This window comes from Clostridium sp. X (assembly GCF_055755365.1).
In genome coordinates, this window is the sequence record NZ_CM146912.1 from 1,263,873 (window position 1) to 1,321,543 (window position 57,671).

The following is a 57,671-nucleotide window of genomic DNA, read 5'->3' on the forward strand; positions in this document are numbered from 1 at the left end:
TTTTCAAAAGAAAAAGTTAGACATATAATAGAATTTTTCAGAGCATTTGTTAGCACACTAGCTGAAAGTGGTTTAAAACAGTTACAATATAAAAATGCTCAAAAGGAACTTAAAAAAAGTCAAGAATACCTAAATACAATTTTTAATTCAGTAAATGATGCTATATTCGTTCATGATTTATACGGAAATATATTAGATACTAACAAAACTTCAACTGATATGTTTGGGTATAGCAGAGAAGAGTTAATAAATATGAATATAAGGAATATTGTGCCGAGAGACAAACTGGATTCTAATTTTAAAATGATAGATTTTATAAAAGATATTAGAAAAATAAAAATTTATATTTTTGAATGTAAGTGTAGAAACAAAAATAATAGTGAGTTTTTGGCAGAAGCAAATATTCGTATTGCAAATATACATGGAAAACAAAGGGTTATAGCAGTTCTCCGGAACATTACAGAGAGAAAACAGGCTGAAATAGCATTACAAAATGAAGCTTTTCAATTAGAAAAATTAAGGACAGAATTTTTTGCGAACATTTCGCATGAACTAAGAACGCCTTTAAATATAATATTAGGCGCAATAAAAGTTACTTCTATGCACCTTGAAAAAGAAAATATAGATAGGGAAAAAATCATTAATAATATTAATATGGAGAGGCAGAATTGCTTAAGATTGCTAAGATTAATTAATAATCTTATTGATTCAAGTAAATTAGATACAGGATATTTTGAACTTAATATGGTAAATTGTAATATTGTTAATATAGTTGAGGAAATTACATTATCTGTCGTTGAATATATAAATAGTAGTAATTTAAATCTTATATTCGATACCGACATAGAAGAAAAGATAGTAGCTTGTGATTTAGATAAAATGGAAAGGATAATACTTAATCTCTTGTCTAATGCTATAAAATTTACAGATAAAGGTGGAAATATATTTGTAAATATATATGATGGAGAAGAATTTATTACTATTTCCATTGAAGATACAGGCATAGGAATACCAGAGGAGAAGCTGGATATTATATTTGATAGATTTAGACAAGTAGACAGATCATTTACAAGAAATCAAGAGGGAAGTGGAATAGGTCTATCCCTTGTAAAATCACTAGTTGAAATACAGGGGGGGACAATCTCTGTAGAAAGTAAATGTGGAGTGGGAACTATTTTTATTATAAAATTCCCAGTAAAGCTAATAGATGATAGAAAAAGTAAAGAAAATGGTAAATTACTTGATAACAATTTAAACAATCAAGTAGAAAGAATAAAGGTCGAATTCTCGGACATATATACGTTGTAGTTTAGTTTTTCTATTAAAAATTTGAAGTATGAGTAAAATTAGTTATAATGACAAACTAAAAAGGATGTGCCATAGGCACATCCTTTTTAACGTATATAATAAATATTATTTAATTGGTATATATATGTCAAACTCACCATTATTCATAAATCTCTCGTCATATAATTCAAATTGAGGTCTATAATCCATTTCACAGCCTGAAACAGGAAGCCACTTAGCAAATATATTATTATAAAATTCACCTAAATCCTTTAAGTTTCCACTATAAGTGTATATAAGATAATTACCCTTTGGAACAACTTTTACATTCATACCTTCAGGTACAGCTTCAAGGCTATCTACTTCTGCACAAGCAGTGTAGTGAAATCTGCCTTCAGAATCTGGTTCATCAGCACATATACCATAGCATAACATAGATTTACTTTTGTGTGGTATACTCATGTAGCTTTTATTAAATGCCTCCCAAAGATTTGGAATTTCTCCATGTTGATTGTTTCCAAAGTAAGTTATACCAATAGCTTTAAAGCCTTCAATGTTTGAAACTCTTCCTTCCATAATTATTATCTCCCTTCATTAATTTGATAGGTTAATTATATCAAGCAATTGTTGCCAACATTATGTCATGAATTATTTGTAATTATATAAATTTAAGATTTTTTTTGTTTTGGTAAGGATATACTCCCTCAGTTCAATAGGTTCTAAAACTTCTACTCTATCACTTAAAGGAAAAATAATACTACAGGCTGTTTCAAAACTTAACATATCTATAGTATAAATCCACTCATTCTCACCTTGACTGCAGGGCTGTATGTAGAAACCTTCAAGAAGTTTCTTTTTTTCTTCATGTAATTTAATTTTTACAATGTAGGCATTATGTGCATTTGTATAATTTGTGTCATCTACAAATTGCTGTTTGCTTTTTCGCCAAAAGTCTTCAAGATAAAAGTTATCAGGCATACTGAAGGTATCCTCTAAAACCTCAACCTCTTGAATTCTACTGCACTTAAAGATTCTAATATCATTTTTTAGTTCGCAAAAAGCTATTACATACCATTGAGAGTTTTTAACAACTACTCCATAAGGTTTTATAATTCTCTCTGACACTTCATCAGTATATTTTTCATAATGTATTTTTATCTTTTTCAGCTGCAGTACTGACTTTTTTATTACATCTACATATTTATTTTCTATTCTTTTGCCCCACCAAGGATCAGAATCAATAAAAAATTTTTCTTTAGCTGTAGCAATTTCTTTCCTATGTTCTTCACCTAAAGAATTTTCAAGCTTAATAACAGCATTTTTTAACTTTTGAGCTGTTTCAGTATTCTTTTCAGCCTCTATCCCCATACTTGAAAATAACAGATTAACAATATCATTACTTTCTAGTACATTTGAATTAATTCTATAATCCTCCATGAAAGAATATCCTCCATTAGGACCTTGGATAGATGCGATAGGAAGACCAGCTTCACATAATATATCTATATCTCTATATATGGTTCTTTCAGAAGTTTCAAGTATTTTAGCTAAATTTCCTGCTTTCATTATTCCATGTGAATCAAGTAGCATAATAATTCCTAAAAGTCTGTGAAGTCTCATGAAATCACACCTCTTTTCTGATTTCTTCTCTAATTTACTAAAAATAAGAAAACCACCTATATATTTATGGGTGGTTTATAGGTTAATCTAAATTTTTCAATAACAGCTTAAGTTTTTCTCTTAATTCTGAGGCATCCTCAAGAGACATATTAGTACTACAAAATACCTTTGCAGGTATTTCAAAGGCATCTTCTTTCATTTTCATTCCTTTTTCGGTCAGCTTTACAAATACATTTCTTTCATCTTCAGTGTCCCTTACTCTTTCAAGTATTTCCATAGCCTCAAGTCTTTTTAGTAAAGGTGTTAGAGTACCAGAATCTAAATATAGTTTTTGACCAAGTTCTTTTACAGTAATATTATCCTGTTCCCAAAGGACTAAAAGAGTAATGTATTGAGTATAGGTTATGCCTAGTTTATCTAGGAAGGGTTTATAAGTTTTTATTACAGATTTAGAGGCAGCATACAAAGCAAAACATAATTGATTATCTATTTTTAAGTGCTCATAATTCATAACTCTACCAGTCCTTAAATTTATTTTGATTTTTCTATTAATGTCTCAATTGTACCTTTAAGTTTTTCAGGTGATGTTGTAGGAGCGAATCTATCTATAACATTTCCTTCTGAATCAACAAGAAACTTTGTGAAATTCCATTTTATATTTTTACCTATGATACCAGGTTTTGATTCCTTAAGATACTGAAATAGAGGATCTGCATCCTTTCCATTGACATCAATTTTCTGAAATAAAGGAAAAGATACATTATAGGTAAGAGAGCAAAAATTTTTAATCTCACTAGCATCTCCAGGCTCTTGATTTCCAAATTGATTACATGGAAAGGCTAGTATTTCAAATTTTTCATTACCATATTCATCATAAAGCTTCTGTAAGCCTTCATATTGTGGAGTAAAGCCACATTTACTTGCAGTATTAACTACTAAAAGAACTTTTCCTTTATAGTCATTTAATGAAATTTCATTTCCTAAATTATCTTTTACATTAAAATCGTAGATATTCATATCTTCACCTTCCTAATATAATTAATATGATTGCTTGAAATTAAATTGCACACAATTGAACTTATGTAATTATAATAACTCTATTCTATGTAACATGTCAATGGATTATTTGAATTTATACTTATAGAAATTTAGTTGTTTATAGTATAATTAAAATACAGACATGAATTTAAGGAATTAATATACAAAATGTTAAGAGTTATTCTCTTAACATTTTATTACCAAGGAGTTTCTAATTAGTATAAGGAGGTATAAAGGTGCACTTAGGGAAATCTAAAAATATAGAAAATAGTAATATAGATGAAGTTCATAGAGGAAAAAGGCTGAAGAAAAAGCTATTTAAAATATTAAAGATAAAACTTGTAATTATTATTTTTATAGCTATTGGAGGATATATTTTTATGCAACAACCGCAATTTGGAAAACAACCTACAGGAGCGCGACTAGAAAAAATAAAAAATTTACCTAATTATAGAAATGGAAAATTTCAGAATCTTGAGGCAGTGCCGCAGCCGAAAGAAACTAGTAGCTTTTCTACAAAGATCAATGATATTTTACTAAGTAGAAGTAAGAGAAGTAGACCTTCAGCTGCTTTGCCATCAGTAAAGACTGATTTGAAAAGTTTAAAACCAGAGGAAGATATTATAGTTTGGTTTGGTCATTCTTCATACTTCTTGCAAATCGATGGTAAAAAAATTCTAATTGATCCTGTACTAAGTGAAAGCGCATCACCTATAAAGTTTTATAATAAAAGTTATGAAGGAAGCAACATATATACGGTTGAGGATATTCCTAATATAGATTATCTTTTAATTTCACATGATCATTATGATCACTTGGATTATGATACTATACTTAAATTAAAATCTAAAGTTAATAGGGTTATTACAGGACTTGGAATGGGAGCTCATTTTGAATATTGGGGATATGATAAAAAGTTAATAATAGAAAAAGATTGGAACGAAACGGTAGTATTAACGGAGGGGTTTGAGGTAACTCTTACCCCAGCAAGACATCGTTCAGGAAGAGGCTTAAAGTCTAATCAAACCTTATGGGTATCCTTTGTAATTAAAACACCTAATAAGAAGATTTTCTATAGTGGAGATTCAGGCTATGGGACTCATTTTAAAGAGATAGGTAATAATTATGGTCCTTTTGATCTTGCAATTATGGAATGTGGGCAGTATAGTAAGTACTGGAAAAATTCACACATGATGCCGGAACAGGTAGTGCAAGCTTCACTAGATATAAGAGCGGGAAAACTTATGCCTGGACATTGGTCAAAATTTTCTCTTTCCTTGCATGATTGGGATGAGCCAATAATCAAAGTTATAGAAGAAAGTAAAAGAAAAAATTTGCAAGTACTATATCCGATGATTGGCGAAAAAGTGGATGTAAAAGATACAATTAGCAGAGAGGCTTGGTGGAAAAAAATTAAATAGTCTAGAAATAGTCTTTATTTTAGCCGTCTACCTAATTTAGAAGACGGTATTTATTTTAATTTGAAATCATAGGAATATATATCTAAATGAATAATATAAAAGGAAAAATTGTAATTATAGTATAATGGTGGTATAATCTTGAAGTGTAACCATTTACATTTTTTTAAAAAGAGGGGGAATAAAAAAATTATGAAGAAGAGAGTATTGTCAGTAGTTATGGCATCTGTCTTGGCTATTTCAGTGCTACTTACAGGCTGCGGTAGTAGTGGGAAAGATGCTAGTGCTAGCAAAGCAAAGACATTAGTATTTGCGCAAGGGGCTGATCCAAGAGGATTAGATCCTGCTTTTGTAGATGATGGTGAATCAGCAAAAGTAATCGCTAATGTATATGACGGATTACTAAAATACAAGAGTGATTCTACAGAATTAGAACCAGCATTAGCTACAGAATGGAATATAAGTGAAGATGGAAAAGTATATACCTTTAAGTTACGTGAAGGTGTAAAATTCCATGATGGTACAGAATTCAATGCTGATGCAGTTAAATTTAGTATAGATAGACAGTTGCCTCCAAATAGAACAGATGACATGCCTTATGCATCTTTCACTTTTGGACCGGTAGAAAAGGTAGAAGTAGTAGATAAAAATACAGTTAAGATAATTTTAACAGAAGCATATACACCATTTTTATCAAACTTAGCAATGGCTCTTGCAGCACCAATAGTAAGTCCAGCTGCTGTAAAACAACATGGTGATAAATTCATTGAAAATCCAGTAGGAACAGGTCCTTTTAAATTTGTAAAATGGGACAAGAGTCAATCAATACAACTTGAAAAGAATAATGAATACTGGGGAGAAAAAGCAAAAGTAGATAAATTAATTTTCCAATTCACAAAGGAAAACTCAGTAAGAGCAACACAGCTTATGACAGGAGCAGTAGATATCATAGATGGTGTTGATTCTAATAATGTAGCAGAGATAGAAAAAGCAGGAGCAGTAATGGCAGAAGATGAAGGCATGAACATAAACTATATGGCATTTAATGCTGCAAGAGCTCCATTTAATGATTCAAAACTTAGACAAGCAATAAGCCACGCTATTGATAGAGAAGAGCTTGTTAAATACTTATATCAAGGATATGCTAAGGTTGCAAATAGCTATATGCCAAGCTTTATACCAGGATTTAATGACAAGATAGTACCTTATGAATACAATCCAGAAAAATCAAAAGCTTTATTAAAAGAATTAGGAAAAGAAAACTTAGAAGTGAAAATGGTAGTTTATTCAAATCCAAGACCTTATAATCCAGCAGGACAAAAGCTTGCTGAAGCTATTCAAGGATACTTATTAAAAGTAGGTATTAAATCTAAAATAGATGTTTACACATGGACAGAATATAAGCAAAAACTTATACAAGGTGAAGGGGATATACTATTCTACGGATGGACAGGAGATAACGGTGACCCTGATAACTTCTTATCATTACTTGACTCAAATGAAATTGAATCAAGCTTAAACGCAGCAAAGTATAAAAATGAACAAGTTGATAAATTACTTAAAGAGGCAAGAGGAACTGCAAATGGACCAGCAAGAGATAAAATTTATCAAGATATTCAAGAAATCTTAACTAAAGATGCAGCATGGCTTCCAATTTCTAATGCAAAGAGCATGGCTGCACATTCTAAGAAAATAACAGGTTTTAAATACCACCCAACAGGTGTTATATTCTTTAGTGGGGTAGATAAAGAATAATCTACCATCATAAAATATAGGAAATGGAAAGCCTTTTGGATTTCCATTTTCTTTATTTAAGATAGGAGGCTCATAAATGTTTAAATATACAATAAAGAGGTTATTAATGCTTTTGCCAGTTTTGTTTGGAGTATCTGTAATAGTTTTTGTAGTAATGCGCGTATTTGCTTCAGACCCAGCAAGCATAATTTTAGGACAACATGCTACAACTGAGCAAATAGCAAGGCTTCGTGAGGAGCTAGGGTTGAATCAACCACTATACATACAATACTTTGACTTTTTAAAAGGAATTTTACAAGGCAATTTAGGAAGTTCCCTTATAACAAAAACATCTGTAACAGAAGAGCTTGTTGCAAGATTTCCGGCAACTGTTGAGCTTGCTTTGGTGTCTATTATATTGGCATCTATATTTGGAGTTATAATAGGTGTTATCTCAGCTGTGAAGCAAAATACTATAATAGACTATATAAGTATGATAGTATCACTTTTAGGAGTATCTATGCCTATATTCTGGCTTGGACTTATGCTTATAGTTCTGTTCTCTGTAAACCTTGGAATATTACCACCAGCAGGAAGAATTCAAATAGGAATGGAGCCTGTTCGTATAACAGGGTTATACTTATTAGACAGCTTAATTAGTGGGGACATGGAAGCCTTTAAGAGTTCATTAAGTCATATCATTTTACCATCAGTAGCACTGGCTTCTTATTCTACTGCTATTATAGCTAGAATGACTAGATCTACAATGCTAGAGGTAATAAGACAAGACTATATACGTACAGCACGAGCTAAAGGTGTATTTGAGAATGTAATTATTTTAGGGCATGCACTTAGAAATGCTTTAATACCTATAGTTACGGTAATAGGACTTCAACTTGGTTCTCTTCTTGGTGGAGCTGTTCTAACGGAAACAGTTTTTGCTTGGCCAGGAGTAGGAAGCTACACTATAGAAGCAATATTAAAATCAGACTATCCTGTAGTTCAGGGATCAGTTATGATGCTTGCGGTCATATTTGTTTTAATGAATCTATTTGTTGATTTACTATATTCACAATTAGACCCAAGAATAAAATATTCTTAAGGGAGATCTGAAAATGGAGAATAATATAGAAGAAGTAAAAGTCTTAAAAATTGAAAAAAGTAGTCAAAAGACATCTCGATTCAAGGAAATGTGTGGATTACTAGTACAAAATAGAGCAGCGCTAGTAGGAATGATAATAATATTAATTCTTGTTGTTATAGCAGTTGTAGGCAAATATATCGAACCGTATGACCCTAATATTGGAACGTTATCAGAAAGTTTACAAGCGCCATCTTCTACACACATACTTGGTACAGATGAACAGGGAAGAGATATACTAAGTAGAATTATAGATGGTACAAGTATTTCTTTAAGAGTTGGAGTGACATCAGTAAGTTTTGCATTAACTATAGGAATTGTATTAGGTTCTATAGCAGGATATTATGGTAAAAAAGTAGACATGCTTATAATGAGATTTATGGATATGATTTTAGCGTTCCCATCTCTACTGTTAGCTATTTCATTTATGACAGTACTTGGCAGAGGTATTGATAAAGCTATAATAGCAATAAGTATAGTGACTATACCTGAATATGCAAGAATAGTTAGAAGTTCTATCTTGGCCATAAAGGAAAGTGAATATGTTCAAGCTGCTAGGGCAATAGGAAATAGTGATTCAGCTATAATATTTAAACATATTTTACCTAATGTAATTTCTCCTATTGTTGTACGTGCAACCCTAGGAATTTCTTCAGCTATTTTAGATACGGCTGCTTTAGGATTCTTAGGACTTGGAGTACAACCACCGGCTGCAGAGTGGGGAAGTATGCTTGGATCAGGAAGAACCTATTTTTTCAATGCACCTCATATTGTACTATTTCCAGGAATAGCTATAACAATTACAGTGCTTGCCTTTAATTTATTTGGTGATGGAATTCGAGATGCTCTTGATCCAAAACTACGTAACTAGGGGGGGATTAGAATGTTATTAGAGGTTAAAAACTTAAAAACGCAATTTAAAACAAAAAATGGTATAGTAAATGCAGTAAATGATGTAAGTTTCTCAGTTAATCATGGAGAAGTAGTTGCGGTAGTTGGAGAATCAGGAAGTGGAAAAAGTGTAACCTCTCTATCTATAATGCGACTTATAGATAAACCTGGAGAAGTAGCAGGAGGAGAAATTCTATTTGAGGGAACGGATTTATTAAAGAAAAGTAAGAAAGAAATGCAGGATATTAGAGGAAATAAAGTTTCAATGATATTTCAAGAGCCTATGACTTCTTTAAATCCTGTGTATACAATAGAAAAACAGCTTTGTGAGACTTTACTAAGACACAAAAAATTATCTAAAAAAGACGCTTCTAAAGAAGCTGTAAAGATGTTGGAACTAGTAGGAATACCTTCTCCAGAAAGTAGAATAAAGGATTATCCTCATCAGATGAGTGGAGGTATGAGACAACGTATAATGATTGCAATGGCACTTGCATGTAATCCAAAGCTCTTAATTGCAGATGAACCTACTACAGCGTTAGATGTAACTATTCAAGCGCAAATTTTAGATTTAATGCTAAACCTAAGGGAAAAGTTTAAAACATCTATTTTGCTTATCACTCATGATTTAGGAGTAGTTGCAGAGACAGCAGATAAGGTTGTAGTAATGTATTGCGGTGAAGCTGTAGAAAAAAGCGCAGTAAATGAACTTTTTGAAAAGCCACTTCATCCATATACAGAAGGACTTCTAATGTCTATACCAAAAGTAGATGAAGAAAAGAAGAAACTATTCATGATAGATGGAATAGTACCAAATCCACTGGATTTACCTAAAGGTTGTGCATTTAGTGAAAGATGTATAAAGTGCATGGATATATGTAGAGAAGAAAAACCGAGGTTAGTTAAGGTTGGAGAAAGAGAAGTTAGATGCTTTCTATATAGTGAAGAGGGGGAGATAAAACATGCGTGAGGTTTTACTTCAGGTAAAGAATCTAAAAAAACATTTCCCTATAAGTTCAGGAATTCTAGGTAAGGTTAAAAATCATGTAAAAGCTGTAGATGATGTAAGCTTTGATATATATAAGGGAGAAACCTTAGGCCTAGTTGGTGAATCAGGATGTGGAAAATCAACTACTGGAAGAATGCTTGTAAATCTACTTGAGCCAACTAGTGGAGAGATAATATTTAATAATGAAGACATAACAAAGGCAAATAAAAAAAGAATAAAAGAACTTAGAAAAGAAATTCAAATTATATTTCAAGACCCATATGCATCATTAAATCCTAGAATGACCATTGGAGATATAATAGCTGAACCTATTAAGGTAAATAAGATTGCTGATAGAAATAATGTTGAAAAAAGAGTCAAGGAACTATTAGAATGTGTAGGACTTGCTTCTTATCACAGAAATAGATATCCTCATGAGTTCAGTGGAGGACAAAGACAAAGAGTAGGTATTGCAAGAGCATTAGCTGTAAATCCTAAGCTAATTGTATGTGATGAACCAGTATCCGCCCTTGATGTATCAGTTCAAGCGCAGGTTTTGAATCTATTAGATGATCTTCAAAAAGAATTTCACTTAACATATTTATTCATAGCACATGGACTTAATGTAGTTAAACATGTTAGTGATAGAGTTGGAGTTATGTACCTTGGTAGATTAGTAGAGATAGGGAAGGATAGTAACCTTTACGGTAATCCTAAGCATCCTTACACTCAAGCATTATTATCTGCTATACCTATTCCAGATCCAACTAAAAAAAGTGATAGAATTATCCTAACTGGTGACGTTCCAAGTCCTATAAATCCACCAAAAGGCTGCTCTTTCCATACAAGATGCAATAAGTGTATGCAGATATGCAAAGAGGTAGAGCCTACTATGAGAGAATTTGAAGATGGTCATTTTGTATCTTGTCACCTTTATGACTAATTAAATAGCAAATGAACAGTTTAAAAGTGCTTTTGGCACTTTCTCAGATTGTTCAAAAACCCTATGCAAATGCATAGGGTTTTATAATTAAATATCACATTAGTTAATAGTACTATATTGAAAATTAAAGTCATATTTAGTTCAAGTAATACGGTGGAGTAAGATATTGAATAAAATTAGATTAGATGATTTGATACAAATATTAAGTAATGATTTTATAAGATATAACCACAAAAATCAAAATAGCCCACTACTAAAAGTTAATGTTCTATAACCTTAAAAGATAAGATTTTCAATGATAGAAACATGGAGCGCAAAAAATCACATTTATATAAATACAACATAATATATTATTGAATTATTATTTCAGGAGGAACTTTTAGTGTATATCAGATCAAATGCAGAGAATTCGATGATGTATAATTCTCAGTTACAGGATGCGCTTGAGGGCATAAAAGCAGCAGTTCAAGGTGAAAGAGAAGATGAACTTTTTTATGACTATCTTATAAGTGTGGCACCTACAAGAGAAGAGAAAGATATTATAGGTTCTATAAGAGATGATGAACGCAGACATAATAGATTATTTAGAAAAATTTATAAAGACTTTACAGGTATGGAAGTACCTCTTAGTGGTGAAGAAACTTTTGAAAGACCAAGATCTTATATAGATGGTATTAAAAAAGCTTTATTTGGAGAGCTAAGAGCAGTAGAAAAATATAGAGCTATTAGAAGCGCTCTTCCTATTGGACCATACAGAGATATATTATTTGATATAATTACAGATGAAATAAAACATTCTTCAAAATACAATTATCTGTTTACCCTAAACAGTAGTATGAATCCTAAAGCTATGAATAGAAGTCCTATACAGGATACATCTAAATTCACCCCAGATGACTGGGTGAGATATATAACACCATTAGTAACTCGTGCTTTAGCAGAAGCTAAAGCAGGAATTAACCCAGAACACTTATATCAAGAATTTATATTATCAGGAGTGCTTGTTGGACTGGGAAAGACTCCTATGGAAGCTATAGAACAAGTTGAACAGTGGGAAAGTGATGGTACATCCCAACTGCTTGCAATGAGTAAAATGGCAAGAGGTTACTATTAATAGAATGTAAAAAAATGTGATAGCTTAGTATTTAAGTTATCACATTTTATTTACATAATTCTTATACTTATCCTTTAAGTATGCCAACCTTAGGAAGCTTATCTAGTTTACTTGCTACTCCATGGCAACTTTTAAAATGTGAGCTTAAATCTTTACCAGCAGTTAATCCATAGTGTGTAGCTCCACTCCATTTTGAATTACCGCTTACATCATATACAATTCCGTTAACTGCTACATAAGCAGGTTTTCCCATTGTGCCATCATACTGAGAAAGCTCATTTAAGGTAAATTCCCTGGTTTGTCTGGGATTTCTTTGTTCATTTTGATAGTAGTAACCGCGGTGCTCTTCAGCGGCTTCTGCCTCAGCTTTAGTTACATGAACTGTACCACGTGGGTGCTGAGGAGGAGCATAAATAGAGTACAATTTAATTGGGTTATTACCTGTATTGATTAGATTATGCCATTTACCAGCGGGTATGATAAATACAAAATCATCATAGACTCTTTTTTGAAAATCCAAGTAATCTTTTCTATCTCCCATTTTTACAATGCCTTGACCTTGTTCAATACGTATAAATTGATCAAGGTTAGGGTGGATCTCTAAACCTATTTCTCCTCCAACAGGGATGCTCATCAAGGTAAGTTGCAAATGACTTCCTGTCCATAAAGCAGTACGAAAAGTAGTATTTTGCTTAGTAGCCTCCTCAATATTAATTACAAAGGGTTGAGGTCCATAATCTTTCAATTGAATTTTCGGAAAAGCTGAGTTATTCATTGGTGTATTTACCCAGTAAGGGCAGCGAAACGTGTTGTAAGCATTATACATAATGTCTGAATTATACAGTGGTGTGTTCATGTAATAAGGACAGGGATATGTTTGATAAGCATTATACATATTGCTCATTCCTTTCATAGACTTACAATACCATCATATGATTAATGTTTAGATAAGGTGCTTTGATTCTATAGGGTACAGAGATTGAATGAGTAGTTGGATAAATAATAATACATTCCGGTTAAGGTTGAAGTTTCACCTTAATCGTATTTTATAGGCTTGGGATTTAATTGTTATAAAGGAAATAGAAATATACATAAATGTTAAGATTTTTAAGTTTGGTTAATAATAGTAACTTATATGAGAATTAATACATGATGTAAATATTACGCATTATCATATAAAAGAGGTTATCGTTATCAATTGATAATAAATGATATTTTTATAAATCATTAACAATTAAGCTTTGCGAGGATATAATGAAAAGTATAATGTATTATCAATTGGGAGTGGTTTGAATGGAAAGTTATAAATTAGGCACGAAGGTATCTATAGTTACTTTGATAGTGAATATTATACTATCTATATTTAAATTAATTGCAGGTATCTTCGGAAAAAGCTCTGCAATGACTGCAGATGCGGTTCATTCGGTATCTGATGTATTTACAACGGTAGTAGTGATAATAGGCTTAAAGATATCATCAAAGGGAGAGGATAAGGAGCATCCATATGGGCATGAAAGGTTGGAATCTGTATGTGCTAAAATAATAAGTGTAGCACTGCTTTCGGTTGGATTTACAATTGGGTATAAAAGTATAGTAAACCTTTATGAGGGTAATGTAACTACTCCAGGAAGTATTGCGCTATGGGCAGCAGTGGTATCAATCATAGTTAAGGAAGGAATGTACTGGTACACAATTGTAACTGCAAGAAAAATAAGGAGTATTGCAATGGAAGGAGATGCATGGCATCATAGGTCTGATGCTTTTTCATCGGTTGGAACTTTTCTAGGTATTCTAGGAGCCAGATACGGCTATACCTTTCTCGATCCTGTTGCAGGTATGATTGTAAGCATATTAATAATTAAGGTTGGAGTTGATCTATATATTAGAGCAGTAAAGGAACTTATTGATTCATCTGCAGATAAAGAAACACTAGATAGGATAAATAATAGTGTACTTTCTATTGATGGAGTCAGGGCTATAAAGAGTCTTAAAACCAGAATATTTGGAAATAGAATTTATGTTGATATCGAAGTATTTGTGGATGAAGAACTTTCTGTCAGGGAAGGTCATGATATTGCTGAGGTAGTTCATATTTCAGTAGAAAATGAAATTAATGCTGTAAAACATTGTATGGTTCATATTGAACCATTTACTAGCTAGTCTTTATTGGTTGTAGTCGGCAAGCCTGGTTCCATTTTACATCAAAAGTATTATTTTTTCTACTTATAGCTAAAAGTATTTTAAAATCCAATGTAAATGCATAGAGTTTTAAAATAATCTGTGAAAGTGATTTTAGCATTTTTTTTTTCAGTATATCTAATTTAGGGATAGCATTTATTATGTATACAAGTGTAAAAATATAATCTATAATCTAATTATTATACACGATAAATAATAATTAGATTATAGATGTTAACAATAAATATTTTAATTATAAGGATAATTATATACTAAAGGGCTATTTAGAAGGGGTGAAAAAATGAATTACAAAATAGAGGAACTTAAAGCATCAGACTGGGAACAAGTAGCAGCTATTTATTTAGAAGGAATAAAGACAGGTAGGGCAACATTTCAGACAGAAGTACCAAATTGGGAGAATTGGGATGCGGGACATATTAAATCATGCAGATTAGTTGCAAGATCAGGGAACAACATATTAGGTTGGGTAGCACTAAGCCCTACTTCAAGTAGATGCACTTATGTGGGAGTAGCAGAAATGAGTATTTACGTAGGAGAAAAGTATAAGGGACAAGGTGTAGGTACAGCTCTTATAGAAAGTGTAATTAATCTATCAGAAGAAGAAGGCTTTTGGACTCTTCAGTCTGGAATTATAATAGAAAATACTCCAAGTCTTAAATTACATAAAAAGTGTGGTTTTAGAGAAATTGGCATAAGAGAAAAAGTGGGAAGAATGAGTAATGGAATATGGCATGATGTAATTTTGGTGGAGCGCAGAAGTAAAATCGTTGGTAAGTTATGATAGGGTTTTATAATTAAGAAGAAGTTTAGTGAGGAGCTAGGAATTAATGAGAAATAATTGGTTTAAGATTCTCATATTTATAATTAGTATTATTTTAGCTTTTGGAGTCATTTATATTTTAAGAGATAGAAAAATGATAGGAAAAGAAATAGATAACTATAAGAATGTAAGTATCTATCATAATGGCATAATGTACACAAAAGCATATGGTAAAAATTATAGTGAAGATGGATACTACTATGGGCAAAAGTGGCAATGTGTAGAATTTGTTAAAAGATTTTACTACCAGTCTAAAGAACATAGAATGCCTGACGTATATGGACATGCAAAGGACTTTTTTAATTCTGATTTAAAGCAAGGAGAATTAAATAAACGAAGAGGCTTAGTTCAATATGTTAATGGGGGAAATATTAAACCTGAACCAGATGATTTAATGGTTTTTACAGATACTAAGTTTGGACATGTTGCAATTGTAACACAAGTGACAGCTGACTATATAGAGGTTATTCAGCAAAACATTTATGGTAAAACAAGAGAAAAATATAAAATTATTAATGAGGATAGCCAATACTATATTGGAACAAAACGTAAGCCATCTGGATGGTTGCGAAAGGAATGATTTCATTAACTATATAGTGATGAAATAATAGTTAAATTTGGATAAACATATTAACATTTAAAATTTATTCAAGAGATTATATGGATGAAAAAAATAAGAAAGTACTAGAAAATTATCTTGAAAAAAAGGCTGAGGTAGAAATAGGTGCTGAGATTGTAGATTTAAAAGAACAGCTTGGTGTTATGGAAAATACGCTAAATCAACTTAAACAAACAGCTATGAGTACTTCAACGACTAATTCAATTTCTGGAAATCAATCTCAAATGACTCAACAAAGTCAACAAGTTGCAAATCAATTACAAAAGCAAATTGGGCAATTTAAGTCGCATACACAACAACAACAACAAACTCAACAACAATTACAAAGCAATATTTGTCAGGCAATAGATTCATTAAATCAAGCTAGCCAACAACTTCAATCACATCAAGCACTTGTACAAATGAATCAATTAATTGATCAAACACAACAACAATTAAATCAAATGAGTCAGCAAAATCAGCAAAGTCAACAAGGCCAATCAAGCCAATCAATGCAAATGGGTTCAAATCAAATGCAATAAAATCTACTAGTAGTGCATTTGTAGGGAATTACCAGTAAGGTAATTCCCTTTTTTATTGGCAATTTAAGTTAAAGTCACTTATAATATATATTAGGAATACTAAGATTAAGTGTTTAATTACAATCGATTTTAATTTAATAATAGAGTAAAACAATTTAAAATATAAATTTATAAGAAGGATGTGTTTATATGCAATTTTTAGTTACTGGTTATGATGGAAAAGATGAACAAGCATTAGAGAGAAGATTAGCAGCTCGTGATGAGCATTTAAAGCTTGTTGAAGAAATGGTTGAGAAGGGAAAATACTTATATGCTACTGCAATACTTGATGAGGATGAAAAAATGATAGGTTCAGTTTTAGTTGTTGAATTTTCTTCAAGAGCTGAATTAGATGAGTGGTTAAAAATTGAACCGTATGTTTTAGGAAATGTGTGGCAAGAAATAGATATTAAACCTTGTAAGGTTCCACCTACTTTTCTAGGATTACATAAGTAGAGATTCAAAAAAACTATAATAAATTGCTCTTTTATGAGAAGTAATTTATTATAGTTTTTTTACTTTGTAAGTTCCCCCCAGTTATTCATAATCTCATATAGTAATGAGAGAGTACTTGATTTATCTTTAACTAGTATAGAACCTTTTATTTTAGCTATATTCATATTAATATTGTATACTTCATTTATTTCAACACCAAACTGAATTCTAGGGGAAATTTTTTTCCAGGCATTTTCTAAATTATCTAGGTCTTTATTAGTTTCATCCCAATTCTCATAACTTACATGAGTAATAGCTTTTTTTGCAAATCCAATTACATCTTCCGAAGGATTTCTAGGTTTCTTTAAATATTCTCCGCTTAACATAATAACTACAAAAAGTAATAATGTAACTACTGGAATAAGATACTGAATAAATTTTTTCATGGCTATACTCCTTACTTTTTTTGAATATGATCTTTATAAAGGTCTATATATAAACTATCAGGTGGAGTAAATGTAGCTACGAATACTTCGGAAGGATGCTTTACATTATGTTTTTTTAATTGTTTATGTAACCACGTAGAATTTTTGTTAATAGATTTAAGATTTTGTGTTATTACTACTCCATCATAAATAATCTCTGAACCTAAGTTTGTTTCAGATGGATTCAAATTTAAATCTGATGGAGTTACAGGTTCAAATTGTGATTTTTTAAGTATAGAAAGCTGACCGTCCTTTTCTAAGATGGCAAAGGCTACTTGAGTTAAGTCAAAAACACCTTTATCACGTAGTTGTTCAAGAAGATCACTAAGTCTATAGCGAGCTTTTCGCATTTCATTTTCTAAAAATTTTCCGTTTTGAATTACAATAGTTGGTGTGCCATCAAGATACTCAGAGGCAGTTTTTGATTTTAGTGTAATAAACTGAAGTAATATTGATAATATAGTCCAAGTAAGAAGTCCTACCCAGTGAGGCCAAGCTCGACTTGTTAAATCAGTAGTTAAAGAAGCAGCTATAGAACCTATAGTTATACCTAATATATAATCAAAAAAGGTAAGCTGACTAATCTGTTGTTTTCCAAGTACTCTAGCAAAAATCAATAAACTGAAAAACCCAATTACTCCTCTAACTAAAACTATTAGTCCTTCATTCACTCAGATCACCTCGACATTAATATGTTTATAAGGTTAGTATAACAAAAACAAGGTATTTAATTCTAATATGAGATAAATACTAATATAGTATACATGTGTTGTTAATAAATATAGATAATGAATATTAAGTATAAATAAGTATGAGGATTGATTTAAAGATAGCTTGTATTTTATTTAGCTTATATTGTATAATGGATAAAAATAAAGAAAGTGGGAGTTGGTAATATGGCAACTTCAATAAAAGATGTCGCTAGAGAAGCAAACGTATCCATTGCCACCGTATCAAGGGTTTTAAATAATGTTGATGTAGTTAATGAAGATACTAAGAAAAGAGTTTTAGATGCTATTGAAAAATTAGATTATAGACCAAATATAGTTGCTAGAAGCTTAAAAACCCAGAAGACAAAGACTATAGGAATAATAATACCAGATATATCAAATCCAATTTATCCTGAAATCGTTAGAGGAGCTGAAGATGTTTCTAACATATATAAATATAATATAATGTTATGTAATACAGATTTAGATCCTAGTAAGGAAGTTGAGTATCTAAAAGTACTTGGAGAAAAAATGGTAGATGGAGTTATTTACATAAGTAACTCATTAGAAGAAAATGTTTTAAAAACAATAAAAGGTAGCAATACACCATTAGTGTTGATTGAAACTAATGGAAGAAAAACTGACTTTCCAAGTGTAGTTATTGATAATATACAGGCAGCCAATGATGTTGTAGAATACTTAATCAAAAAAGGCAATAAGAGAATAGCATATATAGGAACAGATAAGCAGTCTGTGAATGCTAGTGCCCTTAGATATAAGAGCTATGAAAATATGCTTCAAAAATATGGAATTGCTTATGATGAAAATTTAGTGTATTTCTGTAAATACTCTTTAAAACCTGAAGACGGATATAAAGCTATGACAGCTATTTTATCAAAAACTAAGGATATAGATGCGTTATTCTGCGTAAATGATGAAATTGCTATGGGTGCTATAAATGCCCTAAGAGATAATGGGTTAGATGTACCTAAGGATATAGATGTTGTAGGCTTTAATGATACCCATGGAGCAGAGTTTTTTTATCCAAGACTTACAACTGTAGCACAACCCTTGTATGATATGGGTTCTGTAGCAACAAGAATGCTTATTAAAAAAATAAATAATGAACCTCTTGATAAGAATCTATACATTTTACCTTATGAATTTGTTGAAAGAGATTCATGTAAGTAAAAGTAAAGAAATGTATGTCGAAAAGGCATACATTTTTTTTGTACCATTTTATGGAATTAAATGATATAATCAAATAGAGAATAAGGTAAAAAATGTAAGAAAATAAATGAAATGTAAGCAATTTTATCATGGGGGGATGCCTATGAATAACAGGGATAAGATAATGAATGTAATTTCTTATCTAATTAGTGTAAAAAATTTGGGTTTAAAAAGTATTACTGATATTTGTGAATATGAAAAGGTATTTTGGCAAAAAGAGTTATTAGAAGATGGATGTGATATAAGAACTAAGAAAGATAATGAGCAATGGATAGAAATAAATAAAAGTAGCGGTAGTGTATATGATGAATTTTTTAAGTTATATCTGAAGCTACAAAAAAGTGATGAGCAGTTAGAAATTGTATTTGGGTATGGATTCTTACTTTGGGGAAAAAGCAATAAAAAAATTGCCCATCCATTGTTTACTGTAAAAACTGAATTGATTTTTGATAGAAAAGATACAAAAATAATTCTAAAACCTATTAAGAATAAGATTAATCTTGAAGTAGAGATTTTAAAGGGATTAGATATAAAAAACATAGAGCATATTATGAAAATTAAAACTGAAATGGAGAAGTGTAATGTAGACTTATGTAATGTAAAGCACTTGGAAAAGTTTTTAAAAGATATAATAGAGTGTTTAGATTCCTCAAATATGGAGTATAAAAAGATAGAAGAAGACTGGGTAGGAATAAGTAACTTGCCTATCGATAACAAGCCTATTTTTTATAGTGAACCATTGGTGTTGATACGAAAAGTAAATAATAGACCATGGAAAAAAGAGCTTATCAAAATGTTGGACAAGGTTGGAAAAGGTGAGGAGATACCTCCAAGTATAGAGGCTCTAGTAGATGAAGGTTTCTCTGTGAATAGTAATACTTACACTGATGAATGGAGTAAGATAGCTGATAATTTGTTATTTCCACTTCCATATAATAAGGAGCAAGGAGAAATAGTTAAAAGGTTATCAGAAAACTTTGGGGTGGTAGTACAGGGTCCTCCAGGAACAGGAAAGAGTCACACTATAGTAAATCTAATTTGTCATCTTGTAGCTCACGGAAAGAGAGTATTAGTTACAAGTCAAAGAGAAAATCCATTAAGACTTATCTTAAATAATGTTCCAGAGAATATTAGACCTTTATGTATGAGTTTAGTAGGTAATGAGCTAAAATCATTAAATCAATTAGAGTATTCTATAAAAAAAATTACTGAGAGTTTACATTATGATATTTATGATTTGAAAAAAGAGTGGGAGGATCTTGAAAAGGACTTAAAAGATTGTAAAAGTAGACAAAAAAGTCTATATATAAAGTTAAAAGAAGAAGAAGAGGTAGAAAATGGAAACATAAATTATGGAGGTAAAGCTCATAAACTTTTAACTATAGCAAAATGGTTAAAGGAAACTGAGGTGCAGTATGATTGGATAGAAGACAGTATAGATACTAGTAAAAGGCCTCCTATAACTGATGCTAAGTTTTCAAGATTGCTTTATCTAATAAGTAATACTAATAAAGAAGAAATGATGGCATTTAATCAAATAGGAGGATTTCTTTATAGTATACCTAATTACAATGAACTTTTAGAAAATATTAGAATAATCATCTATATACAAAGTAATTATAACTATTATAAAAGCAATGTTAAAGATTGGTCTATATCCTATAACTCAGAGTATGATTATGATCATATAACAAGACTTTTAGAAAATACAAAGAATTTTCTAAAAGAAATAGAGGGTACATGGCTTAAAAATGTATTGAATTGTGTTAAAAAAGGAGAATTTACTAAGGCTGTTTTCCAGCAGACAATATTAAAATGTAATTATTATATAAAGAAAATTTTAAGTATAAAGAAAGAACTGAGTGGACATGCTGTTGAAATACCAAAAGATATGGATATGTTTCAGCTCGCTGAAAAAATGGATATAATATATAATCAATTCAAAGAGAAAGGTAAGATAAATAAGTTTTTTAAGATATTTCATAGTGATTGTCAAGAAATTTTAGAAAAATGCTCTATAGACTTAAAACCTATAGAAACAAAGGAACAATGCAAGTTAGTTAAGCTGTATATTGATCAATATTCTACAGAAATTAGCTTGAAAAATATATGGAATAGTACAATGAGAGAGTATGAGTGTGAAGAGATAGAAAAATTAGACCTAAACACCTTAGCTTCCTTAGAGGATGAAATAAATAAAATTGATATAATTGCTAACTGGAATAGTAAAGTTAAGGCTAATATAATAATAGCTATGAAAAAAATTGCTTTCTTAAATGAACTGGATTGGTATTCTAAAGAAACTTATGATTATTTAAAGAAAGGTCTTTTAAGCATTAAATATATAAGTCAATATGAAAATTTAAAGGCTGACTTATCTAATTTAGAGAGAATCATATCTAATGTTAAAGGATTTGAGGAAATAGTTATAGCTATAAAAGATCTTGATATACAGCTACTTTCTAGTTCTTATAAGAAAATAACGAAACTTAAAGAGAATGCAGATAACATAAGAGAGGTGCAGTATCTTCTACAAATAATTTATGAGGATTGCCCAATATTGGTTGATAAACTTATAAATGATGAGGATAGATTAAATATGCTAACGAACTATAAAAAGTTTAGCATAGCCTGGTTATGGAAGCAATTAGATACTATTCTAAAGAAGGCTCATAGATTTAGAATAGAGGATATAGAGAAGGAGATAAACAAAGAAAAAGAAAATGAAAATAAAATTGTAAGAGAATGTTTATCGAAAAAATCTTGGTACAATCAGATAATTAAAGTAGAAGAAAATCAAAAAAGAAGCTTATATTCTTGGATGGAGGCTATAAAGAGGGTTGGCAAGGGAAAAGGCAAGAATAGTATTAACTATATGAAGCTAGCTCAGAAGGAGATGGAGAATTTTAAGGATATAGCTCCAGTGTGGATTATGCCTATAAATAAAGTAATAGAAAGCTTTAGTCTATCACAGAATATGTTTGATGTTGTTATAATTGATGAGAGCAGTCAGTGTGATATTTTTGCTATATCAGCTTTATTTAGAGCTAAAAAAGCAGTAATAGTTGGTGATGATAATCAAATAAGTCCAGAAGCTATAGGAGTTGATAGTAATAAAATTCAAGGACTTATAGATATGTATTTAAAAGATATACCTAATAGTGAATGGTTTGACATGCAGACCAGTCTTTATAGTACAGCACTTAGAATTATGCCCAATAGAATCATGCTAAAAGAGCACTTTAGGTGTGTACCTGAAATAATAGAGTTTAGTAATAAACTTTGTTATTCGGGAGAAGTTATACCACTAAGAAGATCAAATATCTATGAGAACCTAGGAGCCCCTATAAAGGTAGTTAAAGTGGAGGGCAATAGGGATTTATCAAAGTCTATTAATGTAAAAGAAGCAGAAGCATTAGTAAATAAGATAGAAGAATGTTGTCTTGATGAAAGGTATAATAATATGACTATGGGAGTCATATCTCTTTTAGGAGATGCTCAGTGTGAATTAATAGAGAATCTACTTAAGGAGAAAATAGGGGAGAAGGAAATTATTAATAGAAAACTCCTATGCGGAAATGCCTATTCATTTCAGGGAGATGAAAGGGATGTAATGTTTCTTTCAATGGTTATATCAAACAATGTTAAGTTCACTGCTCTTACCAAGGAATCAGATATTAGGAGATTTAATGTAGCAAGCAGCAGAGCTAGAAATCAAATGTGGGTTTTTCATTCTGTAGATTTTAAAAGCTTGAATGAAAAATGTGTGAGAGCAAAGTTTTTAAATTACTGCATGAACTTTGGAAAAAATAATAGTAATAAAAGCATTAATTTAAAAAGTATATTTGAATCTCAACTTCAAAAGGATGTATATAGAGCAATAAAAGAAAAAGGTTATGATGTTAAACCTCAAGTTACTATGGGTAAATACAAAATGGATTTTGTAATAGATGGGCTCAGTAATAAAATTGCTATTCAATGTGATGGCGATAAAATGGATTCTGAGAATTGGGAAGAGAAATATCAAAAAAAAGCCTGTCTTGAGAGAGTAGGTTGGGAGTTTTTGACGGTAAATGGAAGTGAGTTTTATAGAAGGCCAGAAGAAACTATAAAAGGCTTATTAGAGAAAATCGAAAAGATAAAGAATAAGAAAGGCATTGCGTAAATTATTTGCATAAATGGGGGCTTAAAGATGATTTGTTATACAATTGGACATTCTACGAGAAAACTAGAAGAATTTATTAATATTATAAAAGGCTACGATATTGACTGTGTAATGGATGTTAGAAGTTATCCATATGCGTCTAATGATTACCATAAGCTCTATGATAGAGAAGAGCTAGAGAGAAATATAAAGCAAGCAGGTATTAATTATATTTACATGGGAAAAGAGTTAGGAGAAAATAGGAGCGAAGCCGAAGAGTTAGATGAGAAGGGAAAAGTTGATTTTGATAAGGTTATCGAGTGCCTAAATTTTAAAAAGGGAATAAATAGAATTGTAGAAGGAATTAGAAGAGGGCATAAGATTGTTCTTATGTGCTCAGAGAAAAACCCTTTTAACTGTCATAGAAGTATTTTACTTGGATACAGTCTAATGAAGAATGGAGTAACCATGGAACATATAATTGATGAGGGAAAGACAAAATCACAAAATAGAATAGGAGAAGAACTATTTATAACCTATGAACCAGTTTTAAAAGAAGGTTTTTTAGAGTTAACAATTCAAGATGTATTAGATAAGGATAACTATGATAGTATAAATCCAAAAGAGATAAAAATGAAAGTCATTGAGGAAGGCTACAGAAAAAAATTAGAATGTCTTTGCAAAAAATGCTGATATGTATTAAAACAAAGCTAATAAGCTGAACTAAAAGTCCTAGATTAATCTAGGGCTTTTTTCAATTTGTACGATTTAAGTGAATAAAATATGTGTGATTGTTCAATAATAAACAAATGTAGAATTAGGATTTAGAAAATTAAGGAGGAATTACATGAAAGTTGGAATTCCAAAGGGACTTTTATATTATAAGTATTATCCCTTTATACAAACTTTTTTAGAGGAACTTGGAGCTGAAATAATAGTTTCTCAAGACACAAATAAAAAAATATTAAATGAAGGAGTTAAATATGCTGTAGATGAAGCATGTCTTCCTATAAAGGTTTTTCATGGACATGTGGCAAGTATAAAAGATGAATGTGATGTAATTGTTATACCTAGAATTATGACCATTAGAGAGAGAGAATTTATATGTCCAAAGTTTTGTGGGCTTCCGGAGATGATAAAAAACTCTATACCAGATATGCCTAAGATCACTGAAGTGCCTTTATATATGAACTCAGATAAAAGCATATATGATTGGTGTAAAAAGCTTGGAGAGATGATAACAAGAAGAGGTTATGGGATAGAGAGGGCATACTCAAAAGCATTAGCTGTACAGAGAGAATTTAAAAGCGGTATAAGAGATGAAGGCTATGCCATGAATATAGCATTACTAGGCCATCCTTATAATATATATGATGAATTTATAAACATGAATTTAGTAGAGAAGTTACATCAATATGGAGTAGGAGTTATTACCGAAGAAGTTGTGTCAGAAGAAAAAATAGATGATGAAGTAGATAAACTATTTAAAAGACCATTTTGGAGTTTTGCTAGAAATTCTTACGGAGCAGCAGCAAACTTAGTGTCAGAGGGATTGATAGATGGAATTATATATGTATCCTCTTTTGCATGTGGTATAGATTCAGTTGTTATGGAACTTATTAAAGAGAGGATTGGAGAATTTCCTTTATTAATACTTAAAATAGATGAACAAACAGGTGAAGCTGGATTCAATACAAGAATAGAAGCATTTATTGATATGATAGAGAGGAGGAAAGAAATTGAAGGTAACCTTTCCGCACATGGGTAATGTATATATTGCAGCTAAGATATTTTTTGATAGTCTAGGTATAGATTATGTAGTACCACCAATTAATAATAAAACAGCACTAGAAATAGGAGTAGCACATTCACCAGAGGAGATGTGTCTTCCTTTTAAAATAATGATAGGGAATTATATTCAAAGTATAGAGCAAGGAGCAGATACTATACTTCTTGTTGGTAGCTGTGGACCTTGTAGATTTGGAGAGTACTGTGAGATACAAATGCAGATATTAAAAAAATTAGGACACAATTTAGAATTTATAGTAATGGATTATGCAAAGGATATTGGGAAAAAAGAATTAATGAAAAGAGCTAACTACCTAGTCTCAGAAAGTCCAAAAAGTTCTGCAGAAAAGGTGATTGGAGCACTTAGAGCTCTTAAGGCTATAAATCTAATAGATAAGATAGAAGAAAAAGTACACTACATTGCAGGATATGAAGTTAAAAGAGGAGAGTGTAAAAAGCTTTTTAACAAATGCAAAAGAGATGTATTTGCTACTGATGATCCAGCAGAAGCAATTAAAATTCTGGAAATGTATAAGAAAATGATAGATAAGATTAAGATAGATAAAAATAAAAATCCAATAAAGATAGCGGTTATTGGAGAAATATATACTGTAATAGACCCTTTTTCAAATCTTAATATAGAAGATAAGTTAATGGATTATGGTGTATCTAGTAAAAGAAAGCTAACTCCTAGCTGGTGGGTTAAGGATGCAGCTATGAAAGTACTTAATTTAAATTCTTTAGATCTTAGACGGGCGTCAAAGGAATATCTGCCCTATTATATAGGGGGTCATGCAAGAGAATGTATTGGAGAAGCAATGCTTGCTCAAAAGAGTAATCTTGATGGAGCAATTCAGATATTCCCTATGGGATGTATGCCAGAAATTATAACCAAATCAATATTGCCTTCAATAGCTAAAGATAAGGATTTTCCTATTATGAGTCTTGTTGTGGATGAAATGACAGGAGAAGGTGGCTATGTTACAAGAATAGAGGCATTCTTAGATTTACTTGAAAGGAGACAACAAAATGTATTATATGGGAGTTGATGTAGGTTCTGTTAGTACGGATATTGTACTTTTAAATAAGAACCTAGAGGTAGTAGAAAAGCTATACTTAAGAACAAAAGGTAGGCCTATACAAGCGGTTCAACAAGGGCTGAAGATATTACAAGGAAAATATAAAAGTGATGAGATAGAAGCAGTAGGGGCAACAGGAAGTGGTAGACATATTGCAGCGGCCTTACTTGGCGGAGATGCAATAAAAAATGAAATTACAGCGCATGCTATTGCAGCACTGCATGTAGATAAAGATGTTAAAACTATAATTGAAATAGGTGGGCAAGACTCTAAGATAATTACTTTAAATGGTGGAGTGGTTACTGATTTTGCTATGAATACTGTATGCGCTGCTGGAACAGGCTCTTTTTTAGATAGGCAAGCAGAAAGATTAGAAATACCTATAGAAAAATTTGGAGATTATGCTCTTATATCTAATGTACCGGTTAGAATTGCAGGTAGATGTGCAGTCTTCGCTGAATCTGACATGATACATAAGCAGCAACTAGGTTATAATGAAGCAGATATAATAAGAGGCTTATGTGAGGCTTTAGTTAGAAATTATCTTAACAATGTAGGTAAGGGTAAAAATATACAAAAGAAAGTATTCTTCCAAGGCGGAGTTGCTGCAAATAAAGGAATTAAAAAGGCTTTTGAAGAGGCATTAGGATTTGAAATCTTTGTACCAGAGCATCACGGTGTTATGGGAGCAATAGGTTCTGCTATTATTGGCTCAGAAGCAGTAAGAAAGATAGGAAAGACTAACTTTAGAGGTTTTGAAGTTGCAGATGCTAAGTTTATTTCTAATAGCTTTGAGTGCAAGAGTTGTCCTAATAGATGTGAAGTTGTAAATATAAAGGATGGAGCAGAAGTAGTAGGATGTTTTGGAGATAGGTGTGGAAAATGGAGTGAGAAAATGGTTGTATAATATAATCCTCTAGAAATTTAGACAGTTTATGTTATAATCATAGTTATGTTTATGATTATAAAGTAGTAGTGGAGGGTTGCACCATGGGTGAACGAGTAGAGATGCCCAGATATGTGAAAATAGCAGTAGATGTGGCAAGCAGAATATATAAGGGTCATTTTCGAGAAGGCGAAAAGCTTAGAGGAAGGTCTGTTTTAGCTGGTGAATATAATGTTTCTCCAGAAACAATAAGAAAATCTATGAAGCTTCTTGAAGATAAAGGAGTAGTAGATGTAAATATAGGTAGTGGAATTATAATAAGAGCTTCAGAAAAAGCCTATCAATTTGTGGAGAGTTTCAAGGAGAAGGAGAATATTGGGTCTCTAAGAGGCGTTATGAAGAAGCTACTTGAGGAAAGAAATAATGTAGAAAAACAAATACAAGAGTTGAATGAAAAGATAATAGATTATTCTTATAGATTTAAAAATACAGATTTAGTAGAACCACTTGAAGTAGAAATTCCTGAGAATTCACATATATTCGGAAAAACTATAGGTGAAAGTGAATTCTGGCATAACACTGGTGGGACTATAGTAGGAGTTAAAAGAGAAGAAAAAATACTCATATCTCCAGGACCTTACCTAGAGTTTACAAAAGGAGACAAAATACTAGTAGTAGGGGATGAAGGAGTAATTTATAGGATAAAAAGATATTTAGAAGAAGTGTAAGGTTATAGAGAAGTATCAGCTTGAAATTTAAGCTGGTACTTTTTTTGTGTAATGAATTTCCTTAAAATTGACAAGTAACAACTTGTATGATAAAGTAGAATTGTTATAAAGTACAACTTTACCTAAACATAAAATTGTCGGTATGTGTATAATATAATAATTTTAAGGACGGTAATAGTTGAGGAGGTTTAGTATGGCGAAATTAGAAGTAAGAAATATATATAAAATATTTGGGAAGAATGCGAAGAAAGTTATTTCTCTTTTAGAAAAAGGGCTAAGCAAAGAGGAGATACATGAGAAAACAGGAAACTCTGTAGGTGTTAATAATGCAAGCTTTGAAGTGAATGAGGGAGAATTTTTTGTAGTAATGGGACTATCAGGTAGTGGTAAATCTACCCTTATAAGATGTCTAAATCGTCTTATAGATGCAACTAGTGGTGAGATTTTTATAGATGGAGAAGATATTTTAAAAGCTAATGAAGAAAAGTTAAGAGAAATTAGAAGAAAAAAAATAGCTATGGTGTTTCAGAACTTTGCATTACTTCCTCATAGAAATATTATAAATAACGTTGAATATGGCTTAGAATTGCAAGGAGTAGATCATAGTGAGAGAAGAGAAAAAGCTAAAAACGCTTTAGAATTAGTAGGATTAAAAGGTTATGAAGAAAGTATGCCAGATGAGTTAAGTGGTGGAATGAAGCAAAGAGTAGGACTTGCTAGAGCACTAGCTACAGATCCAGAAGTTTTACTTATGGATGAAGCCTTTAGTGCATTAGATCCTTTAATACGTAAAGAAATGCAAGAAGAACTTTTACAGATGCAGTCAAAAATGCATAAGACTATTATATTCATAACTCATGACCTAGATGAAGCTTTAAGGCTAGGTGACAGAATAGCAATAATGAAAAACGGAGTAATAGAACAAATAGGAACCTCCGAAGATATATTAACAAATCCAGCTAGTGACTACGTAAGAAAATTTGTACAAGATGTAGATAGAACAAAAGTAATTTCTGCGTCAGCTATTATGGAAAAATCTAAAGCTATCAATTTTGAAAAAGATGGTCCAAAAGTAGCAGTAAGAATTATGAAGGACGAAGGGATAGCAAGTATCTATGTTACTGATAAGGAAAGAAAGTTAAAAGGAATAATAAATATAGAAGAGGCTATAGAACTTTCAAAACGAGGGATTCCAAGTATAGAAGAAGCGCTTATAAAGGAATTTCCTATAACTTCACCAGATGTATCAATTGCAGAACTATTATCTGTAGCTACAAATACAAGATACCCAATTGCAGTTGTAGATAATGATAATACTTTACTTGGAATTATAAAAAGATCTACTATAATTGCAGGGATAGCTGGAGGTGAGATAGAACATGACTAAGTTTCATATAGGTCAATATATAGAAGTTATTATAGATTGGTTAACAGATAATCTAGAACCCTTCTTTGATGTGGTAAAATTTGTGAATGAAAAACTTATTAATGGTATAGAAGAAGTATTTTTATTTATCCCTACTATTCTATTAATTTTAATATTTTCAGCAATTGCATGGAAACTATCTGGAAGAAAAGTAGCTATGTTTACTCTTATAGGGTTAATGTTTATAGATGCGATAGAGCTATGGCCACAAACAATGGCCACACTTTCTTTAGTTATAGTTTCAGCATTTATTTCATTGTTGATAGGAGTGCCCCTTGGAATTTTAGGCGCAAGACATGATAAATTAGATAAGATCTTAAGACCTATACTTGATTTTATGCAGACAATGCCAGCCTTTGTATACTTAATACCAGCTGTTTTATTTTTCGGAATGGGAAAAGTGCCAGGAGCCATATCTACAGTGATTTTCTCAATGCCTCCTGCAGTAAGGCTTACTAATCTAGGAATTAGACAGGTGCCAGAAGATGTAATAGAGGCTGCAAAATCCTTTGGTTCAACAAAGAATCAAATGCTATATAAAGTACAACTTCCTATTGCATTACCGACAATACTAGCTGGAGTTAATCAAACTATTATGCTTTCTCTTTCTATGGTTGTTATATCAGCCATGATAGGTGCGGGTGGACTTGGTAGAGAGGTATTATCTGGTATTGGTCAGATGGACGTAGGTAAGGGTTTTGAAAGTGGACTTGCTGTTGTGATTTTAGCAATGGTATTAGATAGAATGACCCAATCTTTGGGTAAAAATAAATAAAATTTATAAGGAGGATGAACAATGAATAAGAGATTGAAGAAAGTTATTTCCTTAGTTTTTGCAGGGATGTTAACTATGGGAGCATTAGTAGGTTGTGGAAATAGTGGAGAAAAAGGCGCAGCAAAGAGTGAGGTAAAAGGAAAAGTTAATTTAGGATATGTTAATTGGGCAGAAGGAATTGCAATGACTAATTTAGCAAATTTAATTTTAGAAGAAAAGATGGGTTACGAAGTAGAGATGAAGCAAGGAGAGGCAGGTATGGTATTCACCTCTCTAGCGGGTGGAGATATGGATGTATTTATGGATGGATGGCTACCAACTACTCATAAAGACTATATGGATAAATATAAAGATAAATTAGATGACTTAGGATATAACTTTGAAAATGCTAAAATAGGTTTAATAGTTCCATCATATATGGATATAAAGAGTATAGAAGAGTTAAATAAAGTTAAGAGTGAATTAAAAGGAAATATAACAGGAATTGAGCCAGGCGCAGGAATAATGAAAGCTACTCAAAATGCAATAAAAGAGTATAATTTAGATTTAGAATTGCTTGAAGGTAGTGAAGCTACAATGTTAGCGGTACTAAAAAAAGCAATAGATAAGAAAGAGGCTGTTGTTATAACAGGATGGAGTCCTCACTGGAAGTTTGCACGTTGGGATTTGAAATTCTTAGAAGATCCAAAGGGCACTTTTGGAGCTGCAGAAAATATTCATACAATAGCAAGAAAAGGTTTTGAAAAAGATATGCCTGAAGTTGCTGAATTCTTTAAAAACTTTAAAATGGATGAAACACAATTAGCAGGGCTAATGGGAGATATACAAAACAGTGATAAAGAGCCTTTAGAAGTTGCAAAAGAATGGATGGACAAAAATGAAGAGTTAGTGAATAGCTGGATTCCTAAAAAATAATGCTTAAATAATTACACCCCTAGGGTAAAATACCCAAGGGGTGTTGTATTTATATTAACAGCAGAACCAATCAAATAATGAAGAACAATTATTTTGAGGACAACAGCGAGGTTGTTGTACTGGATAGCATTGACAACAATATTCTTCACATTTATGATGTTTGTGGTGTTTATGATGTTTGTGATGATGATCATCACAACAACAAGGATCACAGCAAGGTTTGCAAGAAGGTTTACAACAAGGTTGGCAACAATTAGAGCCATAACCTTGACCATATCCGCGATTATAACCGCCGCGACCTAATCCTCCTAAAAATAATAGTGGGAATAAAAAAGAGCCTATCATACTAGTCACCTCCATCTTTAGGATCATGTAGCTTGTCTAGGGTGGAGATTTTGTGGACTTAATATAGTATATTACGATAAGTGGAAAAGTGTTAAAGAAATTTAAGATTTTTATTTGTTTATATTGACATGGTCGAAAATAGTGATATAATTTAACACAATAAGTAAATTTGCAATAGATTTATTGGAAAATTTCAGTTTTCAGAATTAAAGATAGTTATATAATCTTATACTTATAATATTTTGGAGGTAGGACTCATGAATAATTCTATTAGAAAGGGAATAGCAAGAGAATATGGTTTTTACTTTAGCAACTGGGGCTATTATTATTTTAGCGCTGGCTATTTTTCTTGCAAAAAAATTAAAGAGTTACTTTCTAATGAGTTATATGGTGTAGCTACTAAGAGAAGTCTTAACTAGATTTCTAAGATATGCTGAATTATACATTCTTTAAAGATATTTAGGGAAGACTCATTGCGGGTCTTCTTTTTTTATATAAATTTTTAAATAGGGGGTTATTTAAATGATTATTATTATGAAACCAAGTGCATCAAAAGAAAGCATAGAGAGCATCAAGGATGAAATTACATCTAGAGGTCTTTCTATACATGAATCTCAGGGAGAACACTACTGTATACTCGGATTGGTAGGGGATACTAGTAAGATAGATCCACAACAAATAGAGGCAAATGATGACGTTGAAAAGGTACTTAAGGTGCAAGAGCCGTACAAAAAGGCTAATAGACTATTTCATCCATGTAATACTACAATTTCTGTTGGTGGTCAGCTTATTGGGGGCGATAAGATTGCTGTAATGGCAGGACCTTGTTCTGTAGAAAGTGAAGAACAGATAATTAAACTTGCTGAGGATGTAAGAGGGGCAGGAGCAAACTTTTTAAGAGGGGGAGCTTTTAAGCCTAGAACTTCTCCATATAGCTTCCAAGGTATGGGATATGATGGACTTGAGCTTTTAAAGATAGCCAAGGAAAAGACAGGGCTACCTATCGTTACTGAAATAATGGCTGCAAAACATTTAGAAAAGTTTATTGAAGATGTTGATGTTATACAGGTTGGAGCTAGAAATATGCAAAACTTTGATCTTTTAAAGGAATTAGGCAAAACAAATAAACCTATACTACTTAAAAGAGGATTATCTGCAACAATTGAAGAATTCTTAATGTCAGCAGAATATATAATGTCAGAGGGCAATGAAAATGTAATTTTATGTGAAAGAGGAATAAGAACCTTTGAAACATACACAAGAAATACACTAGATTTAAGTGCTGTGCCAGTTTTAAAGAAGCTAAGTCATTTACCAGTAGTAATAGATCCAAGTCATGCAGGGGGATTATGGTGGCTTGTAGAACCATTAGCTAAGGCAGCAATTGCAGTAGGTGCAGATGGTCTTATGATAGAAGTTCATAATAATCCAGCAAAGGCTATGAGTGATGGGGCACAATCTTTAAAACCAAATAAGTTTGATACTCTAATGCAGAGTTTAAAAGTAATTGCAGAGGCAGTAGGTAGAGAAATATAAGGGGTGTAAAAATGAAGGGGCTAGATTTAAATATAACTATTGTTGGACTGGGGCTTATAGGAGGTTCTTATGCTTTAGCTTTAAAGGAGTTAAAGCCTAAAAAGATTTATGCTATAGATAAGGATGAAGAAGCTCTAAGATTTGGGGAAGAGCTAGGAATTATAGATAAGGGCTTTACTGATGGGGAGATTCCATTAAAAGATTCAGATTTAGTAATTATTTGTGTATATCCAAAACTAGTTAAAGACTTTGTAAGAGACAATATAAATAATTTTAAGTCAGAGGCAGTAATAACAGATGTAACTGGAATAAAGACTGAATTTGCAAAAGAAGTTAATGCTATTTTAAGAGATGATATAGATTTTGTATTTGGTCATCCTATGGCTGGAAGAGAATTTAGTGGAGTTAAATATGCCTCAAAAGAAATATTTAAGGGGTCAAACTATATAATAACCCCAACTGAGAGAAATAAGGAATACAATATTAATTTAATAGAGAATATTGCAAAAAGTATTGGATTCAAAAATGTTGAGAAAGTAAGCCCGGAGCAGCATGATAGAATTATAGGTTTTACAAGTCAACTTCCACATGTTATAGCAATATCTTTAGTTAATAGTGATAATTCAGGGTTAGATATGGGAAAGTTTACTGGAGATAGCTATAGAGATCTTACAAGGATTGCAAGAATAAATACTAAGCTATGGTCGGAGCTTTTTATGGGAAATAGAGAAAATTTAATTAATGAGATTGAAGAATTTGAAAAAAACATTGGGGAAGTAAAAAAGGCAATAATAGATACAGACATTGAAAAGTTATGCCAGGTTCTAGACAGCGCAAGTAAAAAGAGAGAGGAGATGTCTTAATTGAAGGAGCTTAGGGTTAATCTTACAGAAAAAAGCTATCCTCTTTATATATCTAGAGGGCTTATAGAGAATATAGGAGAAGAAATAAAAAAGATTTATGGAAATAAGAAAATAGCTATCATAACAGATAAAAATGTAGATTCTTTTTATGGTGATAAGGTACAAAAAAAATTAGAAAGTAATGATTTTGTAGTTAAAAAGCTTGTGCTAAAGCCAGGTGAAAAAAGTAAGTCTATAGAAGTTTTACTCCAAGTATATGATGAACTTTTAGATTTTGGAATTACAAGAGGAGATTTAATTATTGCACTTGGAGGAGGAGTTATAGGGGATTTAACAGGTTTTGCTGCCTCTACTCTCTTAAGAGGGATTCCCTTTGTTCAAATTCCAACCTCGCTACTAGCTCAAATTGATAGCAGTATAGGCGGCAAAGTTGCAGTGGACTTGCCAAGAGGAAAAAATTTAGTTGGAAGCTTTTATCATCCTGAAGCAGTGTTTATAGATCCAGATATGCTAGTAACTCTAGATAAGAGATTTTTATATGATGGTATGGCGGAGGTTATAAAATATGGTTGTATAAAGGATGCAGAATTATTTAATAAGCTATTAAGCTATAAAAATGAAGAAGAGCTTCTGTTTAATATGGAAGATACAATTTATAAATGTTGTAGTATAAAGAAAGAAATAGTAGAAAGAGATGAAAAAGATAATGGAGATAGAATGCTTCTGAATTTTGGGCACACTATAGGGCATGCTATAGAAAAGTATTTTAATTATGAAAAATATACTCATGGAGAAGCTGTTGCACTAGGAATGTATGCAATAACTAAAAGAAGTGAAGAGATGGGTATAACTCTTGAAGGTTCAGCAGAACTAATTAAAAAGATTTTAAATAAGTACAATTTAAAGTATGAAATTAAGCTAGAAGATAGTGAAGAGATACTAAATTCAATAGCTTTAGATAAGAAAAGTAAGGGAGAATTTTTAAATATAATTCTTATTAAGGAAATTGGGGAGAGCTTTATACACAAAATTAGAAAAGAAGAAGTGAAGAGTTTCATATAAATAAATCTTACAAAGGAGATGAAAATATGGAGAATGTAAAGATTACACCTTCAAATCTAAAGGGTGAAATAAATATACCTCCATCTAAGAGTTTAGCACATAGAGCGGTTATATGTGCTGGTCTTTCAGAGGGGCTAAGTGAGGTAGAAAATATAATATTTTCTGAGGATATTAAAGCTACTATAAAAGGTATGGAAAGCTTAGGGGTTATAGTTGAAGATATAAGTGAAGATACAGAAAATCTTGAAAGAAGAAAGCTACGTGTTAAGGGATGTAGCGAGTTAAAGCTAGTTAAAGATACTATAGATTGCATAGAATCAGGTTCAACTATTAGATTTTTAATTCCACTATCCTTATTAACTGGGGGAGAAGTTACATTTAAGGGTAGAGGAAAGCTTGTATCAAGACCATTAAATATATATTATGATATATTTGAAAAACAAGGAATAAGCTACAAAACTAATAATGGAGAACTTCCGTTAACTGTAAAAGGATTATTAAAACCAGATACTTTTTATGTTAAGGGTAATGTAAGTTCGCAGTTCATAACAGGGCTTATGGTTACACTACCATTTTTAAAGGGAGATTCAAAAATTGTTATGACTACAGAACTTGAGTCTAAGGGATATGTAGATTTAACCCTAGACTGCTTAGATAAGTTCGGGATCAAAGTAGAAAATAAAGATTATAAGGAATTTGTTATAGAAGGAAATCAAAAATATTCAAATAGAGATTATAGAGTAGAGGGAGATTTTTCTCAAGCGGCCTTTTGGATAGTAGCAGGGATAATCGGAGCTAATATAAAATGCAAAGATTTAAATATTAATTCTCTTCAAGGCGATAAGGCTATACTAGATATAGTTACGGCAATGGGGGCAAATTTAGAAATAAGTGAAGATTACATAGAAGTTAAAGCATCTAAAACTAAGGGTGTTGTTATTGATGCTTCTGAATGTCCAGATTTAGTTCCTATATTATCAGTACTTGGAGCTTTAAGTGAGGGAACTACAAAGATAATAAATGCCGAAAGAGTTAGAATAAAGGAATGCGATAGACTAAATGCAATGGCTACTGAACTTAGAAAAGTAGGAGCAGATATTGAAGAGACTCATGATGGTTTAATAATTACAGGAAAACCTATGCTAAAAGGTGGAATAGTAGATAGCTGGAATGATCATAGAATAGCTATGGCTATGGCTGTAGCTTCAATTAGATGTGAAGAGCCTGTAATTATAACAGATAGTAAGGCAGTAAAAAAATCATATCCTCAATTTTGGAAGGATTTTCAGATGTTAGGGGGTGTAATTGATGAGTGGAGTTTGGGGAACTAAGATAAAATACTCTATTTTTGGGGAATCTCATGGCAAAGCTATTGGAATTACAATAGATGGACTTCCATCAGGTGTAGAGCTGGATTTAGAAGAAATAAATAGAGAAATGCTAAGACGGGCACCAGGTAAGAATAAACTATCTACCCCACGTCAAGAAAAAGATCAATATGAAATTGTAAGTGGATATTTTAATGGTAAAACTACAGGAACACCATTATGTGCAATTATAAGAAATAGTGATCAACATTCAAAAGATTATGAGAAAACTAAAGATCTTATGAGACCAGGTCATGCTGATTATACAGGGTTTATAAGATACGGAGGGTTTAATGACTATAGAGGTGGAGGACACTTCTCAGGTAGAATAACTGCACCTATTGTTTTTGCTGGGGCTGTAGCAAAGCAAGTTTTAAGTAAAAAAGAAATAATCATTGGAAGTCATATAAAGAGCATTAGAACTGTAGAGGAAGACTTCTTTAGTGGAGTAAATATAAATAGAAGTATTCTAGAAGAATTATCTCATAAAGAGTTCCCAACTTTGGATGATAAAAAGGGTCTAACTATGCAGGAAGAAATACTAAAGGCTAGAGAAGAACTAGACTCTGTAGGGGGAGTGGTAGAATGTGCAATCTTAAATTTACCCCCAGGGATAGGATCACCTTTTTTCGGTTCTGTAGAAAGCATTTTAAGTAGTCTTTTATTTTCAATTCCAGCTGTAAAGGGTGTGGAATTTGGGGAAGGCTTTAATATAGCTAAAATGAAAGGCTCTGAAGCTAATGATGAGTTTTATTCAGTGGGAGATGAAATAAAAACTTATTCTAATAATAATGGAGGAATTCTAGGTGGAATAACAAGTGGTATGCCAGTTGTATTTAGAGTAGCCTTTAAGCCGACTCCTTCCATAGCAAAAGAGCAGAAAACTGTAGATATTTCAAAGAATGAAGATGCTATAATAAAGGTAGAAGGAAGACATGATCCATGTATTGTTCAAAGGGCAGTACCAGTTGTTGAAGCAGTGGCTGCCATGGGAATCTTAGAAATGCTTTAAAGAAAAAGGGGGCAGTTTGATGTACACTTTAGAAGATGTTAGGAATGAAATTGATTTAATAGATAGTCAGTTAACAGAGCTATTTGAAAGACGAATGGAAGCTTCATTAAAGGTGGCACAATACAAAAAAGAGAATAATATTCCTATTCTTAATAGAGCTAGAGAAGATGAAGTTATAAAGAAGAATGTGAATAGGCTAAAAAATAAAGCTTTCAAAAATTCTCAAGAAGAGTTTATGAAAAGCATTATGAGTATTAGTAGAAAACTTCAGGCAAGAGAGATTTTTGAATATAATACCTATGATCAAGGGGATAGACAGAGCCCGTTAGAGTATACAGTATGTAGTGAGGGGGCATGTGTTCCAAAGCGAGGGAAGATAGCTGTAGGCTTCCAAGGGGTCCCAGGATCTTTTAGTGAAGAGGCTCTTCTAGAGTATTTTGGTGAGGAAGTCACAAGAAAGTGTGTAAAAGAGTTTGAAGATGTTTTTATAGCATTAAAAAATAACGAGATTGATTACGGAATACTACCTATTGAGAATTCTTCTACAGGAGGAATATCGGATGTATATGATCTTCTAAGAAAGTATGGTTTTTTTATAGTAGGAGAGAGAGTTATAAAAGTTAACCATAACCTTTTAGGAATGAAGGGAGCAAATATTGAAGATATAAGAGAAGTGTACTCTCATGCACAGGGAATTCAACAAAGTAGTGAGTTTTTAAAGGCTTATCCTCAGTGGAAGTGTATTCCTTATAGAAATACAGCAGCTAGTGCTGAACTTGTAAAAAATGAAAATAATAAGGCTAAAGCAGCAATTGCTAGCAAAAAAGCAGCTCAATTATATGATCTTCAAATACTAGAGGCAAATATAAATTATAATGAAAATAATTATACTAAGTTTATAATTATAGGTAAAAATCTAGAGTTACAAGAAGATTACAATAAAATAACTACTATTTTATCGCTTCCTCATAAAGCAGGAGCTCTATATAATATTCTAAGTATCTTTGCAGAGACTAATTTAAGTATGGTTAAAATTGAATCAAGACCTATTATAAATAAATCATTTGAATACTTTTTTTATATAGATTTTGAAGGGAATTTAGAAGATAAGGTAGTAAAGGAAGCTATTAGAGCCATTCGTGATAATAGTTGTGATTTTAAACTTCTTGGAAATTATAAGGCTCATAACATTAATAATGTAATTTGATGAGAAGCGAGGTTTTATAAAATGAAAGGCTTATATGGACTTTTAGGAGAAAAACTTAGCCATAGTTTTTCACCACAGATTCATTCTTTAATATTTCAAGCTTTAGAAATAGAAGGACACTATCAATTATTTGAGGTTAATAAAGAGAATCTTAGAGACGCAATAGCAGGATTTAAAGCATTAAAGGTAAAGGGAATTAATGTGACTATACCTTATAAAGTAGACGTTATGAAATACTTAGATGATATTTCACAAGAGGGAAAAAATATAGGGGCTATTAATACAATAGGTTTTAAGGATGGCAAGACTATAGGTTACAATACAGATTATTATGGGTTTGGCATGATGATGAGGAAGTTTAATATTGATATAGAGAAGAAAAATGTAACTATACTAGGCACTGGAGGTTCAGCAAAAGCAGTTCTGCAATACCTTATAGATAATGGTGCTAGAGATATTAGCTTTGTCACTAGAAATGTAGAAGAAGGTAGGAATAAGTTTAAGGATTTTAACATAGTAGCTTATGAGGAAATAGGATCTCTAATAGATCAAGACATAGTAATTAACTGTACACCTAGTGGAATGTATCCTAAGTTAGACAATTCTCCTTTAGGAAAAGATGAAATTTCAAGGTTTAAAGTAGCCGTAGATTTAATTTATAATCCAAGGGAAACTTTATTTCTAAAACATGCAATAGAACAGGGGCTGCAAGGAGTTAATGGACTTTATATGCTTGTAGGTCAGGCAGTAAAGGCGGAAGAATTATGGAATTGTTTAGAAATTAAAGCGGATATTGTGGATAAAATCTATGAAGAAATTTCTAAATTATTTTAAGGGTGGAGTAATTTTATGATAGAAGTAAAGAAAAATATAGTACTTATAGGTATGCCAGGTTGTGGAAAAACAACTATTGGTAAAGAACTCTCAAATATGCTTAATTTAGAGTTTTGTGATATAGATGAATACATAGTCACAACACAAGGTAAACAAATATCCGAAATATTTGAAAATGGAGAAGAGCACTTTAGGCAAATTGAAACCAAGGCTGTTGAGGAAGTTTCAAAGACTTTCCCTAAAATAATATCTACAGGCGGAGGAGCAGTTAAAAGAGTTAAGAATATAGAGATTTTAAGGGAAAATGGAATAATAATATTCATAAATAGACCTATAGAGAATATTGCCTCAGATGTAGATATAAAAAGTCGACCACTGCTAAAAGAAGGTTCAGAAAAGCTTTATAAGCTTTATGAAGAAAGATATCCGTTATATGAAGCTTATTGTGATCATAAAGTTGAAAACATTAATATGGAAGAATGTATAAAAAAAATCATGGAGGTGATTTTTTGAAAATATTAATTATAAATGGCCCTAATATTAATATGCTTGGTATAAGAGAAAAAAGTATATACGGAAGTACTAATTACGAAGATATGTGCCGAGAGTTAAGTGAAAAGGGCAAAGAGCTTTCTCAAGAAGTAGATATAGTTCAGAGTAATATAGAGGGAGAAATCATAAACTATATTCAAAGAGCTTATGGTAAATATGATGGTATTGTAATTAATCCAGGAGCATACACTCATTATAGTATTGCTATATATGATGCTCTAATGGCTGTACAAATTCCAACTGTTGAAGTGCACATAAGTAACATTCATAAAAGAGAAGAATTTAGGCATAAATCTGTTACTGCTCCAGCATGTCTTGGACAAGTTGCTGGTTTTGGAGTATATGGATATGTTATGGCCATGATGGCTTTAATCCAAAACAATAACAAATAAAAATTAGGCATACCCATAAAAGGTATGCCTAATTTTTATTGCATTTCAGGAACGAAAGTTGCGCAATCAGTTTCTTGTGTGCTATTAGCATTTTGAGGTTGTATTTCTATTTTAGAAGCACTACAATGATCTCCTTGAACATAATAGTGACAAGTGTTTACAATACATTTTACGCCAGCAAGTGGTTGGTTTTTCTTTTCAACTCTTCCTTCCATAAAGAAGTCCTCCTTCAAGTATTAAAATTAACTACTAACATAGTTTAAACATTTTTGCTTTCTTTATACTGAGTTACAAAGGAAAGGTTTTTACTGTTTTTTTAAATTGCGGTTTAAAAGAGAATTTTTCAATGTATAATAAGTATTATCTTATATTGTATAAAAATACATGATAGTTAAGGAGATAAAAGATGGAAAAACAATTAAGAAAATTTCAATATAATGCCCCAGTAACTTTGACATTTTCATTTGCATCCCTTGGAGTATTATTGCTAGGCATGATTACAAACCAAAATAGCACTAGATTTTTATTTTCAAATTATAAAACTTCATTTTTAGATCCTCTGCAATATATTCGATTATTTACCCATATTCTAGGTCATGCTAATTGGCAGCATTATAGTGGTAATTTTTTAATTATCTTACTTTTAGGCCCTATGTTAGAAGAAAAGTACGGATCTAAAATTATATTTCAAATAATTTTAGCTACAGCATTTATAACTGGACTTCTAAATATAATACTATTTGATACGGCTTTACTTGGAGCCAGCGGTATTGTGTTTATGATGATTCTATTAAGTTCGTTTGCTAATGCAGAGCTTGGAAGAATACCTCTTACGCTTGTAATAGTAGTTATAATTTTTATTGGTAAAGAAGTAGTAAGTGGAATATTCCTTCAGGACAATATATCCCAAGTCACTCATATAATTGGAGGATTATGTGGAGGGATTTTTGGATATAAAAGGGGAACAAGAAAATAATGAATAAATAAAGGATATAAGTGCACAATATAATTAAACACTAATAAAAAAGGTTTAATTCTCTTAAAAGTAGGAGGCGACAACAATGGGATTATTACGTTGGATAGGTGGAATTGTAGTATTCTTTTGGGCTTTAGGATTAATATTTAGAATAGGTGGAACACTAATACATTGGTTACTAGTAGTTGCAGCTATAGTATTTATTTATGATGTTTTAACTGGAAGAAAAAAAGATAGAACTTGATAAAAAACTGTTGGCATTTTGCCAACAGTTTTTTATTTTTTTTATATACAAGCTTACTAAAAATAATATACTATAGAGTATATACATATAATAAAATTATTGATTTTATAAGGAGATAATAAATGGCTAGCAAAGAGATAAGAATAGCATTACTTAAAGAAGAGATAGAAGAGTTTAAAAAGAGTATGGAGTATCAGTATGGGGAAGGTTACATGGATTATCCAGAAGTTACAGCAAGAATAAAAGTTATGGAAGATATGATACAGATCATAAATGATCAAGAGTAATTTAAATAATATAATAAGAAAAAAACTAACGGTGAGGATTTGTAACTCACCGTTAGTTTAATTTTAATGATTTAGTAATTTTTGATTTGTACATTAAATCTTTATTTCTTAGAGCATAAGATAAATTTATCAAGTTTTTAGTATTATTTTCTCCTTCTATTACGTGAAAGAAATTTTGTTGAGGAGTTTGTGGAAAATATAATCTTAAAAGTCTATCTTCTAACTCAGAATGAGTCTCTCTCTTCCCATCTGGAAGTATATGAACTACAGAATACCCTTCACTTACTAATATAGGTGAGATTAAAATACTACGATGGCAATCAAGTGGATCCTTTTCAGCACACATAATAGCTATCTTATAGCCATTATCAACACCAGATTTTAGTCTATTTATACCTTTAATAAAGAATTCGGTTTCACTTAATTTATTAAAATCTAAATATCCGTCAGGGTGAAATAGCTTAGAATCTTCTTGAATAAGACCGAATTCTCTTGCCATGTAAACATAATAAATATGATTAAGATTTAAAAAGTTTTTAATTTCATTTTTATTAAAATTAGGAACATATTTAGAGAATGGTACACTTCTTATATCAACTACAGAATTAATATTAAATTTTCTAAGAAGGTGTAAAAAGTAGTCGCTAGTATGAGAAGAGTGACCTATTGTATAAATCTCCTTCATAATAGCAAATCTCCTATCTGAGCAAATTGCACAATTAGATTTTAAATACTCATAAAAATAAATTACTAAAAACACTAAAAAAGATAATAGCAAAGCTAAGCACTACCGTGCCTGTGGATAACCTATTAATTTTTGAAAATTATTTTACGCTACTTTCTTTAAGCCGTCAGGCTGATTAATTGCAATAGTAGCTGCTACTAATGTAATACAATTTAATAAAGCAAATATTTTAGCCTTACGGATTCCTTTGGAACGGATATTATCAGTGCTCAGATATTCCTTTAAGCGAGAGTTACATCTTTCAATAGAGCTTCTTTTATTGTAAACATCTTGCCATTTTTTTGAATCTCTTAAAGGATAGCTATAAAATCTGTTCTCTTTTTTATAATTTACTTTATAGCATAGACCATAATTAGAATTACTACACCATTTCATCCCGGAGGGACAGTTTACTTTATCAGTTGCATGAGGACATCTAAACTTTAAATAGTTTCCATCCTTTCCCCAATACGCTAATGGATATCCAAGAGAGCATATTGGATGAAAGTTCTCATTCATTCCTTCTGGTGGGGCATATGCTCCTCTAGTATTCAATGCTATTATAGGTTGAGCTTTAATAATATGAGTGATGTAATCATAGACTTTTTTATAGTCATAGCCTGAATCCATAATGTAATTCACTGGTTTAAATGTCGGACCATAGGTGTTTTTAAATTTAGCTATTATCGGTAAAGCTATATCTCCATCATTATAACTAGCAGGACTTAGTAATATGCTTAATGGCAATTCACTTTTGCAGTCAGCAAGTATGTGTAATTTAAATCCAAACCACTTTATTTTATTGCCATCTGTATCATTTTTAGCTCCCCAGTTAGGAGAAACTCCATCATTTTTAAGCTTAGATGATGGTTTAGATTTTTCATAAGCATTTAACTTAGTAGAATCTATAGCAACATTTTTACCATCAATAATGTTTAATTCTTTTGCTTTAAATATAAGAGCTTCAAAATCTCTTTCAAGCTCATTAGTGCTAGATATTTTATCTAAAAATCTACTAAATGTTGAGGCAGAAGGTACAGTATCCAAAATGTTAATACCGCAGGTATATCTGAAAACAGGATCTGTTTTAAGTCTATCGACTAGTTTTTTCACTGTTTTAATTTGCTCTAACTGCATTGCAATTAATGAATATAACAAAGTTAAAGGATTCCGCCCTTTCGGGCCGCGCATAGCGCTTTTAGGAGATAAAAAATTCAAGATATTAGTAAAATCTAATTGAGCAAGAATCAACTCTAATTTTGTTTTTGGTTGATATTTTATAATTTCCTCAAAGGATAATAGACATTGTTGTTGAATATACATAAGTGAGGTTCACTCCTTTTGTTGGTGATTTTGCTTGCACTTAATATATTCAACAATTTGGGGTGAATCTCCTTTTTGATTTATAAAAAAATTAGTTATATCAACTATTTAAAAATATGAAATTTGCTCATCTATATAAATTTACAGTAAGATATATTTAGAATTAGATTTTTTATAAATATTTATACTTATAATAATGTTACAAGGAATCATTATTATTTAATATTTTATGAATATATTAAAAAAATATGGTGATAATAATAAAAGATGAGATAAAGTTAATATCAATATCTTATAAAAAGCAGAAAATACTTATTTATTGACAAAAGTATTCACCTTATGATAACATTAATTTACTACATGTCATTGTACACTATACATAGCAAAGTGAAATAAATAAGTTTCGCAAAAGCATAATACATGTAAATTTTGAACTAAAACTTAGCACTAGCTGTTTCAAGTTATAAGCATTACAAGTATCCTCCATTAAATGTATGAACTTGGTTTTAAAGAATCAATGTATCAAGTAGGAAGAGATTGTTTTTGGTTTATGATTCAAGTTCTTTGTATTAAAGAATTAGATTTGTATGATATTCAGTTAGAAACTAAGATTTAGTCTTTATTTATTACATTATGTAAGAAATTTTATTTAAACTTTTGTTAAATAGGATATTCTGCATATAGAATAATAAACTCAATTTGTTTGTTCATTGATTTTTATATCTTAAAAGTATAATATGTAAAATATTATGACTTTTATGGTTGCAAGATCTTTGTTCATATATTAAGAGAAATTTTTAGGAGGATTTTAAGATGAAAACAGGAACAGTAAAATGGTTTAACGCAGAAAAAGGATTTGGATTTATATCAGTAGAAAACGAAGATGACGTATTTGTACACTTCTCAGCTATCCAAGGAGAAGGATTCAAAGCTTTAGAAGAAGGTCAAAGAGTTGAGTTCGAAGTAACTCAAGGAGCTAGAGGACCTCAAGCTGCTAACGTAACAAAACTATAATTAGTATTCAAATAGATTATTTGAAACATAGACAGCTAAAAGTGATATTCTTATGAATATCACTTTTTTTTAATACTATTCTTTATTAATATATATATCTGAAAATTCAATGTGTATTCTCTCTACATTTGATATGATTTTTGCATCAGGAACTGTAGAATCTTCATCTACAAGCTTTGCTGGAAGTTCAATGACAAATTCGCTACCTTTATTTAGCTTGCTTTTTACATATATAGTTCCGTCATGTAGTTCTATAAGGGATCTAACTAGGGATAAACCAATACCAGAGCCTTCAGATTTTCGTCTAAGCGTATTATCAACTTGAGTAAATCTATCAAAAATTGATAGAAGTTTATCTTCTGGAATTCCTATACCAGTATCTTTGACAGATATAATAACACTTTGATTCTTATCGTATACATTTACCTCTATAGTTCCGGTTTCATTTGTGAATTTTATTGCATTTGATAATAGATTCAGCATAATTCTTTCAATCATATCTAAGTCAAATGCCATTATTTTTTCTTCAACCTCTGTATCGAATATAAGATTTATATTCTTTAGTGATGTGTATTCAACAATGGAGAGAGTAATGTCTTCAACTACCTCTACGATATTAGCATTAATAGGATGTATATTAAAGTAATTTACTTCAGCTTTATTAAAATCGATTAGATTATTAATTAATCTTAGTAACCTATAGCTATTTTGTCTCTGCATTTTTAAGTATTTTGTAAAAGAATTAGTAAAGGAATCTTTATTAATATCTAGTTTTTCCATTAACTGCACACAACCTAGAATGATGTTTAATGGGGTTTTTAGTTCATGGGACATAGTTGATAAAAACTGAGTTTTTAATTTATCATATTCCTCCACTTCTGCTAACTTTTTATTTAAGCTATATGTTATGCTATCAAAGGCTTCGCCTATATCAGAGAAATCATGGTCTTTAGGAAAATTAACTTTTGCATGAAGGTTTCCATTAATAATTTCTTGGGACACCCTCTGAAGCTTTTTAACGGATACTAGAAAACGATTTCCGAGGATAATTGCTATTAAAAAAGACATAATATATACTACTGAAAATAAACAGATATCTTTTCGTAGAGCGTTTATTTCATCTGATAAGAGCTCCTTCGTAGAAGTGGTAACAAAACAGCTCCATCCAATCTCAGAGATAGGATAATCAATTCCCATCTTTTCAATTCCATCAAAGTCTGAGTATCTAGAATAAGTTTTTATAACTTTACTCTTAAGTGCTTTTCTAGAAGGAGAATCTTCTTTGAGTGTTCTTTTCTCAAGGGGAAGGTCTATATTTATATTCGAGTAAACAAGATTTGCGTTTTTATCAATTAATCCAAAGTTACTATTTTTTCCTAACCTTTTTATAGGGAAAATAGACTGTAGACTATCTACATCTATTATGGCAACTAAAATACATTTTATCTCATTATTAATTTTGATTTGTCTTGATAAGGGTATTATTAAGTTTTTATTATTAAATTCAGGACGTAAGTTACCTATGCTTTTTTCACTTCCGTTTAATATATCTTGTACATATTCTCTATAGCTCATGTTTTCCCTATTAGCTCTGGAAGAGTACTAGAGATTACATTAGCTTTAGAATCAATCCATGAGTATCTTATAACTATGTTATCTTGAGGAAGAATGCTTTCTAAATACTTTGTTATATCAGCTTCTTTCCATTGGGGGTTAGTAGCGATAGCCATGCCTATTGCGTACTGATTTGTCCAAGTTCTAGTTAGGAAATTCATAAAGGATATATCAATTGCTTGGGCAAATTCTTGATTTGATTTTAACTCTGCTTCTATGTTGAGTTTAAAGGTATTTTTTATTTCTATAGCTTTAAGTAAGAGAAGAGGAATTAGGGTAATAAATATTAAGATAATCATTTTACTTCGTATTTTATTTTTCTTCATGTGTACACTACTCCTAAGATTATATAAATAAAATAATTATAGCAATGTTGGTTATTTAAGGCTATAAAATTTTTAAAAATATATAGGATTAATGATGAGAGTGTAGTATAATTATACACAATATATTTTTTTGATATGCTATATTGTTTGATGTGATTTATTTATAGTGTATATTTATACGATTAAAATGAAATTAATTTAAAAAATAAAGAAATACTATATTTATTGCAAATAGGAGGACTTATGGAAAGATTAATGAAAGTGTCAAGAGAAGAAGATGTTTTTGAGAAGTACAGAAATACACCTATAGAAGCATTACTAAAGTATCACAACCTAAATTACCCTCATGAAACATATTCAAAAGCTGAATTATTAGTGGGAATGTGTATGGATAATCGTAAACACCTTGTAATTCCAGATAACTTTTCCTTTATTATTCGATCAGGAGGAGGAAATCTAAGATATAGCGAATTTAAAGTTTCTTATGCTATAGCAGTAGGTGGGGTAAAAGCTATAGCACTTATTGGACATAATAATTGTGGAATGGTGGATTTAGCATCAAAGAAAGACAAGTTTATTGAGGGATTAGTTAACAATGCAGGATGGGAAAAACAAAGCGCTGAGGAACATTTTATGCATTTTGCTCCTATGTTTGAAATAGGGAATGAAATAGATTTTGTTTTAAGTGAAGCAAAGAGATTAAGAATAAAGTATCCAAATGTTTTAGTTGCTCCGTTATTATATAATGTTGATGATAATAAGTTGTATTTAGTTAATGAATAGTAATTCATAATAAAACCCCATATAGCTATGGGGTTTTATTATGCTATAGTATATTATTTATTTTGCTTATTTTCACTACTTTCATTATTTTGTGATTGACCGCCTGTCATACCTTGAACTGAACCTTGTAGTGGATTTTGTTGACCTTGCATTCCACTTAAGTTACTAGCTCCTTGTGTCAGTGAGGAAAATACTTGTGGTACTTTATCTATTAGTTGACCCATGTTACCTTTTTCAGATACAGGAAGCATAGATACTCCATTTTGTTCTACAACTACAACAGCACTTGTAGAAATTTTAGCGCCTAAACCTATTCCGTTTGAAGCATTACTAGCTGCTGTTTGTTCAACTTTAGTTCCCATCCCTGCACTTCCGTAGCCTAAAGTTACTGACATTACAGGAACCAATGTTTTATCACCTACAACTAATGGGTTTCCAAGAACAGACTCTGTTTTCGTAAAGTTTTGAAGATCTGAAAACAATGTATCCATATTTTGTGTAAAATCTGTGCGTGCGTTCATAATAATTTCCTCCTTTTATTTGATTGGATGTAAGTTTTTTGTAACGTTATTATCTGTATCAAATTTTATTAGTGTTGAAAATAATGATAAAATATCCATTTCTAGAATCCCATCTAATTCAAAATAATCATATTCAGCAGTAAAATCAGGATTATTATATAGACTATCTAGTTTAATATATTGAGATAGTATATTAATAGCTGCACATGTTACTCCTGTAATAGAGATGTCTTCAAATCCATAGGATGTTTTAATTTGAACATGATTAAGCTTCAGACTCTTTATAAGATTTACCTTATCCATATATTCAATATTTTTGTTTTTAAGCCTTTTACATAAAACTCTTCTTTTAAAGAGATTTATTGAAAGTATAAGCTCATTATTTTCTGGAACTAAAGTTCCTGTAATAAAAGGATTTAACCAGGAAAATACAATTTGAAAATCTGGTAGTCTCTTAGAATTAGTTGTAAATGCAACTTTTAATGGAAATATAACTAATAGAACTATCATTAATAAAATTAAAGCTAGTATAATTGTAAAAATATACATAAATATGCATCTCCAATACATACAAAGGATTTTCCTTGTATATATAGTATGAGAATTATGATTTAAAGTATTAGTTGTAAATTATCCATAAATATATATAATTTATATTGCATGTAAATTTTTGTGATTGAATAAATTTTAAAAACATAAAAGAGAATAATTTGATATTAAGAATATTTAATATTAAATTAATAAGAAATAGTTAGAATAATTGATGATATAATTATACTTTATAGTAACTTAATGGTTAAGAAAATATTATAATAGTTTTTGTAGGGGGGATAAAATGTTTAAATGGAATGAAAATTATGAAACTGGGGTAGAACTTATAGATAATCAGCACAAAAAACTATTTGAAATTGGTAACAGAGCTTATGAACTTCTTAAAAACAAAATGTATGTTGATAAATACGATAAAATTTTAGAAATAATTATAGAACTTAAAGAATATACGATATTTCATTTTCAAACAGAAGAACAACATTTACTCCAAAAAAAATGTACAACTTTTTTTTCACACAAAGTAGAACATGATGATTTTATTAAAAAACTTAACGATATTGATTTAAAGAATATAGATGATTCTCAAGAAGAATATATAGTAGAGCTAATGACAATGGTTTTTAAATGGATTGATGGACATATATTACAAAAAGATAAGTTTGCTGTTCCATATTAATTTTAAAAAATATAAGGTTTCCGGATTAATTAACAATAAATGATGATTGTTAGCTAATCTCGAAACCTTATTTTATATAATATCATCAAGCATTCTATCTGTAAGATTTAGCTTAAGATCATTTGCATAGATTTTTATAAATATTCTCTGTATACTTGCAGGTATAGTTTCATTATTCATTTTTATAATAAAATCTTTTATAAGGATTAATCTGTTTTTAAATTCGTAAATACTCATACATTATCCTCCTATTAACAAATTATAGTTACATAATTTACTTATACGCATTAGTAAAGAAGTTTAGAAGTAAAATTTTCATAGTAAATTATGGTATTAGTTTATAAGTGATTTACAGGGAAAATTTATTTCTAATTATATTTAAGCTTTTATAAAATATGTATATGTAAAATTGGGTAAAATAGCAGCAGTGATATTATAAAGTATGTATAGATTATGTTATTTAAAAATAGGAGGAACTTATTTAATGAAACATGGAGAAAAAGGATTATCTGCAATACAACTTGCTATGATGGCTTTAGGAACAGTAATTGGAGGATCTTTCTTTTTAGGAACAGCAATTGGAATAAGGGCTGCTGGACCTTCTATTATAGTAGTATATTTATTTGTAGGATTACTTGTTTATTTTATACTATATGCATTATCAGAAATGACAGTAGCAGATCAAAATCCAGGTTCTTTTAGAGCTTTTGCAGAAAAAGCTTTTGGTCCAGGAGTTGGATTTGTTGTAGGATGGGTTTATTGGACGGGATTAATTTTAGCAATGTCAAGTGAAGCCACAGCTGTATCCGTATTTTTTAGGGTGTGGTTTACAAATATGTCTCTGCCTATATTAGGAAGTATTGTAATTATAATTGTAACTTTATTAAACTTATTAGGAGCAGAGAAGCTGAGTAAGTTAGAAAGCGGACTTGCGGCTATTAAGTTCTTCGCTATTGTAGGCTTTATATGTATAGCTATTGCGTTACTTACAGGAGTAATGAAAAGTACTGCTACCGTAGGCTTAGAAACCTTAAAACAGGAAGCCTTATTTCCAACAGGAATATCAGGGGTGTTTGGAAGTGCACTAATTGTAATGTTTACTTATGCTGGTTTTGAGGTTATTGGCCTTGCATCCTCGGAGGCAAAAGATCCACATACTACTATACCTAAAGCTATAACTTATACTGTTGTAGGATTAGTTGGATTATATTCTTTTGCAATTGCACTACTTTTACCACTAATTCATATTAATAAAGTAACAGAAGAGGTTAGTCCATTTGTAGAAGCGTTACAATTAGGAGGAGTGAATTGGGCAGCGGGAGTCATGAACATCATATTAGTTATTGCCATACTATCTACTATGTTAGCTGCAATGTTTGGACTTGGAAGAATGATGCGTTCTTTAGCAGAAGAAGGATATGCGCCTAAAATATTAAAAGATAATACTGATGTGCCATATAGAGGAATTATATTTTCGGGAATAGCTATGCTTATTGCTTTAGGATTAGGCTTTATGCTACCAAAGCAAGTATATATTTTTCTAATAAGCTCAGGTGGATTCGCTCTTTTATTTACGTACTTTATAATTTTAATTACTCATAATAAATTTCGTAGACAAAATGGTTGTCCCCCTAAGGGAAAATGTAGATTTCCAGGATATCCATATACATCATGGATTTCAATAATAGTAGTAATTATAATTATAGCTTCTATGCCTTTTATCGAGGGTCAAGGACTAGGATTATTAGCTGGGTTAGCATTAGTGGTATTATACTCTTTAATATACTTTATTTTTAGAGATAAAATAAAGAAGACTATTTAGAATAAGCAGAGTATTTTCAGTTCTAGAATTCAGAGGGAGCAAAACTACCCATCAAGATTTTAGAGCTTATTCCAATTTGATAGGAGTGATTAAACAATATGAACAGAGAACAACTTATGGCAATGGACAAAAATATATTGCTAAGTCTAATAAATATGAAATTACGCGATGAATTTAGAAGTCTTGAGGATCTATGTAAGGAATATGATATAGATGAATTTGATATAGAAAATAAACTTAAGTCAATAGGTTATAAATATAATAAAAACATTAATCAATTTATTAGTGTAGAGGTGTAGGAAATTAGGAGTGAGAACTATTGATTAAATATAGTATAGGAGTAATTTCAGATACTCATAGTCTTATAAGAGAGGAGGCATTAGAAGCTCTTAAAGGGTCAGACTTAATTATACATGCAGGAGATATTGGAAAGATAGAAGTTATTGAGGAACTTAAAAAGATTGCGACAGTTCATTGTGTTATAGGAAACTGTGATAAGGGAGAATTAAAAGAAGTATTTCCTAAAAATCATGTTGTAGAAATAGAAGATACATTAATATACATACTACATAATATAGATGAATTAGATTTAGATCCAGAAACTGCTGGATTTAGTGTAGTTATAACGGGGCATTCTCATAAACCTGCCATAAGTAAAAAAGGAAATGTTTTGTATTTAAATCCTGGAAGTGCAGGACCCAAAAGATTTAGTTTACCTATCTCAATTGCAAAGATTGATATAGAAAATAAAGAAGTTAAAGCTAATATAATAGAATTATAGATATAGTATTCATAATCATAACTAATAGTTACTATAATAGTACTACAATAACATAAAAAGGGGTTATGATATGAATATATTAAAAGTAGATGGAAAGAGAAATATAGGAGCACTCTTTATAAGTATTCTACTTTCAGAAGGAGTTAGTGCATTAAATATATTTTTAGGAATTGAAAGTCAAAAGATGTACCAAAGTCTTAAAAAGGCAATTTTTTCACCTCCTATTTGGATATTTCCTATTGTATGGAGTATTCTTTTTCTTTTTATGGCGTTAGCAGCTTATAGAATATGGGTTAAAGGTAAGAATGAACAAAGTTCAAGAAAAGCTTTAAAGCTATATTCGATTCAATTAGTTCTAAACCTTCTTTGGGCAATTATATTTTTTAAGTGTACACTTTATGGACTAGCAACTATAGAATTAATATTATCACTAATTTTTGTATTAATTACTACCTTTAAGTTTTTTAAGATAGATAAAAAAGCTGCTTTTATGATGATACCATATATTTTATGGATCTCTTTTTCAGGAGTTTTAAATTATGTGATATGGTTATTAAATGAAGCGTTATTATAAAATATAATATAATTAAATAGAAGTGGAGTTACAAGGAGGAGTAAAATTTGGGAAGTCCTAAAGAAGAATATAATAAACGAAAAAAGTATTATGAAGGTTTACTTAAAAAGCAGAATAACAAAATTAGATTTATTAGTAATTTAAGATTGTTAGTATTTCTAGCTGGGGTAGTATTAGCATTATATTTTTATATAATTAAAAGTTATTATATTGGAGCTTTAACAGCACTGATTTTTTTATGCAGTTTTATATATCTAGTAATAAAACATAACAAGATTATAGAACAAAAAAGTTATTCAGAGGCTCTGTATAATATAAATGATTCATCTATTAAGAGAATCCATGGTGACTGGAAGAGTTTTAAGGACTCTGGTGAAGAATTTATAGATGATGAACACGAGTATTCTAAGGATTTAGATATATTCGGAAGAGGATCTCTGTTTCAGTGGATAAATACTACAGTAACTTATTTAGGTAGACAAAAGCTTAAGAGTGTTCTGGAAAATCCATATAAAAGTGCAGATGAAATAAGAGAAAGGCAAGAAGGGATTAGTGAACTTGCTGATGACTTAGATTGGCGTCAAGAATTTATATCAGAGGCACTGGTTACACCAAATAGTGTTAAGGATATTCAGGAGTTACTAGAATGGTCTAGAAATACAAAATCATTCTATAAGAGATTTAGTATACTAGTTGTGGCAAGAGTGATTCCTGTATTTACAGTAATTATAGTATCGCTACCTTTTGTAAATAGAAACATACCTTATTATATACCAACCATTGCTATAGCAATCAATATATTAATACTTATGTGGAAGAATGAGGAGAGAACTAACACCCTTGTTAAGGTGGATAAATATAAAGAAAGTATTAGAGCATATTATGGAATGCTTAAGATATTGGAGAAGCGTCAATTTAAATCAAAATACTTAAAAAATATTAAGAGTAACATAATAAGTAACAATGGACTGACTTCATCTATTCAAATAAAAAAGTTAGCCAGTATTTCAGATATGATAAATAACAGGAAAAATCAATATTATATAATAATGAATATATTACTATTATGGGATTATCAATGTATGATAGCCTTAGAAAAATGGAAAAATGAATCAGGCAGACATCTACAGAATTGGTTAGAAGCCATTGGGAATATAGAAGAATTAATTAGTCTATCTAATATAAAATATGATAATGAAGAATGGGTTATGCCTAAGATTGCTGAAGGCATATCTATATTATCAGCGGAAGAAATGGGCCATCCACTACTAACTGGAGATAGGATAACAAATAGTTTTAAAATGGGAAAAATAGATCCGATTTTATTAATAACAGGGTCTAACATGTCCGGTAAGAGTACCCTGCTTAGAACAGCCGGAATAAATTTAGTTCTTTCATATATAGGGGCTCCCGTTTTTGCCAAGAGCTTTACTTGTTCAATAATGAACATTTATACCTGTATGAGAGTAAGTGATGATTTAGAGAAAAGTGTCTCTTCTTTCTATGCAGAACTTTTAAGAATAAAGAAAATAGTAGAAGCTACTAAAAAGGATGAACAAATATTTTTTCTGCTTGATGAGATATTTAAAGGAACAAACTCTATGGATAGACATATAGGAGCTAAGGTTTTAATAGAGAGTATGAGAAAATTCGGAGAACTTGGCATGGTTTCTACTCATGATCTAGAATTAGGAGAGTTAGAAAAAGAAAGTGGAGGAAAAGTTAAGAACTATCACTTTAGAGAATATTACAAAAATAATGAAATATATTTTGACTATAAACTTCGTCCAGGGGTATCTACTACTCGTAATGCACTATATCTAATTAAAATGGTTGGTATTGATGTGGATATAAACTAATATTTTAGCCAAGCCGGATGCTTGGCTAAAATATTAATCATTTTTTGGTTTGTTTAGAGAGTTACTTAAGTCTTTAAAGCATAAATACCAATCTGTACATGAATAATTTTCTTTATTTTTAATACGTTCTTTTAATTGTTGATATGTTTTAGGGGGAGGGATAACTACAGGTTGACCAGGAGTCCAATTTGCTGGAGTTACAACGTTTTCGCGATCTACAGTCTGGAGGGCATCGATTACCCTTAGAATCTCTGGAATATTTCGGCCTATAGACATAGGATAGTGAAGTATAGTTCTGATGATTTGACTATCATCAATAATAAATACACTTCTAACAGTTTGAGTATTGCTAACAGAAGGAGAAAGCATTCCATAAAGATTAGAAATTTTCATGCTTATATCTTCTATAATAGGAAAGGGTATTTCAATACCAGTATTTTTATAAATATTATGGACCCATTCTAAATGTGAGGAATTACTGTCAATACTTAAACCTATGAGTTCCACATTTCTTTCAGTAAAGTAAGAGTAGTATTGAGCAAATGCTATGATTTCTGTAGTACAAACAGGAGTGAAATCTGAAGGGTGAGAGAATAAAATTATCCATTTTCCACGAAGGTCTGATAGTTTAATAGTTCCGAAGGTAGTTACAGCAGCAAACTCCGGAGCTTTTGTCCCAAGTTGGGGAACGCAATTTCTAATATTTTGATTATATAAGTCCATATAGTGTTCTCCTTAAAAATAATACATTATAGTATATGTAAGTATGAACAAAAGGCTACATAAATTAATACTAACAATATTTTTATACGAGATTTATTATGGTATACTAGTGTGTAATATTAAATTCTTAAAACTCTATCTATATTTAGTTATTATGGCACAGGTGAAAGGATGATTAGATTTGAAGTTAGTGATATTAAATAATAAATTAGTTGGAGAAATTCTAGGTAGCAGTATTTATACAGAAGATGGTGTCATGTTTTTAAGACAAGGAAGTACTTTAAGTCAATCTATTATTAAAAGGCTAAGTAATATAGGTATCAATACTATTTATATAGATGATGGAAATGATGAGATCATTTTACAAGAGGTAATACCTACAACTGTTAAATTAGGATTATTAAAATCTATAAGAGAAGTTTTTGAAGAGGCAAAAAAAAGTAAAACAGTAAATTATAATAAGGTAGTAGAAGTTGTAAATGGAGCAATTGAAAATATCAATTTATCTGAAAATGCGGTTATATTAAATAACTTAATTCCTAAAGATGATATTGCAAAATTAACGTTACATTCCTTTAATGTAACAGTTTTATCGCTTATGCTTGGAACAAGAAGGAAATTAAATGAAAAGAAACTATTATTTCTGGGAATAGGCGCTTTGCTACATGATATAGGAAAGCTTTTTGTTGAAGGAAAAGAGCATACGGAAGTAGGGTATAAACTTGTAAAGAGTAATACTTTATTTAGCCCATTATCTTACATGTGTATATATGAGCTTTATGAGAAAAAAGATGGAACGGGACCTATAGGGTTAAAAGGAGATAAAATATTTGAATTTTCTAAGATTGTAAGTATATGTAATTCTTATATGAAATATATAGAGGATGAGAGTGGAATTTTACCTCATGTTGCTATAGAAAAGATTACTGCTAAAGCTATAGAGGCATATGATGATGATATTTATAGAGACTTTGTAAACTCAATTTACTGTTATCCTAATGGTCTCCCAGTTAGATTAAATAACGGGTTAGAAGGGGTTGTAATAGCTCAAAATAAAGAAGCAGCAACGAGACCCATTATTCAGGTGAAGGAAAATGGTAAGTATAATTTCTATAATTTATTACAAAGCTTAACTGTGTTCATTGAGGATGTAATTTTATAAGATTATAAAATTAAATAAGTTAGCCATCAATTAAATATAGTTGATGGCTAACTTATTTACATTATTTTTCCTAATTATATAATACTAAATTGCTCAGCAATCTGATATAATAAATATTAAAGTTAAACATTGGGAGTGAAAAAATGAAAAATGAATTTTATAGTAAGTTAAGCATTAGTCCAGTAATTGCAGCTGTAAAAGATATAAATCATTTAGAAAAAGCTATTGAATCTCCATGTGAAGTTATTTTTTTATTAAAGGGAAATATATGTAATATAGAAGAAATAGCTAAAAAAGTTAGAGACGCAGGGAAAAGTATATATATACATATAGATTTAATGGAAGGTTTTGCAAGGGATGCCTTTGCACTAAGACACATAAATAATATAGTAAAACCTGATGGTATTATAACTACTAAGTCAAATCTTATAAAGATAGCTAAAGACATGGGCATTTTCACTATTCAAAGGTTATTTATTATAGATAACTTATCTTTAGATAGTGGGATAAATTCTATAAAAGCTATAAGACCTGATGCTGTAGAGATTATGCCAGGAATTATGCCAAAGGTAACTAAGAGGATTTTTGATGAAGTTAATATACCTATAATTGTTGGAGGACTAATAATGGATAAGGAAGATGTTATCCAAAGCATTAAGTCAGGAGCAGTAGGTATATCTACTAGTAAGGAAGAAATTTGGGAGATGTAATTATATACTATTATGTTAATTAACATAAAGAAGATGAGGTGGATAAAATGAATGATGAAAGAATACAGCAACAGTTTAAAATGGCAGTAAAGTATAAAGAAGCAGGGTTTGTAATACTTATGTCTGCTATTGTACCTATACTTATATTAAAGGGAATAGAGAGATATGCAGTAGCAGCTATGTTTATAGCAATAGGAATTTTTCTTGAAAAGCAGTATAAATGTCCTGCTTGTAAACATGTATTTGACAGCAGAATAGAGCCTAAAAAGCTAACACGCTGTCCAGAGTGTAAAAAGAAGTTACAGTAATGGTACATAATATTTTTATATATTCATTGACAAAAATATAGCTAGTGCTATAATAATATTATAAATTAATAGTTAAGGCAGAGTATAGAGAGCCATAGTTTTAAAGGGATAAACCCCTTTAAAATTGTGGCTCTTTTTTGTTTTGCAGGGGGAGGTATAGTATGTTTGATGTTGTAATTGTAGGAGCTGGAGTAATAGGTTGTAGTATTGCTAGAGAAGTATCAAAATATAACTTAAAAATATGCGTACTTGAGAAGGGGTCGGATTTAGCTGTAGGAACTTCAAAAGCAAACAGTGGAATAGTCCATGCTGGTTTTGATGCAAAGCCAGAAAGCCTAAAGGGAAAATTAAATGCTAAAGGAAACGCCATGTTTGATAGATTATCAAAAGAATTAGATTTTCCTTTTAAGAGAAATGGATCTTTAGTACTATGCTCAAATGAAGAAGATGTAGAGAAACTTGAAGAGTTAAAACAAAAAGGTGAAAATAATGGAGTACCAAATATAGAGATATTAGATAAGAAAAGGCTATCAGAACTTGAGCCTAGCT

The 57,671-nt window shown here is 30.8% G+C and carries 65 protein-coding genes and 2 pseudogenes (2 of these 67 cut by a window edge); 49 read left to right on the plus strand and 18 right to left on the minus strand.

What is annotated here, in order from left to right; genetic code table 11:
- On the plus strand, positions 1-1,308 hold the 3' portion of the coding sequence (locus tag ACX0KU_RS06420; protein ID WP_472992041.1) for a PocR ligand-binding domain-containing protein. The gene continues 429 nt to the left of window position 1, outside the view; only the last 1,308 of its 1,737 coding nucleotides appear in the window; its start codon lies beyond the left edge, outside the window; it ends in the stop codon at positions 1,306-1,308.
- Positions 1,309-1,413: 105 nt separating this feature from the next.
- On the opposite strand, the gene ACX0KU_RS06425 is transcribed toward ACX0KU_RS06420, so the two are convergent.
- The 4 genes from ACX0KU_RS06425 to ACX0KU_RS06440 form a co-directional block, all read right to left on the minus strand.
- On the minus strand, positions 1,414-1,863 hold the full coding sequence (locus ACX0KU_RS06425) for a GyrI-like domain-containing protein (RefSeq protein WP_472992042.1): 450 nt from the start codon (positions 1,861-1,863) through the stop codon (positions 1,414-1,416).
- A gap of 72 nt (positions 1,864-1,935) precedes the next feature.
- Positions 1,936-2,907 (minus strand): helix-turn-helix transcriptional regulator, encoded by a 972-nt coding sequence (locus ACX0KU_RS06430; protein ID WP_472992044.1) that lies wholly within the window; start codon positions 2,905-2,907, stop codon positions 1,936-1,938.
- An 82-nt stretch (positions 2,908-2,989) separates the two neighbouring features.
- Entirely contained in the window at positions 2,990-3,418 is a 429-nt protein-coding gene (locus tag ACX0KU_RS06435) for a MarR family winged helix-turn-helix transcriptional regulator (RefSeq protein ID WP_472992045.1), read from the minus strand.
- Positions 3,419-3,438: 20 nt separating this feature from the next.
- Positions 3,439-3,924: a glutathione peroxidase gene (locus ACX0KU_RS06440; RefSeq protein WP_472992046.1), complete on the minus strand. Its 486-nt coding sequence runs from the start codon at positions 3,922-3,924 to the stop codon at positions 3,439-3,441.
- 257 nt (positions 3,925-4,181) lie between these two features.
- Here ACX0KU_RS06440 and ACX0KU_RS06445 point away from each other — a divergent pair, with 257 nt between their 5' ends.
- The 7 genes from ACX0KU_RS06445 to ACX0KU_RS06475 all read left to right on the plus strand — a co-directional run bounded on the left by ACX0KU_RS06445 (position 4,182) and on the right by ACX0KU_RS06475 (position 12,174).
- Positions 4,182-5,366: an MBL fold metallo-hydrolase gene (locus tag ACX0KU_RS06445; protein ID WP_472992047.1), complete on the plus strand. Its 1,185-nt coding sequence runs from the start codon at positions 4,182-4,184 to the stop codon at positions 5,364-5,366.
- A 189-nt stretch (positions 5,367-5,555) separates the two neighbouring features.
- On the plus strand, positions 5,556-7,118 hold the full coding sequence (locus tag ACX0KU_RS06450; protein ID WP_472992048.1) for an ABC transporter substrate-binding protein: 1,563 nt from the start codon (positions 5,556-5,558) through the stop codon (positions 7,116-7,118).
- A gap of 76 nt (positions 7,119-7,194) precedes the next feature.
- Positions 7,195-8,199, plus strand: coding sequence for an ABC transporter permease (locus ACX0KU_RS06455; RefSeq protein ID WP_472992049.1), 1,005 nt, complete (start codon positions 7,195-7,197; stop codon positions 8,197-8,199).
- 13 nt (positions 8,200-8,212) lie between these two features.
- Positions 8,213-9,109, plus strand: a complete 897-nt coding sequence (locus ACX0KU_RS06460) for an ABC transporter permease (RefSeq protein WP_472992050.1) — start codon at positions 8,213-8,215, stop codon at positions 9,107-9,109.
- Between the two features lie 12 nt (positions 9,110-9,121).
- Positions 9,122-10,099, plus strand: a complete 978-nt coding sequence (locus ACX0KU_RS06465) for an ABC transporter ATP-binding protein (RefSeq protein ID WP_472992051.1) — start codon at positions 9,122-9,124, stop codon at positions 10,097-10,099.
- Positions 10,092-11,060, plus strand: coding sequence for an ABC transporter ATP-binding protein (locus ACX0KU_RS06470; RefSeq protein ID WP_472992052.1), 969 nt, complete (start codon positions 10,092-10,094; stop codon positions 11,058-11,060). Before ACX0KU_RS06465 ends, ACX0KU_RS06470 begins: the two co-directional genes overlap by 8 nt.
- Positions 11,061-11,442: 382 nt before the next feature.
- On the plus strand, positions 11,443-12,174 hold the full coding sequence (locus tag ACX0KU_RS06475; protein WP_472992053.1) for a ferritin-like domain-containing protein: 732 nt from the start codon (positions 11,443-11,445) through the stop codon (positions 12,172-12,174).
- A 67-nt stretch (positions 12,175-12,241) separates the two neighbouring features.
- Here ACX0KU_RS06475 and ACX0KU_RS06480 read toward each other — a convergent pair.
- Both ACX0KU_RS06480 and ACX0KU_RS06485 read right to left on the minus strand, forming a co-directional pair.
- Positions 12,242-12,448, minus strand: a pseudogene (locus ACX0KU_RS06480) (cytochrome b5 domain-containing protein); the annotation flags it as partial.
- 69 nt (positions 12,449-12,517) lie between these two features.
- Positions 12,518-13,069: pseudogene (locus ACX0KU_RS06485) on the minus strand (cupin domain-containing protein); the annotation flags it as partial.
- A 398-nt stretch (positions 13,070-13,467) separates the two neighbouring features.
- On the opposite strand from ACX0KU_RS06485, the gene ACX0KU_RS06490 reads away from it, so the two are divergent.
- From ACX0KU_RS06490 to ACX0KU_RS06510, 5 genes are all read left to right on the plus strand, one after another.
- Positions 13,468-14,334, plus strand: coding sequence for a cation diffusion facilitator family transporter (locus ACX0KU_RS06490; protein WP_472992054.1), 867 nt, complete (start codon positions 13,468-13,470; stop codon positions 14,332-14,334).
- Between the two features lie 319 nt (positions 14,335-14,653).
- Positions 14,654-15,154 carry a GNAT family N-acetyltransferase gene (locus ACX0KU_RS06495; protein ID WP_472992055.1) on the plus strand — a complete coding sequence of 167 codons (501 nt, stop codon included), beginning with the start codon at positions 14,654-14,656 and terminating at the stop codon, positions 15,152-15,154.
- Between the two features lie 46 nt (positions 15,155-15,200).
- Positions 15,201-15,773, plus strand: coding sequence for a CHAP domain-containing protein (locus tag ACX0KU_RS06500; protein WP_472992056.1), 573 nt, complete (start codon positions 15,201-15,203; stop codon positions 15,771-15,773).
- Positions 15,774-15,853: 80 nt separating this feature from the next.
- Complete coding sequence (locus tag ACX0KU_RS06505) at positions 15,854-16,333, plus strand: hypothetical protein (RefSeq protein ID WP_472992057.1); 480 nt, start codon at positions 15,854-15,856, stop codon at positions 16,331-16,333.
- Between the two features lie 189 nt (positions 16,334-16,522).
- Positions 16,523-16,828, plus strand: a complete 306-nt coding sequence (locus tag ACX0KU_RS06510; RefSeq protein WP_472992058.1) for a YciI family protein — start codon at positions 16,523-16,525, stop codon at positions 16,826-16,828.
- A 59-nt stretch (positions 16,829-16,887) separates the two neighbouring features.
- On the opposite strand, the gene ACX0KU_RS06515 is transcribed toward ACX0KU_RS06510, so the two are convergent.
- Both ACX0KU_RS06515 and ACX0KU_RS06520 read right to left on the minus strand, forming a co-directional pair.
- On the minus strand, positions 16,888-17,253 hold the full coding sequence (locus ACX0KU_RS06515; RefSeq protein WP_472992059.1) for a DUF4363 family protein: 366 nt from the start codon (positions 17,251-17,253) through the stop codon (positions 16,888-16,890).
- A gap of 11 nt (positions 17,254-17,264) precedes the next feature.
- Entirely contained in the window at positions 17,265-17,963 is a 699-nt protein-coding gene (locus ACX0KU_RS06520; RefSeq protein WP_472992060.1) for a DUF421 domain-containing protein, read from the minus strand.
- 225 nt (positions 17,964-18,188) lie between these two features.
- On the opposite strand from ACX0KU_RS06520, the gene ACX0KU_RS06525 reads away from it, so the two are divergent.
- The 10 genes from ACX0KU_RS06525 to ACX0KU_RS06570 all read left to right on the plus strand — a co-directional run bounded on the left by ACX0KU_RS06525 (position 18,189) and on the right by ACX0KU_RS06570 (position 30,973).
- On the plus strand, positions 18,189-19,193 hold the full coding sequence (locus ACX0KU_RS06525; protein WP_472992061.1) for a LacI family DNA-binding transcriptional regulator: 1,005 nt from the start codon (positions 18,189-18,191) through the stop codon (positions 19,191-19,193).
- 142 nt (positions 19,194-19,335) lie between these two features.
- Positions 19,336-23,397, plus strand: a complete 4,062-nt coding sequence (locus ACX0KU_RS06530) for an AAA domain-containing protein (RefSeq protein WP_472992062.1) — start codon at positions 19,336-19,338, stop codon at positions 23,395-23,397.
- 27 nt (positions 23,398-23,424) lie between these two features.
- Entirely contained in the window at positions 23,425-24,069 is a 645-nt protein-coding gene (locus ACX0KU_RS06535; protein ID WP_472992063.1) for a DUF488 domain-containing protein, read from the plus strand.
- 154 nt (positions 24,070-24,223) lie between these two features.
- Positions 24,224-25,144: an acyl-CoA dehydratase activase-related protein gene (locus ACX0KU_RS06540; RefSeq protein ID WP_472992064.1), complete on the plus strand. Its 921-nt coding sequence runs from the start codon at positions 24,224-24,226 to the stop codon at positions 25,142-25,144.
- Positions 25,116-26,213: an acyl-CoA dehydratase activase-related protein gene (locus ACX0KU_RS06545; protein ID WP_472992065.1), complete on the plus strand. Its 1,098-nt coding sequence runs from the start codon at positions 25,116-25,118 to the stop codon at positions 26,211-26,213. The genes ACX0KU_RS06540 and ACX0KU_RS06545 overlap by 29 nt, the downstream gene beginning before the upstream one ends.
- Entirely contained in the window at positions 26,194-27,150 is a 957-nt protein-coding gene (locus ACX0KU_RS06550) for an acyl-CoA dehydratase activase (protein WP_472992066.1), read from the plus strand. The genes ACX0KU_RS06545 and ACX0KU_RS06550 overlap by 20 nt, the downstream gene beginning before the upstream one ends.
- Positions 27,151-27,233: 83 nt before the next feature.
- The gene (locus ACX0KU_RS06555; protein WP_472992067.1) at positions 27,234-27,857 is read left to right on the plus strand and encodes a GntR family transcriptional regulator; all 624 of its coding nucleotides are present in this window, start codon (positions 27,234-27,236) and stop codon (positions 27,855-27,857) included.
- A gap of 193 nt (positions 27,858-28,050) precedes the next feature.
- Complete coding sequence (locus tag ACX0KU_RS06560) at positions 28,051-29,244, plus strand: quaternary amine ABC transporter ATP-binding protein (RefSeq protein ID WP_472992068.1); 1,194 nt, start codon at positions 28,051-28,053, stop codon at positions 29,242-29,244.
- The gene (locus tag ACX0KU_RS06565; RefSeq protein WP_472992069.1) at positions 29,237-30,058 is read left to right on the plus strand and encodes an ABC transporter permease; all 822 of its coding nucleotides are present in this window, start codon (positions 29,237-29,239) and stop codon (positions 30,056-30,058) included. Before ACX0KU_RS06560 ends, ACX0KU_RS06565 begins: the two co-directional genes overlap by 8 nt.
- A 21-nt stretch (positions 30,059-30,079) precedes the next feature.
- The gene (locus ACX0KU_RS06570; RefSeq protein ID WP_472992070.1) at positions 30,080-30,973 is read left to right on the plus strand and encodes a glycine betaine ABC transporter substrate-binding protein; all 894 of its coding nucleotides are present in this window, start codon (positions 30,080-30,082) and stop codon (positions 30,971-30,973) included.
- Positions 30,974-30,984: 11 nt separating this feature from the next.
- Here ACX0KU_RS06570 and ACX0KU_RS06575 read toward each other — a convergent pair whose 3' ends face one another.
- On the minus strand, positions 30,985-31,236 hold the full coding sequence (locus ACX0KU_RS06575; RefSeq protein ID WP_472992071.1) for a hypothetical protein: 252 nt from the start codon (positions 31,234-31,236) through the stop codon (positions 30,985-30,987).
- Positions 31,237-31,575: 339 nt separating this feature from the next.
- Here ACX0KU_RS06575 and ACX0KU_RS06580 point away from each other — a divergent pair, with 339 nt between their 5' ends.
- From ACX0KU_RS06580 to aroQ, 10 genes are all read left to right on the plus strand, one after another.
- Complete coding sequence (locus ACX0KU_RS06580; RefSeq protein ID WP_472992072.1) at positions 31,576-31,737, plus strand: hypothetical protein; 162 nt, start codon at positions 31,576-31,578, stop codon at positions 31,735-31,737.
- Between the two features lie 103 nt (positions 31,738-31,840).
- A complete protein-coding gene (gene aroF / locus ACX0KU_RS06585) occupies positions 31,841-32,854 on the plus strand; it encodes a 3-deoxy-7-phosphoheptulonate synthase (protein ID WP_472992073.1) in 1,014 nt (337 codons plus the stop codon).
- Positions 32,855-32,865: 11 nt separating this feature from the next.
- On the plus strand, positions 32,866-33,717 hold the full coding sequence (locus tag ACX0KU_RS06590) for a prephenate dehydrogenase (protein WP_472992074.1): 852 nt from the start codon (positions 32,866-32,868) through the stop codon (positions 33,715-33,717).
- Positions 33,718-34,779 (plus strand): 3-dehydroquinate synthase, encoded by a 1,062-nt coding sequence (aroB, locus tag ACX0KU_RS06595; RefSeq protein ID WP_472992075.1) that lies wholly within the window; start codon positions 33,718-33,720, stop codon positions 34,777-34,779. It abuts the gene before it with no gap.
- 26 nt (positions 34,780-34,805) lie between these two features.
- On the plus strand, positions 34,806-36,110 hold the full coding sequence (gene aroA / locus ACX0KU_RS06600; RefSeq protein ID WP_472992076.1) for a 3-phosphoshikimate 1-carboxyvinyltransferase: 1,305 nt from the start codon (positions 34,806-34,808) through the stop codon (positions 36,108-36,110).
- Entirely contained in the window at positions 36,088-37,158 is a 1,071-nt protein-coding gene (gene aroC / locus ACX0KU_RS06605; RefSeq protein WP_472992077.1) for a chorismate synthase, read from the plus strand. The genes aroA and aroC overlap by 23 nt, the downstream gene beginning before the upstream one ends.
- A 19-nt stretch (positions 37,159-37,177) precedes the next feature.
- Positions 37,178-38,365, plus strand: coding sequence for a prephenate dehydratase (pheA, locus tag ACX0KU_RS06610; RefSeq protein ID WP_472992078.1), 1,188 nt, complete (start codon positions 37,178-37,180; stop codon positions 38,363-38,365).
- 21 nt (positions 38,366-38,386) lie between these two features.
- Positions 38,387-39,199: a shikimate dehydrogenase gene (gene aroE / locus ACX0KU_RS06615; protein ID WP_472992079.1), complete on the plus strand. Its 813-nt coding sequence runs from the start codon at positions 38,387-38,389 to the stop codon at positions 39,197-39,199.
- A gap of 15 nt (positions 39,200-39,214) precedes the next feature.
- Positions 39,215-39,712, plus strand: coding sequence for a shikimate kinase (locus ACX0KU_RS06620; RefSeq protein ID WP_472992080.1), 498 nt, complete (start codon positions 39,215-39,217; stop codon positions 39,710-39,712).
- Positions 39,709-40,143 (plus strand): type II 3-dehydroquinate dehydratase, encoded by a 435-nt coding sequence (gene aroQ / locus ACX0KU_RS06625; RefSeq protein ID WP_472992081.1) that lies wholly within the window; start codon positions 39,709-39,711, stop codon positions 40,141-40,143. The genes ACX0KU_RS06620 and aroQ overlap by 4 nt, the downstream gene beginning before the upstream one ends.
- 35 nt (positions 40,144-40,178) lie before the next feature.
- Here aroQ and ACX0KU_RS06630 read toward each other — a convergent pair whose 3' ends face one another.
- Complete coding sequence (locus tag ACX0KU_RS06630) at positions 40,179-40,358, minus strand: DUF1540 domain-containing protein (RefSeq protein WP_472992082.1); 180 nt, start codon at positions 40,356-40,358, stop codon at positions 40,179-40,181.
- A gap of 191 nt (positions 40,359-40,549) precedes the next feature.
- Here ACX0KU_RS06630 and ACX0KU_RS06635 point away from each other — a divergent pair, with 191 nt between their 5' ends.
- From ACX0KU_RS06635 to ACX0KU_RS06645, 3 genes are all read left to right on the plus strand, one after another.
- Positions 40,550-41,119, plus strand: a complete 570-nt coding sequence (locus ACX0KU_RS06635; RefSeq protein ID WP_472992083.1) for a rhomboid family intramembrane serine protease — start codon at positions 40,550-40,552, stop codon at positions 41,117-41,119.
- An 85-nt stretch (positions 41,120-41,204) separates the two neighbouring features.
- Positions 41,205-41,363 (plus strand): lmo0937 family membrane protein, encoded by a 159-nt coding sequence (locus ACX0KU_RS06640; protein ID WP_472992084.1) that lies wholly within the window; start codon positions 41,205-41,207, stop codon positions 41,361-41,363.
- Positions 41,364-41,485: 122 nt separating this feature from the next.
- Entirely contained in the window at positions 41,486-41,650 is a 165-nt protein-coding gene (locus tag ACX0KU_RS06645; RefSeq protein WP_472992085.1) for a hypothetical protein, read from the plus strand.
- Positions 41,651-41,702: 52 nt separating this feature from the next.
- Here ACX0KU_RS06645 and ACX0KU_RS06650 read toward each other — a convergent pair whose 3' ends face one another.
- Both ACX0KU_RS06650 and ACX0KU_RS06655 read right to left on the minus strand, forming a co-directional pair.
- On the minus strand, positions 41,703-42,335 hold the full coding sequence (locus tag ACX0KU_RS06650; protein ID WP_472992086.1) for a DUF488 domain-containing protein: 633 nt from the start codon (positions 42,333-42,335) through the stop codon (positions 41,703-41,705).
- Between the two features lie 144 nt (positions 42,336-42,479).
- A complete protein-coding gene (locus ACX0KU_RS06655) occupies positions 42,480-43,697 on the minus strand; it encodes a transposase (protein ID WP_472989904.1) in 1,218 nt (405 codons plus the stop codon).
- Between the two features lie 490 nt (positions 43,698-44,187).
- On the opposite strand from ACX0KU_RS06655, the gene ACX0KU_RS06660 reads away from it, so the two are divergent.
- Both ACX0KU_RS06660 and ACX0KU_RS06665 read left to right on the plus strand, forming a co-directional pair.
- Complete coding sequence (locus tag ACX0KU_RS06660; RefSeq protein WP_472992087.1) at positions 44,188-44,313, plus strand: hypothetical protein; 126 nt, start codon at positions 44,188-44,190, stop codon at positions 44,311-44,313.
- A gap of 197 nt (positions 44,314-44,510) precedes the next feature.
- Entirely contained in the window at positions 44,511-44,711 is a 201-nt protein-coding gene (locus tag ACX0KU_RS06665; RefSeq protein ID WP_472992088.1) for a cold-shock protein, read from the plus strand.
- 75 nt (positions 44,712-44,786) lie between these two features.
- Here ACX0KU_RS06665 and ACX0KU_RS06670 read toward each other — a convergent pair whose 3' ends face one another.
- Both ACX0KU_RS06670 and ACX0KU_RS06675 read right to left on the minus strand, forming a co-directional pair.
- Positions 44,787-46,286: a sensor histidine kinase gene (locus ACX0KU_RS06670; protein WP_472992089.1), complete on the minus strand. Its 1,500-nt coding sequence runs from the start codon at positions 46,284-46,286 to the stop codon at positions 44,787-44,789.
- The gene (locus tag ACX0KU_RS06675) at positions 46,283-46,651 is read right to left on the minus strand and encodes a hypothetical protein (protein ID WP_472992090.1); all 369 of its coding nucleotides are present in this window, start codon (positions 46,649-46,651) and stop codon (positions 46,283-46,285) included. The genes ACX0KU_RS06670 and ACX0KU_RS06675 overlap by 4 nt, the downstream gene beginning before the upstream one ends.
- Before the next feature lie 243 nt (positions 46,652-46,894).
- Here ACX0KU_RS06675 and ACX0KU_RS06680 point away from each other — a divergent pair, with 243 nt between their 5' ends.
- Positions 46,895-47,434, plus strand: a complete 540-nt coding sequence (locus tag ACX0KU_RS06680; RefSeq protein WP_472992091.1) for a carbonic anhydrase — start codon at positions 46,895-46,897, stop codon at positions 47,432-47,434.
- Between the two features lie 53 nt (positions 47,435-47,487).
- On the opposite strand, the gene ACX0KU_RS06685 is transcribed toward ACX0KU_RS06680, so the two are convergent.
- Both ACX0KU_RS06685 and ACX0KU_RS06690 read right to left on the minus strand, forming a co-directional pair.
- Positions 47,488-47,955 (minus strand): GerW family sporulation protein, encoded by a 468-nt coding sequence (locus ACX0KU_RS06685; RefSeq protein ID WP_472992092.1) that lies wholly within the window; start codon positions 47,953-47,955, stop codon positions 47,488-47,490.
- A gap of 15 nt (positions 47,956-47,970) precedes the next feature.
- Positions 47,971-48,504 (minus strand): hypothetical protein, encoded by a 534-nt coding sequence (locus ACX0KU_RS06690; protein ID WP_472992093.1) that lies wholly within the window; start codon positions 48,502-48,504, stop codon positions 47,971-47,973.
- Positions 48,505-48,790: 286 nt separating this feature from the next.
- Between ACX0KU_RS06690 and ACX0KU_RS06695 the strand changes: the two genes are divergently transcribed.
- A complete protein-coding gene (locus tag ACX0KU_RS06695; RefSeq protein WP_472992094.1) occupies positions 48,791-49,183 on the plus strand; it encodes a bacteriohemerythrin in 393 nt (130 codons plus the stop codon).
- Positions 49,184-49,255: 72 nt separating this feature from the next.
- Here ACX0KU_RS06695 and ACX0KU_RS06700 read toward each other — a convergent pair whose 3' ends face one another.
- Positions 49,256-49,420: a hypothetical protein gene (locus ACX0KU_RS06700; protein ID WP_472992095.1), complete on the minus strand. Its 165-nt coding sequence runs from the start codon at positions 49,418-49,420 to the stop codon at positions 49,256-49,258.
- Positions 49,421-49,667: 247 nt separating this feature from the next.
- Between ACX0KU_RS06700 and ACX0KU_RS06705 the strand changes: the two genes are divergently transcribed.
- From ACX0KU_RS06705 to ACX0KU_RS06725, 5 genes are all read left to right on the plus strand, one after another.
- Positions 49,668-51,005, plus strand: coding sequence for an amino acid permease (locus tag ACX0KU_RS06705; RefSeq protein WP_472992096.1), 1,338 nt, complete (start codon positions 49,668-49,670; stop codon positions 51,003-51,005).
- A 98-nt stretch (positions 51,006-51,103) separates the two neighbouring features.
- A complete protein-coding gene (locus tag ACX0KU_RS06710) occupies positions 51,104-51,304 on the plus strand; it encodes a DUF4250 domain-containing protein (RefSeq protein ID WP_472992097.1) in 201 nt (66 codons plus the stop codon).
- A gap of 20 nt (positions 51,305-51,324) precedes the next feature.
- Entirely contained in the window at positions 51,325-51,786 is a 462-nt protein-coding gene (locus ACX0KU_RS06715) for a metallophosphoesterase family protein (RefSeq protein WP_472992098.1), read from the plus strand.
- A 70-nt stretch (positions 51,787-51,856) separates the two neighbouring features.
- On the plus strand, positions 51,857-52,360 hold the full coding sequence (locus tag ACX0KU_RS06720) for a TspO/MBR family protein (protein ID WP_472992099.1): 504 nt from the start codon (positions 51,857-51,859) through the stop codon (positions 52,358-52,360).
- 47 nt (positions 52,361-52,407) lie between these two features.
- Positions 52,408-54,219: a MutS family DNA mismatch repair protein gene (locus tag ACX0KU_RS06725; protein ID WP_472992100.1), complete on the plus strand. Its 1,812-nt coding sequence runs from the start codon at positions 52,408-52,410 to the stop codon at positions 54,217-54,219.
- A gap of 33 nt (positions 54,220-54,252) precedes the next feature.
- On the opposite strand, the gene ACX0KU_RS06730 is transcribed toward ACX0KU_RS06725, so the two are convergent.
- Entirely contained in the window at positions 54,253-54,942 is a 690-nt protein-coding gene (locus ACX0KU_RS06730) for a peroxiredoxin (RefSeq protein WP_472992101.1), read from the minus strand.
- 190 nt (positions 54,943-55,132) lie between these two features.
- Here ACX0KU_RS06730 and ACX0KU_RS06735 point away from each other — a divergent pair, with 190 nt between their 5' ends.
- From ACX0KU_RS06735 to ACX0KU_RS06750, 4 genes are all read left to right on the plus strand, one after another.
- Positions 55,133-56,104 carry an HD-GYP domain-containing protein gene (locus ACX0KU_RS06735; protein WP_472992415.1) on the plus strand — a complete coding sequence of 324 codons (972 nt, stop codon included), beginning with the start codon at positions 55,133-55,135 and terminating at the stop codon, positions 56,102-56,104.
- A 143-nt stretch (positions 56,105-56,247) separates the two neighbouring features.
- The gene (locus ACX0KU_RS06740) at positions 56,248-56,814 is read left to right on the plus strand and encodes a glycerol-3-phosphate responsive antiterminator (protein WP_472992102.1); all 567 of its coding nucleotides are present in this window, start codon (positions 56,248-56,250) and stop codon (positions 56,812-56,814) included.
- 47 nt (positions 56,815-56,861) lie between these two features.
- The gene (locus tag ACX0KU_RS06745; protein WP_472992103.1) at positions 56,862-57,122 is read left to right on the plus strand and encodes an FmdB family zinc ribbon protein; all 261 of its coding nucleotides are present in this window, start codon (positions 56,862-56,864) and stop codon (positions 57,120-57,122) included.
- Between the two features lie 161 nt (positions 57,123-57,283).
- Positions 57,284-57,671 carry the start of an FAD-dependent oxidoreductase gene (locus ACX0KU_RS06750; protein ID WP_472992104.1) on the plus strand. It continues 1,046 nt past the right edge of the window, so 388 of the gene's 1,434 nt are visible here — the first part of the coding sequence; its start codon is at positions 57,284-57,286; the stop codon falls past the right edge of the window.

Coding starts and splice junctions, on each gene's coding strand:
- ACX0KU_RS06425 (WP_472992042.1), bottom strand. CDS start 1,863: ATGGAAGGAAGAGTTTCAAACATTGAAGGCTTTAAAGCTATTGGTATA.
- ACX0KU_RS06430 (WP_472992044.1), bottom strand. CDS start 2,907: ATGAGACTTCACAGACTTTTAGGAATTATTATGCTACTTGATTCACAT.
- ACX0KU_RS06435 (WP_472992045.1), bottom strand. CDS start 3,418: ATGAATTATGAGCACTTAAAAATAGATAATCAATTATGTTTTGCTTTG.
- ACX0KU_RS06440 (WP_472992046.1), bottom strand. CDS start 3,924: ATGAATATCTACGATTTTAATGTAAAAGATAATTTAGGAAATGAAATT.
- ACX0KU_RS06450 (WP_472992048.1), top strand. CDS start 5,556: ATGAAGAAGAGAGTATTGTCAGTAGTTATGGCATCTGTCTTGGCTATT.
- ACX0KU_RS06455 (WP_472992049.1), top strand. CDS start 7,195: ATGTTTAAATATACAATAAAGAGGTTATTAATGCTTTTGCCAGTTTTG.
- ACX0KU_RS06460 (WP_472992050.1), top strand. CDS start 8,213: ATGGAGAATAATATAGAAGAAGTAAAAGTCTTAAAAATTGAAAAAAGT.
- ACX0KU_RS06465 (WP_472992051.1), top strand. CDS start 9,122: ATGTTATTAGAGGTTAAAAACTTAAAAACGCAATTTAAAACAAAAAAT.
- ACX0KU_RS06470 (WP_472992052.1), top strand. CDS start 10,092: ATGCGTGAGGTTTTACTTCAGGTAAAGAATCTAAAAAAACATTTCCCT.
- ACX0KU_RS06490 (WP_472992054.1), top strand. CDS start 13,468: ATGGAAAGTTATAAATTAGGCACGAAGGTATCTATAGTTACTTTGATA.
- ACX0KU_RS06495 (WP_472992055.1), top strand. CDS start 14,654: ATGAATTACAAAATAGAGGAACTTAAAGCATCAGACTGGGAACAAGTA.
- ACX0KU_RS06500 (WP_472992056.1), top strand. CDS start 15,201: ATGAGAAATAATTGGTTTAAGATTCTCATATTTATAATTAGTATTATT.
- ACX0KU_RS06505 (WP_472992057.1), top strand. CDS start 15,854: ATGGATGAAAAAAATAAGAAAGTACTAGAAAATTATCTTGAAAAAAAG.
- ACX0KU_RS06510 (WP_472992058.1), top strand. CDS start 16,523: ATGCAATTTTTAGTTACTGGTTATGATGGAAAAGATGAACAAGCATTA.
- ACX0KU_RS06515 (WP_472992059.1), bottom strand. CDS start 17,253: ATGAAAAAATTTATTCAGTATCTTATTCCAGTAGTTACATTATTACTT.
- ACX0KU_RS06525 (WP_472992061.1), top strand. CDS start 18,189: ATGGCAACTTCAATAAAAGATGTCGCTAGAGAAGCAAACGTATCCATT.
- ACX0KU_RS06530 (WP_472992062.1), top strand. CDS start 19,336: ATGAATAACAGGGATAAGATAATGAATGTAATTTCTTATCTAATTAGT.
- ACX0KU_RS06535 (WP_472992063.1), top strand. CDS start 23,425: ATGATTTGTTATACAATTGGACATTCTACGAGAAAACTAGAAGAATTT.
- ACX0KU_RS06540 (WP_472992064.1), top strand. CDS start 24,224: ATGAAAGTTGGAATTCCAAAGGGACTTTTATATTATAAGTATTATCCC.
- ACX0KU_RS06550 (WP_472992066.1), top strand. CDS start 26,194: ATGTATTATATGGGAGTTGATGTAGGTTCTGTTAGTACGGATATTGTA.
- ACX0KU_RS06555 (WP_472992067.1), top strand. CDS start 27,234: ATGGGTGAACGAGTAGAGATGCCCAGATATGTGAAAATAGCAGTAGAT.
- ACX0KU_RS06560 (WP_472992068.1), top strand. CDS start 28,051: ATGGCGAAATTAGAAGTAAGAAATATATATAAAATATTTGGGAAGAAT.
- ACX0KU_RS06565 (WP_472992069.1), top strand. CDS start 29,237: ATGACTAAGTTTCATATAGGTCAATATATAGAAGTTATTATAGATTGG.
- ACX0KU_RS06570 (WP_472992070.1), top strand. CDS start 30,080: ATGAATAAGAGATTGAAGAAAGTTATTTCCTTAGTTTTTGCAGGGATG.
- ACX0KU_RS06575 (WP_472992071.1), bottom strand. CDS start 31,236: ATGGCTCTAATTGTTGCCAACCTTGTTGTAAACCTTCTTGCAAACCTT.
- ACX0KU_RS06580 (WP_472992072.1), top strand. CDS start 31,576: ATGAATAATTCTATTAGAAAGGGAATAGCAAGAGAATATGGTTTTTAC.
- aroF (WP_472992073.1), top strand. CDS start 31,841: ATGATTATTATTATGAAACCAAGTGCATCAAAAGAAAGCATAGAGAGC.
- ACX0KU_RS06590 (WP_472992074.1), top strand. CDS start 32,866: ATGAAGGGGCTAGATTTAAATATAACTATTGTTGGACTGGGGCTTATA.
- aroA (WP_472992076.1), top strand. CDS start 34,806: ATGGAGAATGTAAAGATTACACCTTCAAATCTAAAGGGTGAAATAAAT.
- aroC (WP_472992077.1), top strand. CDS start 36,088: ATGAGTGGAGTTTGGGGAACTAAGATAAAATACTCTATTTTTGGGGAA.
- pheA (WP_472992078.1), top strand. CDS start 37,178: ATGTACACTTTAGAAGATGTTAGGAATGAAATTGATTTAATAGATAGT.
- aroE (WP_472992079.1), top strand. CDS start 38,387: ATGAAAGGCTTATATGGACTTTTAGGAGAAAAACTTAGCCATAGTTTT.
- ACX0KU_RS06620 (WP_472992080.1), top strand. CDS start 39,215: ATGATAGAAGTAAAGAAAAATATAGTACTTATAGGTATGCCAGGTTGT.
- ACX0KU_RS06630 (WP_472992082.1), bottom strand. CDS start 40,358: ATGGAAGGAAGAGTTGAAAAGAAAAACCAACCACTTGCTGGCGTAAAA.
- ACX0KU_RS06635 (WP_472992083.1), top strand. CDS start 40,550: ATGGAAAAACAATTAAGAAAATTTCAATATAATGCCCCAGTAACTTTG.
- ACX0KU_RS06640 (WP_472992084.1), top strand. CDS start 41,205: ATGGGATTATTACGTTGGATAGGTGGAATTGTAGTATTCTTTTGGGCT.
- ACX0KU_RS06645 (WP_472992085.1), top strand. CDS start 41,486: ATGGCTAGCAAAGAGATAAGAATAGCATTACTTAAAGAAGAGATAGAA.
- ACX0KU_RS06650 (WP_472992086.1), bottom strand. CDS start 42,335: ATGAAGGAGATTTATACAATAGGTCACTCTTCTCATACTAGCGACTAC.
- ACX0KU_RS06655 (WP_472989904.1), bottom strand. CDS start 43,697: ATGTATATTCAACAACAATGTCTATTATCCTTTGAGGAAATTATAAAA.
- ACX0KU_RS06660 (WP_472992087.1), top strand. CDS start 44,188: ATGTATGAACTTGGTTTTAAAGAATCAATGTATCAAGTAGGAAGAGAT.
- ACX0KU_RS06665 (WP_472992088.1), top strand. CDS start 44,511: ATGAAAACAGGAACAGTAAAATGGTTTAACGCAGAAAAAGGATTTGGA.
- ACX0KU_RS06670 (WP_472992089.1), bottom strand. CDS start 46,286: ATGAGCTATAGAGAATATGTACAAGATATATTAAACGGAAGTGAAAAA.
- ACX0KU_RS06675 (WP_472992090.1), bottom strand. CDS start 46,651: ATGAAGAAAAATAAAATACGAAGTAAAATGATTATCTTAATATTTATT.
- ACX0KU_RS06680 (WP_472992091.1), top strand. CDS start 46,895: ATGGAAAGATTAATGAAAGTGTCAAGAGAAGAAGATGTTTTTGAGAAG.
- ACX0KU_RS06685 (WP_472992092.1), bottom strand. CDS start 47,955: ATGAACGCACGCACAGATTTTACACAAAATATGGATACATTGTTTTCA.
- ACX0KU_RS06690 (WP_472992093.1), bottom strand. CDS start 48,504: ATGTATATTTTTACAATTATACTAGCTTTAATTTTATTAATGATAGTT.
- ACX0KU_RS06695 (WP_472992094.1), top strand. CDS start 48,791: ATGTTTAAATGGAATGAAAATTATGAAACTGGGGTAGAACTTATAGAT.
- ACX0KU_RS06700 (WP_472992095.1), bottom strand. CDS start 49,420: ATGAGTATTTACGAATTTAAAAACAGATTAATCCTTATAAAAGATTTT.
- ACX0KU_RS06705 (WP_472992096.1), top strand. CDS start 49,668: ATGAAACATGGAGAAAAAGGATTATCTGCAATACAACTTGCTATGATG.
- ACX0KU_RS06710 (WP_472992097.1), top strand. CDS start 51,104: ATGAACAGAGAACAACTTATGGCAATGGACAAAAATATATTGCTAAGT.
- ACX0KU_RS06720 (WP_472992099.1), top strand. CDS start 51,857: ATGAATATATTAAAAGTAGATGGAAAGAGAAATATAGGAGCACTCTTT.
- ACX0KU_RS06730 (WP_472992101.1), bottom strand. CDS start 54,942: ATGGACTTATATAATCAAAATATTAGAAATTGCGTTCCCCAACTTGGG.
- ACX0KU_RS06740 (WP_472992102.1), top strand. CDS start 56,248: ATGAAAAATGAATTTTATAGTAAGTTAAGCATTAGTCCAGTAATTGCA.
- ACX0KU_RS06745 (WP_472992103.1), top strand. CDS start 56,862: ATGAATGATGAAAGAATACAGCAACAGTTTAAAATGGCAGTAAAGTAT.